Annotated in this window: 52 protein-coding genes and 5 tRNA genes (1 of these 57 cut by a window edge); 40 read left to right on the plus strand and 17 right to left on the minus strand. The window is 71.8% G+C overall.

What is annotated here, in order from left to right; all coding sequences use genetic code 11:
* From IE182_RS13055 to cimA, 4 genes are all read left to right on the plus strand, one after another.
* On the plus strand, positions 1-1,038 hold the 3' portion of the coding sequence (locus tag IE182_RS13055; protein ID WP_190109940.1) for a 3-isopropylmalate dehydrogenase. It extends 42 nt beyond the left edge of the window; the window shows 1,038 of its 1,080 coding nt (coding positions 43-1,080); the start codon falls outside the window, past its left edge; the stop codon is at positions 1,036-1,038.
* Between the two features lie 195 nt (positions 1,039-1,233).
* Positions 1,234-2,322, plus strand: a complete 1,089-nt coding sequence (locus tag IE182_RS13060) for a branched-chain amino acid aminotransferase (protein ID WP_190109941.1) — start codon at positions 1,234-1,236, stop codon at positions 2,320-2,322.
* Between the two features lie 152 nt (positions 2,323-2,474).
* Entirely contained in the window at positions 2,475-3,791 is a 1,317-nt protein-coding gene (locus IE182_RS13065) for an MFS transporter (RefSeq protein WP_190109942.1), read from the plus strand.
* A gap of 280 nt (positions 3,792-4,071) precedes the next feature.
* Complete coding sequence (cimA, locus tag IE182_RS13070) at positions 4,072-5,763, plus strand: citramalate synthase (protein WP_229844769.1); 1,692 nt, start codon at positions 4,072-4,074, stop codon at positions 5,761-5,763.
* A 118-nt stretch (positions 5,764-5,881) separates the two neighbouring features.
* Here cimA and IE182_RS13075 read toward each other — a convergent pair whose 3' ends face one another.
* Positions 5,882-6,520 (minus strand): TetR/AcrR family transcriptional regulator, encoded by a 639-nt coding sequence (locus IE182_RS13075; protein WP_190109943.1) that lies wholly within the window; start codon positions 6,518-6,520, stop codon positions 5,882-5,884.
* Positions 6,521-6,603: 83 nt separating this feature from the next.
* Here IE182_RS13075 and IE182_RS13080 point away from each other — a divergent pair, with 83 nt between their 5' ends.
* The 4 genes from IE182_RS13080 to IE182_RS13095 all read left to right on the plus strand — a co-directional run bounded on the left by IE182_RS13080 (position 6,604) and on the right by IE182_RS13095 (position 12,748).
* Positions 6,604-8,157: an FAD-dependent monooxygenase gene (locus IE182_RS13080; RefSeq protein ID WP_190109944.1), complete on the plus strand. Its 1,554-nt coding sequence runs from the start codon at positions 6,604-6,606 to the stop codon at positions 8,155-8,157.
* 193 nt (positions 8,158-8,350) lie between these two features.
* Positions 8,351-10,714 carry a polysaccharide lyase 8 family protein gene (locus tag IE182_RS13085; RefSeq protein WP_190109945.1) on the plus strand — a complete coding sequence of 788 codons (2,364 nt, stop codon included), beginning with the start codon at positions 8,351-8,353 and terminating at the stop codon, positions 10,712-10,714.
* 216 nt (positions 10,715-10,930) lie between these two features.
* Positions 10,931-12,514 (plus strand): acyl-CoA carboxylase subunit beta, encoded by a 1,584-nt coding sequence (locus IE182_RS13090; RefSeq protein ID WP_190109946.1) that lies wholly within the window; start codon positions 10,931-10,933, stop codon positions 12,512-12,514.
* A gap of 33 nt (positions 12,515-12,547) precedes the next feature.
* Positions 12,548-12,748 (plus strand): acyl-CoA carboxylase subunit epsilon, encoded by a 201-nt coding sequence (locus IE182_RS13095; RefSeq protein ID WP_190109947.1) that lies wholly within the window; start codon positions 12,548-12,550, stop codon positions 12,746-12,748.
* A gap of 143 nt (positions 12,749-12,891) precedes the next feature.
* On the opposite strand, the gene IE182_RS13100 is transcribed toward IE182_RS13095, so the two are convergent.
* The 8 genes from IE182_RS13100 to IE182_RS13135 all read right to left on the minus strand — a co-directional run bounded on the left by IE182_RS13100 (position 12,892) and on the right by IE182_RS13135 (position 22,918).
* On the minus strand, positions 12,892-13,473 hold the full coding sequence (locus IE182_RS13100) for a GTP-binding protein (RefSeq protein ID WP_099201035.1): 582 nt from the start codon (positions 13,471-13,473) through the stop codon (positions 12,892-12,894).
* A complete protein-coding gene (locus tag IE182_RS13105; protein ID WP_190109948.1) occupies positions 13,454-13,981 on the minus strand; it encodes a DUF742 domain-containing protein in 528 nt (175 codons plus the stop codon). Before IE182_RS13105 ends, IE182_RS13100 begins: the two co-directional genes overlap by 20 nt.
* Positions 13,982-14,064: 83 nt before the next feature.
* A complete protein-coding gene (locus tag IE182_RS13110; protein WP_078848005.1) occupies positions 14,065-14,478 on the minus strand; it encodes a roadblock/LC7 domain-containing protein in 414 nt (137 codons plus the stop codon).
* 10 nt (positions 14,479-14,488) lie between these two features.
* Positions 14,489-17,566, minus strand: a complete 3,078-nt coding sequence (locus tag IE182_RS13115; RefSeq protein ID WP_190109949.1) for a sensor histidine kinase — start codon at positions 17,564-17,566, stop codon at positions 14,489-14,491.
* Positions 17,567-17,891: 325 nt separating this feature from the next.
* Positions 17,892-18,482 carry a GTP-binding protein gene (locus IE182_RS13120; RefSeq protein WP_190109950.1) on the minus strand — a complete coding sequence of 197 codons (591 nt, stop codon included), beginning with the start codon at positions 18,480-18,482 and terminating at the stop codon, positions 17,892-17,894.
* Positions 18,463-18,873: a DUF742 domain-containing protein gene (locus IE182_RS13125; RefSeq protein ID WP_190109951.1), complete on the minus strand. Its 411-nt coding sequence runs from the start codon at positions 18,871-18,873 to the stop codon at positions 18,463-18,465. Before IE182_RS13125 ends, IE182_RS13120 begins: the two co-directional genes overlap by 20 nt.
* Positions 18,874-18,979: 106 nt before the next feature.
* Positions 18,980-19,393 (minus strand): roadblock/LC7 domain-containing protein, encoded by a 414-nt coding sequence (locus IE182_RS13130; RefSeq protein ID WP_190110049.1) that lies wholly within the window; start codon positions 19,391-19,393, stop codon positions 18,980-18,982.
* Between the two features lie 9 nt (positions 19,394-19,402).
* Complete coding sequence (locus IE182_RS13135) at positions 19,403-22,918, minus strand: sensor histidine kinase (protein WP_190109952.1); 3,516 nt, start codon at positions 22,916-22,918, stop codon at positions 19,403-19,405.
* 480 nt (positions 22,919-23,398) lie between these two features.
* On the opposite strand from IE182_RS13135, the gene IE182_RS13140 reads away from it, so the two are divergent.
* From IE182_RS13140 to IE182_RS13185, 10 genes are all read left to right on the plus strand, one after another.
* Positions 23,399-23,605: a hypothetical protein gene (locus tag IE182_RS13140; protein WP_190109953.1), complete on the plus strand. Its 207-nt coding sequence runs from the start codon at positions 23,399-23,401 to the stop codon at positions 23,603-23,605.
* An 87-nt stretch (positions 23,606-23,692) separates the two neighbouring features.
* A complete protein-coding gene (locus tag IE182_RS13145; RefSeq protein ID WP_190109954.1) occupies positions 23,693-24,475 on the plus strand; it encodes a fumarylacetoacetate hydrolase family protein in 783 nt (260 codons plus the stop codon).
* On the plus strand, positions 24,468-25,943 hold the full coding sequence (gene gltX / locus IE182_RS13150; RefSeq protein WP_190109955.1) for a glutamate--tRNA ligase: 1,476 nt from the start codon (positions 24,468-24,470) through the stop codon (positions 25,941-25,943). The genes IE182_RS13145 and gltX overlap by 8 nt, the downstream gene beginning before the upstream one ends.
* Before the next feature lie 209 nt (positions 25,944-26,152).
* Positions 26,153-26,227: transfer RNA gene (locus IE182_RS13155), tRNA-Gln, on the plus strand.
* Between the two features lie 78 nt (positions 26,228-26,305).
* Positions 26,306-26,378 (plus strand) — tRNA-Glu (locus IE182_RS13160).
* A 39-nt stretch (positions 26,379-26,417) separates the two neighbouring features.
* Positions 26,418-26,490: transfer RNA gene (locus tag IE182_RS13165), tRNA-Glu, on the plus strand.
* A gap of 16 nt (positions 26,491-26,506) precedes the next feature.
* A tRNA-Gln gene (locus IE182_RS13170) sits at positions 26,507-26,578 on the plus strand.
* 40 nt (positions 26,579-26,618) lie between these two features.
* Positions 26,619-26,691: transfer RNA gene (locus IE182_RS13175), tRNA-Glu, on the plus strand.
* Between the two features lie 86 nt (positions 26,692-26,777).
* Complete coding sequence (locus tag IE182_RS13180) at positions 26,778-27,692, plus strand: MEDS domain-containing protein (RefSeq protein WP_190109956.1); 915 nt, start codon at positions 26,778-26,780, stop codon at positions 27,690-27,692.
* Entirely contained in the window at positions 27,682-28,674 is a 993-nt protein-coding gene (locus IE182_RS13185; protein ID WP_190109957.1) for an anti-sigma factor RsbA family regulatory protein, read from the plus strand. The genes IE182_RS13180 and IE182_RS13185 overlap by 11 nt, the downstream gene beginning before the upstream one ends.
* A gap of 135 nt (positions 28,675-28,809) precedes the next feature.
* Here IE182_RS13185 and ndgR read toward each other — a convergent pair whose 3' ends face one another.
* Positions 28,810-29,538: an IclR family transcriptional regulator NdgR gene (gene ndgR, locus IE182_RS13190; RefSeq protein WP_040889156.1), complete on the minus strand. Its 729-nt coding sequence runs from the start codon at positions 29,536-29,538 to the stop codon at positions 28,810-28,812.
* 100 nt (positions 29,539-29,638) lie between these two features.
* Between ndgR and leuC the strand changes: the two genes are divergently transcribed.
* The 4 genes from leuC to IE182_RS13210 all read left to right on the plus strand — a co-directional run bounded on the left by leuC (position 29,639) and on the right by IE182_RS13210 (position 32,921).
* Complete coding sequence (gene leuC, locus IE182_RS13195; protein WP_190109958.1) at positions 29,639-31,081, plus strand: 3-isopropylmalate dehydratase large subunit; 1,443 nt, start codon at positions 29,639-29,641, stop codon at positions 31,079-31,081.
* A 5-nt stretch (positions 31,082-31,086) separates the two neighbouring features.
* Entirely contained in the window at positions 31,087-31,680 is a 594-nt protein-coding gene (gene leuD / locus IE182_RS13200) for a 3-isopropylmalate dehydratase small subunit (RefSeq protein WP_190109959.1), read from the plus strand.
* A gap of 179 nt (positions 31,681-31,859) precedes the next feature.
* Positions 31,860-32,105 (plus strand): SCO5555 family protein, encoded by a 246-nt coding sequence (locus IE182_RS13205; RefSeq protein ID WP_190109960.1) that lies wholly within the window; start codon positions 31,860-31,862, stop codon positions 32,103-32,105.
* A gap of 123 nt (positions 32,106-32,228) precedes the next feature.
* Entirely contained in the window at positions 32,229-32,921 is a 693-nt protein-coding gene (locus IE182_RS13210) for an HU family DNA-binding protein (RefSeq protein ID WP_190109961.1), read from the plus strand.
* A gap of 102 nt (positions 32,922-33,023) precedes the next feature.
* Here the strand turns inward: IE182_RS13210 and IE182_RS13215 are convergent, their stop codons facing one another.
* Together IE182_RS13215 and cofC are read right to left on the minus strand one after the other, a co-directional pair.
* Entirely contained in the window at positions 33,024-33,239 is a 216-nt protein-coding gene (locus IE182_RS13215) for a hypothetical protein (RefSeq protein WP_190109962.1), read from the minus strand.
* A 10-nt stretch (positions 33,240-33,249) separates the two neighbouring features.
* Positions 33,250-33,897, minus strand: a complete 648-nt coding sequence (cofC, locus tag IE182_RS13220; RefSeq protein ID WP_190109963.1) for a 2-phospho-L-lactate guanylyltransferase — start codon at positions 33,895-33,897, stop codon at positions 33,250-33,252.
* A gap of 173 nt (positions 33,898-34,070) precedes the next feature.
* On the opposite strand from cofC, the gene IE182_RS13225 reads away from it, so the two are divergent.
* The 3 genes from IE182_RS13225 to IE182_RS13235 are packed head-to-tail and all read left to right on the plus strand — an operon-like array spanning position 34,071 to position 37,013.
* Entirely contained in the window at positions 34,071-34,832 is a 762-nt protein-coding gene (locus IE182_RS13225) for a lysophospholipid acyltransferase family protein (protein ID WP_190109964.1), read from the plus strand.
* On the plus strand, positions 34,829-35,830 hold the full coding sequence (locus tag IE182_RS13230) for an NAD(P)H-dependent glycerol-3-phosphate dehydrogenase (protein WP_190109965.1): 1,002 nt from the start codon (positions 34,829-34,831) through the stop codon (positions 35,828-35,830). The genes IE182_RS13225 and IE182_RS13230 overlap by 4 nt, the downstream gene beginning before the upstream one ends.
* A gap of 34 nt (positions 35,831-35,864) precedes the next feature.
* Positions 35,865-37,013: a D-alanine--D-alanine ligase family protein gene (locus IE182_RS13235; RefSeq protein ID WP_190109966.1), complete on the plus strand. Its 1,149-nt coding sequence runs from the start codon at positions 35,865-35,867 to the stop codon at positions 37,011-37,013.
* A 7-nt stretch (positions 37,014-37,020) separates the two neighbouring features.
* On the opposite strand, the gene IE182_RS13240 is transcribed toward IE182_RS13235, so the two are convergent.
* Together IE182_RS13240 and IE182_RS13245 are read right to left on the minus strand one after the other, a co-directional pair.
* Positions 37,021-37,500, minus strand: a complete 480-nt coding sequence (locus IE182_RS13240; RefSeq protein ID WP_190109967.1) for a DUF3515 domain-containing protein — start codon at positions 37,498-37,500, stop codon at positions 37,021-37,023.
* Positions 37,501-37,520: 20 nt separating this feature from the next.
* Positions 37,521-37,754, minus strand: a complete 234-nt coding sequence (locus IE182_RS13245; protein ID WP_190109968.1) for an Lrp/AsnC ligand binding domain-containing protein — start codon at positions 37,752-37,754, stop codon at positions 37,521-37,523.
* 146 nt (positions 37,755-37,900) lie between these two features.
* Here IE182_RS13245 and IE182_RS13250 point away from each other — a divergent pair, with 146 nt between their 5' ends.
* Together IE182_RS13250 and thiD are read left to right on the plus strand one after the other, a co-directional pair.
* Positions 37,901-38,872, plus strand: coding sequence for a thiamine-phosphate kinase (locus tag IE182_RS13250; RefSeq protein WP_190109969.1), 972 nt, complete (start codon positions 37,901-37,903; stop codon positions 38,870-38,872).
* A 23-nt stretch (positions 38,873-38,895) separates the two neighbouring features.
* Complete coding sequence (thiD, locus tag IE182_RS13255; RefSeq protein ID WP_190109970.1) at positions 38,896-39,702, plus strand: bifunctional hydroxymethylpyrimidine kinase/phosphomethylpyrimidine kinase; 807 nt, start codon at positions 38,896-38,898, stop codon at positions 39,700-39,702.
* 114 nt (positions 39,703-39,816) lie between these two features.
* Here the strand turns inward: thiD and rpmB are convergent, their stop codons facing one another.
* Entirely contained in the window at positions 39,817-40,002 is a 186-nt protein-coding gene (gene rpmB / locus IE182_RS13260; protein WP_003957616.1) for a 50S ribosomal protein L28, read from the minus strand.
* A gap of 246 nt (positions 40,003-40,248) precedes the next feature.
* Here rpmB and fakA point away from each other — a divergent pair, with 246 nt between their 5' ends.
* The 9 genes from fakA to mutM all read left to right on the plus strand — a co-directional run bounded on the left by fakA (position 40,249) and on the right by mutM (position 50,526).
* On the plus strand, positions 40,249-41,958 hold the full coding sequence (gene fakA, locus IE182_RS13265; protein WP_229844770.1) for a DAK2 domain-containing protein: 1,710 nt from the start codon (positions 40,249-40,251) through the stop codon (positions 41,956-41,958).
* An 82-nt stretch (positions 41,959-42,040) separates the two neighbouring features.
* A complete protein-coding gene (locus IE182_RS13270) occupies positions 42,041-45,283 on the plus strand; it encodes a helicase-related protein (protein WP_190110050.1) in 3,243 nt (1,080 codons plus the stop codon).
* Between the two features lie 103 nt (positions 45,284-45,386).
* The gene (gene rsmD, locus IE182_RS13275; protein WP_190109972.1) at positions 45,387-45,986 is read left to right on the plus strand and encodes a 16S rRNA (guanine(966)-N(2))-methyltransferase RsmD; all 600 of its coding nucleotides are present in this window, start codon (positions 45,387-45,389) and stop codon (positions 45,984-45,986) included.
* Positions 45,983-46,492, plus strand: coding sequence for a pantetheine-phosphate adenylyltransferase (gene coaD, locus IE182_RS13280; protein WP_190109973.1), 510 nt, complete (start codon positions 45,983-45,985; stop codon positions 46,490-46,492). Before rsmD ends, coaD begins: the two co-directional genes overlap by 4 nt.
* A gap of 114 nt (positions 46,493-46,606) precedes the next feature.
* Complete coding sequence (locus IE182_RS13285; RefSeq protein ID WP_190109974.1) at positions 46,607-47,725, plus strand: F0F1 ATP synthase subunit B; 1,119 nt, start codon at positions 46,607-46,609, stop codon at positions 47,723-47,725.
* Between the two features lie 193 nt (positions 47,726-47,918).
* The gene (locus IE182_RS13290) at positions 47,919-48,515 is read left to right on the plus strand and encodes a YceD family protein (protein ID WP_190109975.1); all 597 of its coding nucleotides are present in this window, start codon (positions 47,919-47,921) and stop codon (positions 48,513-48,515) included.
* A gap of 2 nt (positions 48,516-48,517) precedes the next feature.
* Positions 48,518-48,691, plus strand: coding sequence for a 50S ribosomal protein L32 (gene rpmF, locus IE182_RS13295; RefSeq protein ID WP_086575354.1), 174 nt, complete (start codon positions 48,518-48,520; stop codon positions 48,689-48,691).
* A gap of 19 nt (positions 48,692-48,710) precedes the next feature.
* Positions 48,711-49,508: a ribonuclease III gene (gene rnc, locus IE182_RS13300; protein WP_190109976.1), complete on the plus strand. Its 798-nt coding sequence runs from the start codon at positions 48,711-48,713 to the stop codon at positions 49,506-49,508.
* Between the two features lie 118 nt (positions 49,509-49,626).
* On the plus strand, positions 49,627-50,526 hold the full coding sequence (gene mutM, locus IE182_RS13305; protein ID WP_190109977.1) for a bifunctional DNA-formamidopyrimidine glycosylase/DNA-(apurinic or apyrimidinic site) lyase: 900 nt from the start codon (positions 49,627-49,629) through the stop codon (positions 50,524-50,526).
* Positions 50,527-50,539: 13 nt separating this feature from the next.
* On the opposite strand, the gene IE182_RS13310 is transcribed toward mutM, so the two are convergent.
* A complete protein-coding gene (locus IE182_RS13310) occupies positions 50,540-50,926 on the minus strand; it encodes a winged helix-turn-helix transcriptional regulator (protein ID WP_190109978.1) in 387 nt (128 codons plus the stop codon).
* A gap of 107 nt (positions 50,927-51,033) precedes the next feature.
* Between IE182_RS13310 and IE182_RS13315 the strand changes: the two genes are divergently transcribed.
* Positions 51,034-51,618, plus strand: a complete 585-nt coding sequence (locus IE182_RS13315; RefSeq protein WP_190109979.1) for a flavodoxin family protein — start codon at positions 51,034-51,036, stop codon at positions 51,616-51,618.
* Positions 51,619-51,688: 70 nt separating this feature from the next.
* Here IE182_RS13315 and IE182_RS13320 read toward each other — a convergent pair whose 3' ends face one another.
* Positions 51,689-52,789 carry a CAP domain-containing protein gene (locus IE182_RS13320; RefSeq protein WP_229844773.1) on the minus strand — a complete coding sequence of 367 codons (1,101 nt, stop codon included), beginning with the start codon at positions 52,787-52,789 and terminating at the stop codon, positions 51,689-51,691.
* Positions 52,790-52,996: 207 nt separating this feature from the next.
* Between IE182_RS13320 and IE182_RS13325 the strand changes: the two genes are divergently transcribed.
* From IE182_RS13325 to smc, 3 genes are all read left to right on the plus strand, one after another.
* Positions 52,997-53,278: an acylphosphatase gene (locus tag IE182_RS13325; protein WP_190109980.1), complete on the plus strand. Its 282-nt coding sequence runs from the start codon at positions 52,997-52,999 to the stop codon at positions 53,276-53,278.
* A 405-nt stretch (positions 53,279-53,683) separates the two neighbouring features.
* Positions 53,684-53,890 (plus strand): hypothetical protein, encoded by a 207-nt coding sequence (locus tag IE182_RS13330; protein ID WP_190109981.1) that lies wholly within the window; start codon positions 53,684-53,686, stop codon positions 53,888-53,890.
* Positions 53,891-54,082: 192 nt separating this feature from the next.
* Complete coding sequence (gene smc, locus IE182_RS13335; RefSeq protein ID WP_190109982.1) at positions 54,083-57,649, plus strand: chromosome segregation protein SMC; 3,567 nt, start codon at positions 54,083-54,085, stop codon at positions 57,647-57,649.
* Positions 57,650-57,671: the final 22 nt, after the last annotated feature.

The raw sequence follows: 57,671 nt of genomic DNA on the forward strand, positions 1-57,671 counted from the left end.
ATCGGCCCCGAAGTCGTGGCCCAGGGCCTCAAGGTCCTTGCGGCCGTGCTCCCTTCGGACGTCAAGCTGGAGACCCGGGAGTACGATCTCGGCGCCCGCCGCTGGCACGCCACCGGCGAAACCCTCCCGGACGCCGAGCTGGACTCCCTCAAGCACCACGACGCGATCCTGCTCGGCGCGATCGGCGACCCCTCCGTGCCGTCCGGGGTGCTGGAGCGCGGCCTGCTCCTCAAGCTGCGCTTCGCCTTCGACCACTACGTCAACCTGCGTCCCTCGAAGCTGCTCCCCCATACGGCGACCCCGCTCGCCGGCAGCCCGGACATCGACTTCGTCGTCGTCCGCGAGGGCACCGAGGGCCCCTACGTCGGCAACGGCGGATCGATGCGCACCGGCACCCCCGCCGAGGTCGCCACCGAGGTCAGCGTCAACACCGCCTACGGGGTGGAGCGCGTGGTCCGGGACGCGTACGAGCGCGCCCAGGCCCGTCCGCGCCGCAAGCTCACCCTGGTCCACAAGAACAACGTCCTCGTCCACGCCGGCCACCTGTGGAAGAGCGTCTTCGACCGCGTGGGCCGGGAGTACCCCGAGGTCACCACCGACTACCTGCACGTCGACGCCGCCACGATCTTCTTCGTGACCGACCCGGGCCGCTTCGACGTGATCGTCACCGACAACCTCTTCGGCGACATCCTCACCGACCTCGCCGCCGCCGTCACCGGTGGCATCGGGCTCGCCGCCTCCGGCAACGTCAACCCCAGCGGTGACTTCCCCTCGATGTTCGAGCCGGTCCACGGCTCCGCGCCCGACATCGCGGGCACCGGAAAGGCCGACCCCACGGCCACCGTGCTCTCGGTCGCCCTGCTGCTGCGCCACCTCGGGTACGAGGTGGAGGCGGTACGGGTGGAGACCGCCGTGGCCGAGGACCTGGCCGCCCGGTCGGGGCACCTTCCCGGCCCCGGGGCCGGCTCCCCCCGCACCACGGACGAGGTCGGCGACGCCCTCGTATCCCGGCTGCTCACCGGTTCCGCAACCGGCTGACCCCGGCCGCTGTGCTCAGGCGCGGCCGGATGCCACCATCGATTCCCGGCCGCGCACACGTTTTCCGTCAGCCACCCCACGAGCGATAATCGAACGTGGGGCCGCGAATAGAGGCGAAGAAGCTCGGACGTCCCGGCCCGGCCGGGACGACGGTGAGCGCGGTCCGCCACACACCAAGGTGAAGGACACGCATTCATGACGACGCCCACGATCGAGCTCAAGCCCTCCTCGCACCCGCTGTCCGACGCGGAGCGCGAGCAGATCCTGGCCAGCCCCGGCTTCGGCCGCCACTTCACCGACCACATGGTGACCATCAAGTGGACCGAGGGCCGCGGCTGGCACGACGCCCAGCTCGTTCCGTACGCGCCGCTGTCGATCGACCCGGCGAACATGACCCTGCACTACGCCCAGGAGATCTTCGAGGGGCTCAAGGCGTACCGCCGCCCCGACGGCTCCGTCGCCACGTTCCGGCCCGACGCCAACGCCCGCCGCTTCCAGGCGTCGGCCCGCCGGCTGGCCATGCCGGAGCTGCCGGTCGAGCTGTTCATCGAGGCGTGCGACGTGCTGGTCCGCCAGGACCAGGCGTGGGTGCCGCCGCACGGCGGCGAGGAGTCCCTCTACCTGCGCCCGTTCATGATCGCCACTGAGGTCGGCCTCGGCGTGAAGCCCGCCAACGAGTACCTCTTCATCGTCATCGCCTCCCCGGCGGGCGCGTACTTCCCCGGCGGCGTCAAGCCCGTCTCCGTCTGGCTCTCCGAGAACTACGTCCGCGCCGTCCCCGGCGGCATGGGCTTCGCCAAGACCGGCGGCAACTACGCGGCCTCGCTGCTCGCCCAGGCCGAGGCGGCCGAGAAGGGCTGCGACCAGGTGGTCTGGCTGGACGCGCTGGAGCACAAGTGGGTCGAGGAGATGGGCGGGATGAACCTGTACTTCGTGTACGGCAATAAGATCATCACGCCCGAGCTCACCGGCTCGCTGCTGGCCGGCGTCACCCGCGACTCGCTGCTGAAGGTCGCGGGGGACCTGGGCCTGGAGTCCGAGGAGGGCCGCATCTCCACCGAGCAGTGGCAGCGCGACACCGAGAACGGCACCCTCACCGAGGTCTTCGCCTGCGGCACCGCCGCCGTGATCACCCCGGTCGGCCACGTGAAGTCCCTGGGCGGCGAGTGGACCCACTCCGACGGGCAGCCCGGTGAGGTGACCCTGAAGCTCCGCAAGGCGCTGCTGGAGATCCAGACCGGCGCCGCCGAGGACGTCCACGGCTGGATGCACCCCCTCGGCTGAGGCCCCCGGCCCACCGGCGAGGCCGCCCGCGACCCCGGTCGCCGGGCGGCCTCCGCCGTTCCCGCGCCGTGTACGCAACGCACGCAAGTACGCGGGATCGTTGCAGGCCAAGCCCTTGTCGCGCCCCTGTCGTTCCGCCACCGTGAGCGTCCATGGGACAGCACTGGAAGAAGATCTGGGTCGGCTCGGCCGGCAACATGGTGGAGTGGTTCGACTGGTTCGTCTACGCCAGCTTCGCCACCTACTTCGCGGGCGCCTTCTTCCCCGCGGGCAACGACACCGCGAAGCTCATGAACACCGCGGGCATCTTCGCCGTCGGCTTCTTCATGCGGCCCGTCGGCGGCTGGCTGCTCGGCCGCGTCGGTGACCGGCGAGGCCGCAAGGCGGCGCTCACCCTGACCGTCACCCTGATGTCCGCCTCCGCGGTCCTCATAGCCGCCGCCCCCACCTACGCGGTCGCGGGCTACGGCGGCGCCGCCGTCCTGCTCGTCGCCCGGCTGCTGCAGGGCCTGTCGGTGGGCGGCGAGTACGCGGCCAGCGCCACGTACCTCACCGAGGCGTCCGCCCCCGGCCGCCGCGGCTTCGCCTCCAGCTTCCAGTACGTGTCGATGACCGCGGGCCAGCTCCTCGGCCTCGGCCTGCTGATCCTGCTCCAGCACACCCTGACCGGTGCGGAACTGCACAGCTGGGGCTGGCGCATCCCGTTCGCCGTCGGCGCGCTCGGCGCGGCCGTCATCTTCTACCTGCGGCGCAACATGCTGGAGACGGACACCTACGAGGAGAGCGGCACCGCGCACGAGGACCGGGGCACGATCAGGGCCCTGCTGCGGCACAAGCGCGAGGCGCTGCTGGTGATCGCGCTGACCATGGGCGGCACCGTCGCCTACTACACGTACACCACCTACCTGACGAAGTACCTCTCCAACAGCGCGGGGCTGCCCAAGCAGACCGCGACCCTCGTCAGCTTCTGCGCCCTGCTGGTCTTCGCCTGTCTGCAGCCCCTGGCCGGCGCGCTCTCGGACCGCATCGGCCGCCGCCCGTTGCTGATCACCTTCGCGGTCGGCTCGACCCTGCTCACCGTGCCGATCATGACGCTGCTCAAGCACGCGGGGTCGTTCTGGCCGGCCCTGGGCCTGTCCCTGCTGGCGCTGGTGGTGATCACCGGCTACACGTCGATCAACGCCTGCGTGAAGGCGGAGCTGTTCCCCACGGGCGTGCGGTCCCTGGGGGTGGCCCTGCCGTACGCGATCGCCAACGCCCTCTTCGGGGGGACGGCGGAGTACGTCGCCCTGTGGTTCAAGAAGGGCGGCATCGAATCCGGCTTCGCCTGGTACGTGGCGGGCTGCGCGGCGGTCTCGCTCGTCGTCTACCTCACCATGCGCGAGACGCGGGACACCGACCTGAAGCGGGTGGGCGGCACGCCCGGGCCCCGCACGGAGACGGAGACGGACACGGTGCCCGCATCCTGAGACTCCGCCGCACCACGGGCCGGACCTGTGCCAGCATGTCCCCATGCTCCCGTTCGCCATGATTATTGGCAGCAGGCGCGCCGGTCCGCAGTGACCGCTCGTACCACCCCGTGCGAAGCGGACACCGTCGTCCCAGACCCGCGCGCAGACCTCTCGCACCCGCGAGAGGTTTTTGCGTTTTCCGGCCCACCCCGCCGGGGACGCAGGGCGAGGGATCATAGGGGGACGGTGGAACCGGTCATTCCGGTAGACCGACATCCTCACAGGAGTCAGAGCAGCAATGACGGACGCAACCGACGGCCCCGACGCCGGCCTCGACGGCCATGATGACGGCCCCGGCGGTCTCGATGACGGCCCCGGCAGTTTCGATGACGGCCCCGGCGGTCTCGACGACGGCTTCCACGTCTTCGACACGACCCTGCGCGACGGTGCCCAGCGCGAGGGCATCAATCTGACCGTCGCCGACAAGCTGACCATCGCCCGGCACCTGGACGACTTCGGCGTCGGCTTCATCGAGGGCGGCTGGCCCGGCGCCAACCCCCGGGACACCGAGTTCTTCCAGCGCGCCCGCGAGGAGATCGACTTCAAGCACGCCCGGCTCGTCGCCTTCGGCGCCACCCGCAAGGCGGGCGTCCGGGCCGAGGACGACCCGCAGGTCGCCGCGCTGCTCGACTCCAAGGCCCCCGTCGTCACGCTCGTGGCCAAGTCCCACGACCGGCACGTCGAGCTCGCCCTGCGCACCACGCTGGACGAGAACCTCGCCATGATCCGGGACACCGTCGCCCACCTGCGTGCACACGGCCGCCGCGTCTTCGTCGACTGCGAGCACTTCTTCGACGGCTACCGCGCCAACGCCCGCTACGCCACCGAGGTCGTGCGCACGGCCCACGAGGCCGGCGCCGACGTCGTCGTCCTGTGCGACACCAACGGCGGCATGCTGCCCGCCCAGGTCGAGGCCGTCGTGCGCACCGTGCTCGCCGACACCGGGGCCCGCCTGGGCATCCACGCCCAGGACGACACCGGCTGCGCCGTCGCCAACACCCTCGCCGCGGTCGACGCGGGCGCCACGCACGTGCAGTGCACCGCCAACGGCTACGGCGAGCGGGTCGGCAATTCCAACCTCTTCCCGGTCGTGGCGGCGCTGGAGATCAAGTACGACCGCCGGGTGCTGCCGCCCGGCAAGCTGGCCGAGATGACCCGCATCTCGCACGCCATCGCCGAGGTCGTCAACCTCACGCCCGCCACCCATCAGCCGTACGTGGGGGTGTCGGCCTTCGCCCACAAGGCCGGCCTGCACGCCTCCGCCATCAAGGTCGACCCGGACCTCTACCAGCACATCGACCCCGAGCGGGTCGGCAACACCATGCGGATGCTCGTCTCCGACATGGCCGGCCGCGCCTCCGTCGAGCTCAAGGGCAAGGAACTCGGCATCGACCTCGGCGGCGACCGCGCGCTCATCGGCCGCGTCGTCGAGCGCGTCAAGGAGCGTGAGCTGGCGGGCTACACGTACGAGGCCGCCGACGCCTCCTTCGAGCTGTTGCTCCGCGAGGAGGTCGAGGGCCGGGCCCGCCGCTACTACCGCATCGAGTCCTGGCGCGCCATCGTCGAGGACCGTCCCGACGGCACGCACGCCAACGAGGCGACGGTCAAGCTGTGGGCCAAGGGCGAGCGCATCGTCTCCACGGCGGAGGGCAACGGTCCGGTCAACGCGCTCGACCGCGCGCTGCGCGTGGCGCTGGAGCGCATCTATCCGCAGCTGGCCGCGCTGAAGCTGACGGACTACAAGGTCCGCATCCTGGAGGGGAGCCTGGGCACGGGCTCGATCACCCGCGTCCTGGTCTCCACCAGCGACGAGCGCGGCGAGTGGTCCACCGTCGGCGTCGCGGAGAACGTGATCGCGGCGTCGTGGCAGGCCCTGGACGACGCCTATGCGTACGGCCTGCGACGAGCGGGGGTGGAACCGCAGGAGTAGCGGCACGGCTGGTTCGCGGGCAGTCGTCCGTCCGCCGGGCTGGGGGCACCTCCCGGCGGTAGCCGGGGGAGGGTGGGCACGAGCGGGGCGGGGGAAGAACCACCCCGCCCGGAACCACCTACCGGTCGTACTCCGCCCCCAGCCCGGCCCCCAGCAGGTCGTACGCCCGATCCGCATCCGCATGCGCCTCCGGCAGCGCATCGGCGATCGCCCGCCCTTCGGCCAGCTTCCGCCAGTTCTCCTCGGCGAGGCGGCGGTGGACCGTGATGATCTGCGCGGCCGCCAGTCTCGCCGTCAGCCCGTCGCCGTCGCCGGCCTCCACCAGGGCGCCGGCGAGCAGCTCCTCGTCCCGGTCGGAATAGCGGACCAGGCGGGCCAGCAGGCTGGGCGTCGTGTAGAGCATGTCGTTGAACGCCCGCACCCTGGCGTCGTCGTTGAGACCGGTGATCGGGTCGTGGGCGTCGAGGCGCGCGTGGAAGTGCGCGCGCAGGGCGGCCAGGGGCGCCTGGCCGGACACCCGGTCGCTCACGACGCGCGCCGCCTCGCCCTGGTGGTCGGCGATGCGGTGCAGGGCCAGGTCCTCCTTGGCCGGGAAGTAGCGGAAGAGCGTCGGCTTGGACACCTCCACCGCGGCCGCCACGTCGGCCACCGACACCTTCTCGAAGCCGCGCCGGAGGAACAGCTCGATGGCGGTGTCGGACAGTGCCTGGCGCGTGCGCTGCTTCTTGCGTTCCCGCAGTCCTTGCTCGTCGGTCACGGGGTCACTCTAGCAGGTGAGGTTTACCGGGAATCTTTTGTTACTCGGTTGCATTTTCCGGCGGGCGGGTCTTTCATGGGGGCATGACTTCCACCGGGGTAACGACCGACGCACAGACCGACATGCAGGCCGACGCGCAGGCCGAGGTGCAGACCGACGTTCTCGTCGTGGGTGCGGGGCCCACCGGCCTCACCCTCGCCTGCACGCTCGCCCGGGCCGGGGTGGCCGTGCGGATCATCGACAAGTCCCGCGAGTTCCACCGCACTTCCCGCGGCAAGGGGCTCAACCAGCGCAGCCGCGAGCTCTTCGACGACCTCGGGGTGGGGGAGCAGGCCGCGGCCTCCGGCATCGAGCACATCACCCTGCGCAAGTACCGCAACGGAGTCGCGGTCGCCGACACCGTCTCCTTCGGCGACCGCACGCCCACCCCCGACGCCCCCTACGCCAGCGGCCTGATCATCCCGCAGTGGCGCACGGAGGAGATCCTGCGCGGCCGCCTCGCCGAGCTCGGAGTGCAGGTCGAACTCGGCTGTGAACTCACGGGGTTCACTCAGGACGAGGACGGCGTCACGGGCGTGCTCGGCGACGGGCGGCGCGTGCGGGCCGGGTATCTCGCCGGCTGCGACGGCGGCCGCGGCGGCATCCGCAAGATGCTCGGCGTGGGCTTCGAGGGCAAGACCGACGCCGAGGAGTGCATGGTGCTCGGGGACGTCCGCGTCGACGGGCTCGACCCCGCCTACTGGCACCAGTGGTTCGACGAGGACGCCGCGCTGCTGCTCTGCCCGTTCCGCGGCAGTGCGCACTGGCAGCTGCAGGGCGTGCCCGAGCGGGACGCCGAAGGGCGGCTGGCCCCGCCCTCGTTGGAGAGCTTCCAGCGGCTCTTCGACCGGTGCGCGCGGATACCGGGGGTGCAGCTGTCCGACCCCACCTGGTTCTCCACCTACCGCATCAACGTCCGCATGGCCGACCGCTTCCGCGTCGGCCGGATCTTCCTCGCCGGGGACGCGGCGCACGTCCACTCGATCGCCGGCGGCCTGGGCATGAACACCGGCATCCAGGACGCCTTCAACCTGGGCTGGAAGCTGGCGTACGTGGTGCGCGGCCTCGCCGGGCCCGCCCTGCTGGACACCTACGAGGAGGAGCGGCTGCCGGTCGCGGCCTGGACGCTCGACCTGACGAACGAACGGCTGCGCGCGGTGTTCGAGGGCGTCCGGGAGGCGGGCGTCGGCACCGAGGCGGCGATCACCGACGACATCACCACGCTGGGCGTCGGCTATCCCTGGAGCCGGCTGGCGGCGGGCGGGGTGAACGCGGGCCACAGGGCGCCCGACGCCCCCTGCCGGTTGGCCGCCACCGGGGAGGACGTCCGGCTCTTCGAGCTCTTCGCCGGAGCGCACTTCACCCTGCTGGGCTTCGGGCCGGACAGTGCACCGGCACTGGCGGAGGCGGCTGCCGCCGGCGGGGAGCGCCTACGCACCTTCACCATCGACGACCACGAGGGGCACGCCCGGCGAGCGTACGGCATCGAAGGCGACGCACTGGTGCTGGTGCGGCCCGACAACCACGTGGCGCTGAGCACGGGGGCGGACGCGGCCGGAGCCGGTGAGGTGACGGACTACCTGAAGCGCCTGGGCTGACACCCGGACGCCCGGCAACGGCGGACCGTAACCCGAAAGGGGCCGGGGCCGAAGCCCCGGTCCCTGAGGGGTGGCGGGTCCCTGGCGGCGGGTCCCTGGCGGCGGACCCCTGGGGGTGGCCGGGGGGCCGAGGGGCCGGGGCGGGGGCTTCTGCTCGGTTTCGGGGTGGGGTGGGGCGGGGGAGAACACGGCCGTGGCCGTGACCAGTTGGACCCGCCGCACGTTCCTCACCGTCGCCGGGACCCTCGGCACCCTGGGCCTGGGGGCCGGACCCGGGGACGACGCCTTCGCCGCCCTGCGAAGACGCTGGCGCGACCTCACCCTCGGCACCGGCTTCGACCCCGCTGCCGAGCCCTACGCCGGCGTCCTGCGCCGCACCGGCGAGCTCGCCGGTGCGTACCGCGCGAGCATGCGCCCCGGCTCCGGGTCCCTGTGGCCCGACGCGCCCTTCGATCCGCCCGCCGGCATCACCGCGAGCTACGCCCGCCTGTTCACCATGGCCCAGGCCCACGCCCAGCCGGGTACCGGCCTCACCGGCGACGCCGCCCTCGCGGCCGACGTCCTCGCCGGGCTCGACCACCTCCACGACCGCATCTACCACCCCGGCACCACCCGGTACGGCAACTGGTGGGAGTGGCAGATCGGCAGCCCCCGGCTGCTCCTGGACGCCCTCACCCTCCTTTACGACGAGGCGGGCGCGGCGCGGCGCGCCCGCCTCCTCGACGCCGTCGGCCACTTCGTCCCCGACTCCGTGCTCGACGCCTACACCGGCACCAGCACCGGCGCCAACCGCGTCGACCTGTGCCGCGTCGTCGCCCTGCGCGGCCTCCTGGGAGCCGAGCCCGCCCGCCTCGCCCTGGCCCGCGACGCCCTCTCGCCCGTCTTCCCCCACGTCACGGCGGGCGACGGGCTCTACGCCGACGGCTCCTTCGTCCAGCACACCTGGGTCGCCTACACCGGCACGTACGGACAGGTGCTGCTCGACGGCCTCGGGCGGCTCTTCGCGCTGCTGCGCGGTTCGCCCTGGGAGGTCACCGACCCCCGGCGGCAGATCATCCACGACAGCGTCGAGCGGGCCTTCGCCCCACTGATCCACAACGGTCTCGTCATGGACTGCGTCTCCGGCCGCGCCATCAGCCGGGGACGGGCGAGCGCCGATCCCCGCGGACTGCTCCAGAGCGACCACCAGCGCGGCCACGCCGTCATCGCCGCCCTCGCCCTCCTCGCCGCGGGCGCGAGCACGGCCGAGCGCGACCGCTGGCACTCAATGATCAAAGGCTGGATCGCCCGGGACACCACCAGCCCCCTCCGCGCCGACCCCCAGTTCGGCGTCGCCGACCTCGCCCGTCTCGCCGCCGTCGACGCCGGGCCCGCCCCCGCCGCGCCCGAGCCCGTCGGCCACCGGCTCTTCGCCGCCATGGACCGCGCCGTGCACCGCCGCCCCGGCTGGGCCGCCGCCATCGCCATGGCCTCCGACCGCATCAGCCACTACGAGAACGGCAACGGCGAGAACCCGCGCGGCTGGCACACCGGCGCCGGCATGCTCTCCTGGTGGGGCGCCACCCACGGTGGCGACCAGTACAGCGACGGCTTCTGGCCCACCGTCGACCCCTACCGCCTGCCCGGCACCACCGTCTCCCGCCGTCCGCTGGCCGACAACGAAGGCGGCGGCTGGGGCGCCCCCAAGCCCGCCGCCCGCTGGGTCGGCGGCGTCACCGACGGCGAGTACGCCGTCGTCGGACAGCACCTCAAGGGGCTCGGCTCCACCCTGGAGGCCCGCAAGTCCTGGTTCTGCGCGGCGGACGCGATCGTCTGCCTCGGCGCCGGCATCAGCGCCGAGGACAACGCCGACGTGGAGACCGTGCTCGACAACCGCAACCTCGGCGCCACGGGGACCGCACGGCTCACCGTCGACGGCGAGCCCCAGCCGGCCGAGGACGGCTGGACCCGGTCGTGGGAGTGCGCCCACTGGGCCCACCTCGCCGGGCACGGCGGCTACGTCCTCCTTGGCGGCGCCCCGCTCACGGCCCTGCGCACCGCCCGCGCCGGATCATGGCGCGACATCAACGCCGGCGGCTCGCCCGCCCTCCTCACCCGCCGCTACCTCACCCTGTGGCACCCTCACGGCACCGACCCCGACGACGACGGCTACGCCTACCTCCTGATGCCCGGCGCCGCACCCGACGCCGTCGCCGACCGCGCCGCCGACACCGGATGGCTCACCGTCCTCGCCAACACCCGCGACCGGCAGGCCGTCGCCGTCCCCTTGCTGGGCCTGACCGCCGCCGCCTTCTGGGAGGCGGGCACCGCCGGCCCCCTGACCGTCAGCACCCCCGCCGCCGTGCTGCTGCGCCGCCGCGGGCGCACGGCCGCCCTCCACCTCGCCGCCCCCCTGCGCACCGGGGAGACCACCGAGCTGACCTGGGCCCACCCGGTGCGCCGGGTCACCGCACACGACGCGTCGGTGCAGGTCCTGGCCACCACGCCCGCCCTGCGGCTGCGCATCGCCCCGGGCACGGCCTGCGCCCCGCACGCCTGCCGGGTGGACCTCGCATGACCGCGTTCACCCGGACGGCGGTACCTGGTCAATCCATATATATGACGGCTGGGGCGGTCCATATTTGTGGGGTACCCACAGCGTGGGACGGCCGCTCGAACGCAGACAACTGATAAGGGCGCTGTGCAGTTCTGTTCCGCCTGCCCACGAAATCGCGCACGACGTTGTGTGGAACCGACATGATGTTCAGACCCTCCCGCCGCGTACCGTCTATCCATGAGCAATCTCGAAGGTGCGCCCGTAGAGGCGAATGACGTCCGTGGGCGCGTCGCCGAGCTGCACGCCATCCGCGAGCAGGTTCGGCTCGGCCCCAGCGAGCGGGCTACCCAGGCACAGAAGGCCAAGGGGAAGCTGACCGCTCGCGAGCGCATTGATCTCCTGCTGGACGAGGGCTCTTTTACCGAGGTGGAGCCGTTGCGGCGGCACCGCGCCAGCGGTTTCGGGCTGGAGGCCAAGCGCCCGTACACCGACGGTGTGATCACCGGGTGGGGGACCGTGCACGGGCGGACCGTGTTCGTCTACGCACACGACTTCCGGATCTTCGGCGGTGCGCTGGGCGAGGCCCACGCCACGAAGATCCACAAGATCATGGACAAGGCCATCGCGGCCGGGGCGCCGCTGGTGTCCCTCAACGACGGTGCCGGTGCCCGCATCCAGGAGGGCGTCTCCGCGCTCGCCGGCTACGGCGGCATCTTCCAGCGCAACACCAAGGCGTCCGGCGTCATCCCGCAGATAAGCGTCATGCTCGGCCCCTGCGCCGGCGGCGCCGCCTACTCGCCGGCCCTCACGGACTTCGTCTTCATGGTCCGTGAGACCTCCCAGATGTTCATCACCGGCCCCGACGTGGTGCGCGCGGTGACGGGCGAGGAGATCACCCAGAACGGCCTCGGCGGCGCGGACGTGCACGCCGAGACCTCCGGTGTGGCCCACTTCGCCTACGACGACGAGGAGACCTGCCTGGAGGAGGTGCGCTACCTCCTGTCGCTGCTGCCGCAGAACAACCGGGAGAACCCGCCCCGCGTCCAGGCCGAGGACCCCGCCGACCGCACGGGCGAGGCCCTGCTGGACCTGGTGCCCGCCGACGGCAACCGCCCGTACGACATGCGCAAGGTCATCGAGGAGATCGTCGACGACGGCGAGTACCTCGAAGTCCACGAGCGCTGGGCGACCAACATCATCTGCGCCCTGTCCCGCCTGGACGGCCAGGTCGTCGGCATCGTGGCCAACCAGCCCCAGTCCCTCGCCGGCGTTCTCGACATCGAGGCGTCCGAGAAGGCCGCGCGCTTCATCCAGATGTGCGACGCCTTCAACATCCCGATCATCACTCTTCTGGACGTACCCGGGTTCCTCCCCGGCGTCGATCAGGAGCACGGTGGAATCATCCGGCACGGCGCGAAGCTGCTCTACGCCTACTGCAACGCCACCGTGCCCAGGATCTCGGTGATCCTGCGCAAGGCATATGGCGGCGCGTACATCGTCATGGACTCGCAGTCGATCGGTGCGGACCTCACGTTCGCCTGGCCGACCAACGAGATCGCCGTCATGGGCGCGGAGGGCGCGGCCAACGTGATCTTCCGCAAGCAGATCGCCGAGGCGGACGACCCGGAGGCCATGCGGGCCCGCATGGTCAAGGAGTACAAGGCCGAGCTGATGCACCCGTACTACGCAGCCGAGCGCGGACTGGTCGACGACGTGATCGACCCCGTGGAGACCCGGTCGGTGCTGATCCGGTCGCTGGCGATGCTCGCGACCAAGCACGCGGACCTCCCGTCCCGCAAGCACGGCAACCCGCCCCAGTAAACGCAACGCCCGTACAGCCATCGGAGACCTCGCATGAACGACACGCTCGTACGCGTCGAGAAGGGCACCGCGGACGCCGAGGAACTGGCCGCCGTCACCGCCGTCCTCCTCGCCCGCGCCGCCGCCGGCACCGACCGCACCGCCCAGGACGCCCGCCCGCGCCGCACCACGGCCGTCTGGCGCCGCCTGGAGCGCAGCTCCGGCTTCAGAGCCCCGCACAGCTGGCAGGGCTGACCACGACGAAGAGGCCCTTCACCCCCGGCCGGGGGTGAAGGGCCTCTTCGCGTGTGCCGGGCCGGAGGATGCGGAAAGGTCCCCGCACTCCCGAGGAGTGCGGGGACCTTTCCGCATCCGAGCCGCGTACGGGCCGGCCCGTCCTAGCGCAGTCGCGCCATGAGGGCGTGCTCGACGAGCGTGATGAGGGCGCTCTTCGCTTCGTTGCGGTGCCGCGCGTCCGTGGTGATGATGGGCGCGTCCGGGCCGATCTGCAGGGCCTCGCGGACCTCTTCGGGGGTGTAGGGCTGGTGCCCGTCGAAGCCGTTGAGGGCGATGACGAAGGGCAGGCCGCTGTTCTCGAAGTAGTCGACGGCGGGGAAGCAGTCGGCGAGGCGGCGGGTGTCGACGAGGACCACGGCGCCGATCGCGCCGCGCACCAGGTCGTCCCACATGAACCAGAAGCGGTCCTGTCCGGGCGTGCCGAACAGGTAGAGGATCAGGTCCTGGTCCAGGGTGATGCGGCCGAAGTCCATGGCCACGGTCGTCGTGGTCTTGTCCGGCGCGTGGGTGAGGTCGTCGATGCCCGCCGAGGCGGAGGTCATGACGGCTTCGGTGCGCAGCGGGTTGATCTCCGAGACCGCGCCGACGAACGTGGTCTTGCCCACGCCGAAGCCACCCGCCACCACGATTTTTGCGGAGGTGGTGGAGCGGGCTGCCTCGCCGCTAGAGGTTCCGAAGTCCACTGAGCACCCTTTCGAGCAGTGTCACGTCAGGCTGGCCGCCGGCGGACGCGTCGCCGCCGGGCTGATGAATGGCGACGAGTCCGGCCTCCGCCAGGTCGGCGACGAGGATTCGGGCGACGCCGAGGGGAATGGACAGAAGGGCCGAGATCTCGGCGACCGACTTGATCTCCTGGCACAGATGGCAGATGCGCTGGTGTTCCGGCAACTGCCCGTGGAGCTGGGACGGCTGGGCCGTGGTGTGCACCAGTGCCTCGATGGCGAGCTGGTAACGCGGCCGCGTCCGACCGCCGGTCATCGCATAAGGACGGACCAGCGGGTTGTTCTTGGCGCCGCCGCCCGCGGGCGGCGACGGTGCGCGCCGGTGCTGCTGAGGCTGGGCCGACATATGCGGAGGGCGCTGCTCCGGCATGGCCTGGTGACTGGGCGCAGAGGGGAAGTTGTAGCGGTTCAGCGGGGGTTGTCCCTGCTGCTCTTGTCCATACGGGTAACCGCCTGGGGGCGTTGCCACGTCTCCTCCTCGACTTGCCTGTCTGCTGCTGGTCGCGCCACCGCACCCTATGGCGCGGTGGCGCGAAACGCACTGCCTCTTTGTTAGTTGAGAAGGCTCCCCTGCAGTTCGGACCGGAGCTCGGGCGTCAGCACATTGCCCGCCCGGTCCACCAGGAGGGCCATCTCGTAGCCCACGAGGCCGATGTCGCACTCGGGGTGCGCCAGAACGGCCAGCGAGGATCCGTCGGAGACGGACATGATGAAGAGGAAGCCACGCTCCATCTCCACGACGGTCTGGTTGACCGCGCCGCCCTCGAAGATGCGCGACGCACCCGCGGTCAGCGAGGTCAGGCCGGAGGCTACTGCCGCCAGCTGGTCGGCGCGGTCCCGCGGAAACCCTTCGGACATCGCCAGAAGGAGTCCGTCGGCGGAGACCACGACGGTGTGGGACACCCCTGGGGTGTTGTCCACGAAACTGGTGATCAACCAGTTCAGGTTCTGCGCCGCCTGGCTCATCGGGCTCACACTAACGCTCCTGATCGTAGGTGCCGCCGGGGCCGAAGCCCTGGTCGTGTTGCTCATGCTGCTGGTGCGCGGGGTACTCACCGGAGTCCGTTCCCGCGTTGCGCCCCTGCTGGATGCCGCGGCGCAGGTTTGCCAACCTGCCGCGTACGTCCTCCGGAGCGCGGGAGACCTGGGGGCCGTCCTGTGCGGCCTCGGCCGCCTTGCCCTCGACCAGATTGGCCTTGGGGACCCGGCGGGGCAGACCGGAGGGGGTCACTCCGCCGGCCTTCGGCTCACGGAGCTTGCCGGCTCGCTGCCAGAGCTCGTCGTTCGCCGACCGCCATTCGGAGCTTTCGCCCTCCTGAGGCTGCCGTGGGGCCTCCCGTCGGCCCTGCTCCGGTTCCGCGCCGTCCCTCGTGGCCTCCTCGCCCGCATCGGCTTGCTGCCACCGCGTGTCGCGGCGCGGCAGACCGGACCCGGTCAGCGAGGGGGAGCCGCTCGGAGCGGGGCCCGGACGGTCGAACTCTACGCGCTCCGGCTGGGCCGTGTCAGCGGACGGCTGGGATTCCGGTTCCGCTCCGTAACCCTGCCCGTACTCATGCTGGTACGTACCTGGCTCGGCCCACTCCCCTTGGTGGCCGGGGGTGTTGAAGTCGCCGTAGACCTCGTGGGCGCCGGTGCCCTGGTCGCTGTAGGAGGGTTCCGCGTAACCGGTCTCCGCATACGGTCCACCGGGCTGCTGCTGCGCGGGTATGTGCTCCTGCGGCAGGCCGTGCGGCTGCTCGAACTGCTGCTGCTGCGGGGCCTCGTCGTGGTACAGCGGGCGCTGGTCGGAACCCTGGTCGCCCATCGCCGCACGACGTTCCTCGCGCATCAGCGAACGGCCGACCGGGTCCAGCGCCGTGCCGGAGCCCGCGGCGTCCGGCCGCCCCTCGTAGCGGGAGTCGTCGAAGCCCAGCTCCGCGGCGGTCCGGGCACCGTTGCCCCTGCCGACGACGGGCTGCTGCTGCTGACCGGGGACCATGCGGGAGACCGTGAAGTCGTCCTCGGTGAGGTCGTCGGCGCCACCACCGTGGGTGATGGCGTCCGGCAGCATCACCAGCGAGGTGGTGCCCGCCTGTTCGCCCGAGGGGCGCAGCTGCACGCGGATGCCGTGGCGGGTCGCCAGGCGGCCGACCACGAACAGGCCCATGCGCTGGGAGATCGCGGCGTCCACCGTCGGCGGGTTGGCCAGCTTGTGGTTGATGTCCGCGAAGTCCTCGGCGGTCAGGCCGATGCCCTTGTCGTGGATCTCGACCATGACGCGGCCGTCGGGCAGCCGGGTCGCGGTGACGCGGACCTTGGTGTGCGGGGAGGAGAACGTGGTGGCGTTCTCCAGCAGCTCGGCGAGCAGGTGCACGAGGTCGGTCACGGCCAGGCCGTGGATCTCGGCCTCCGGAACGCCGCTCAGCTCGATGCGCTCGTACGCCTCCACCTCGGAGGTGGCCGCACGCAACACGTCCACCAGCGGGATCGGCTGGTCCCAGCGGCGGCCGGGCTCCTCGCCCGCGAGGATGAGGAGGTTCTCGCCGTTGCGGCGCATACGGGTGGCCAGGTGGTCCAGGCGGAAGAGGTTCTCCAGCTGGTCCGGGTCCGCCTCGTTGTTCTCCAGGTCGGTGATGAGGTTCAGCTGGCCCTCGATCAGTGCCTGGTTGCGACGCGAGAGGTTGGTGAAGATCGCGTTGACGTTGCCCCGGAGCAGTGCCTGCTCGGCGGCGAGTCCCACGGCCACCCGGTGCACCTGGTCGAAGGCGCGGGCGACCTCGCCGATCTCGTCCTTGGTGGTGATCGGGATCGGCTGGACCTGGGTGTTCACCCGGCCCGGATCGGTGCGCGAGAGCTGCTCGACCAGCGCCGGCAGGCGCTGCTCGGCCACCTCGAAGGCGGCCGAGCGCAGCCGGCGCATGCTGGTGCTCATCGAGCGGGCCATCCGGCCCGCCACGAGGAAGGCGATCAGCAGCGCGAGGATCATGATCGAGGAGTTGACGATCGCCTCTTGCTGCGCCTCGGAGGCGACGGTCTCGGCCTCGTCCACGGCGTGCTCGGCCAGGTGCGCCTCGACGGTGCGGTAGGCGTTGAACTTGCCGGTGGACGTCTGCAGCCAGGACTCGGCCGTGATGCCCTTGGCCTTGAGCTGCGCCGGGGTGGCGCCGGACATGATGGCGGCAGCCATCTTGTCCTGGTCCTCGACCTGGGCCTCGGTGGCCAGCGCCGTCTTCAGGCGCTTGATGTCCTCGTCCGTACCGCCGGACTCGAACTCACCGCGGGCGATGTACTCCAGGAAGTTGTAGGAGGAGAACGACGTCAGCAGGATCTGCCGGTCCGCGGCGCTGAGCGGCTTGTTCACCAGCAGGTGGACGCCGATCGAGCGCTGCAGCGACTCGGCCGCCTTCGCGAGGGAGACCGCGTAGACGGCACGGCCGTAGGAGGTGACGTTGCCGGTGCCCAGGCCCAGCTCGTTGGTGAAGGCCATGAGCGGGCGCTGGAGGGCGCCGTAGCCGTCCTCGGTCTTCGCACCCTCCAGGGCGGAGGTGTAGGCGGCCTTGCGCAGCCCCGGCAGCGTCGGCTCGACGTCGCGCACCGCCTTCAGGCGGCGCTTGAGGGACGGGGTGTCCGGCATGCTCTTGACGCGCTTGTCGAACTCCGCGCGGGCGGCGTCCGTCGCGGCCCGGGTCTTCTTGATGACCGGGTCGTCGGCGTTGCCTTCGAGCAGCGGCTTGGCGATCAGGTCGCGCTCTTCGATCACGGCGTGCGCGTAGGTGGCCGCGGCCTCCACGACGCGAGCGGCGTCCGTGGCGTCCTGCGCCTCCAGCCAGACGTCGACGGAGTCCTTGACCTTCAGACCACCGAAGACCAGCGCGATGATGACCGGGATCAGCAGAATCGCGTTCAGCCGGACCCGCACGCGCCAGTTGCGGGGCGAGAATCTGCCGCCACGGGCCTCGGGGGCGGCGGGGTGTTCGGGCATATCGGAAGGCGGCACCGCTGTGCGCGACGGCGGGGTGAAGTTCCCCCGCTCGTCCCGCGCCTGCTGCGCGGCGCCCGTCTTTCTTCGCCTCACTCGACCAACAACCTCTCGGCGTCGGCACCTGTGCTGTGCCGTTTATCTGCTGAGCCGTGACTGCTCAGTCCGGGAATTCCAGCACGTTCGCCAGGCGCATTCCAAACAACGGACAGAGCCCCTGAAGGCCGCGATTTGCCCGACATAAAACGGGCATTAAGGCCGAGCTGCGGCAAAAGGCGGGGTGGTTGATTGCAGAACGAAGTCGGCCGGACGCGCCCAGTGGTCACGTCCGGCCAATTCTCTGTCGAAACGTTATGAACTTCGAAGTGCGCCGTGGTCAATGCCACAACTTACACATCGTCACCCGTTTCGTCGAACAACCCTATTTCAGCCGCGCCATCAGGGCATGCTCGACAAGGGTGATCAAAGCGCTCTTCGCCTCGTTGCGGTGGCGCGCGTCGGTCGTGATGATCGGCGCGTCCGGGCCGATCTGCAGGGCCTCGCGCACCTCTTCCGGCGAGTAGGGCTGGTGCCCGTCGAAGCCGTTGAGGGCGATGACGAAGGGCAGACCGCTGTTCTCGAAGTAGTCCACCGCCGGGAAGCAGTCGGCCAGCCGGCGGGTGTCGACGAGCACCACGGCGCCGATCGCGCCGCGCACCAGGTCGTCCCACATGAACCAGAAGCGGTCCTGTCCGGGCGTGCCGAACAGGTAGAGGATCAGGTCGTCATCGAGCGTGATGCGGCCGAAATCCATCGCCACGGTCGTCGTGGTCTTGTCCTGAACGTGGCTCAGGTCGTCGATGCCCGCCGAGGCGGAGGTCATGACGGCTTCGGTGCGCAGCGGACTGATCTCCGAGACCGCGCCGACGAACGTCGTCTTGCCGACACCGAAGCCGCCCGCCACCACGATCTTCGCGGAGGTGGTCGAACGGCCGGCGCCGACCGTGCTCCCGCTAGAGCTTCCGAAGTCCACTGAGCACCCTTTCGAGCAGTGTCACATCCGGCGTTCCGCCGGCCTCGCCGCTGCCGCCCGGCTGGTGGATCGCCACCATGCCGGCCTCCGCCAGGTCCGCCACCAGGATCCGGGCCACGCCCAGCGGCATGTTCAGCAGCGCGGAGACCTCCGCGACCGACTTGACCTCCTGGCACAGGTGGCAGATCCGCTGGTGCTCGGGAAGCAGCCCACCGAGGTGGGCCGGGTCGGCGGTGGAGCTCACCAGCGCCTCGATGGCGAGCTGGTAGCGCGGCCGGGTGCGGCCTCCCGTCATGGCGTAGGGGCGGACCAGCGGCTGGTCGCCTTCATCTTCCCCGTACGACGCATGGTGAGCGGCGCCGTACGGGCCGGGCGAGACGGGCGGGGTCATGAATCCTCCGGACGGGACAGCAGGAAGGCAATGATGCCGTCGAGCGGGGGGCCGGTGGGGGGTTTTCGGCCGCGTGGTCGGACGGGCTGTGCAAGGTGGGAACGGGTCAGTTCAGCAGGCTGCCCTGGAGTTCGGCGCGCAGGTCGGGCGTGAGCACGTTGCCCGCGCGGTCGACCAGCAGGGCCATCTCGTAGCCGACGAGGCCGATGTCGCACTCCGGGTGCGCCAGCACCGCGAGCGACGAGCCGTCGGAGACGGACATGATGAAGAGGAACCCCCGCTCCATCTCCACCACGGTCTGGGTGACCGAGCCGCCCTCGAAGATCCGGGACGCGCCCGCCGTGAGGGAGGTCAGCCCGGAGGCCACCGCCGCCAGCTGGTCGGCACGGTCCCGGGGGAACCCTTCGGACATCGCCAGAAGGAGTCCGTCGGCGGAGACCACCACCGTGTGGGACACCCCCGGGGTGTTGCCCACGAAGTTGGTGATCAACCAGTTCAGATTCTGCGCCGCCTGGCTCATCGGACTCAACTAACGCTCCTGCTGATAAGTGGGGCCAACATGGTGACTGCCGGTGGTCGAGCCGTTGCCGGCCTGACGTCCCTGCTGGATGCCCCGTCGGAGATTGGTCAGCCGGCCGCGTACGTCGTCGGGCGCACGCGAGACCTGCGGACCGGTCGGAAGGGACTGCGTCTCGGCGGTTCCCTCGACGAGGTTGGCGCGCGGCACCCGCCGCGGCAGCCCCGAGGAGGTCTTGCCGCCCGCCGCCGGCTCCCGGACCTGCTCGGCCCGGCGCCAGCGCTCGTCGTTGGGGGAGTCGCGCCAGGGGTCCTGGGCGCCTCCCTGCGGTGCACCCGAGCCCTGCGGCGCACCTGCGGCCTGCGGCGCGGACGTCGCGCCCGGGCCGCCGCGGCGCGGCGCGGGACGGGCGGAGTCGGCCGGCTGCTCCGGCACCCCCGGCTGTCCCTCGCCCGCGGCACCGCGGAACCAGTGCGACTCCAGCTCCTCGAACAGCGGCGTGCCGCCCTCGCCCTGCGCGGGCGCGGCGAACTGGCCGGTGCTGCTCGGGTCGCCGGCGGCCGGCTGGGCGAACTGGCCGGTCGTGTCCGACTGCCCGCCACCGGGCAGGGCGAACTGGCCGGTGCCGTTCGCGTCGCCGGCGGTGGGCCGGGCGAACTGGCCGGTGCTGCCGCCCAGGGCGTCACCGGTCACCGGGCGGTCGTACTCGCCGCTGGTGCTGTTCGGCGCGTCGGTGCTGCCGAGGGCGCGGAACTGGCCGGTGCTGCTGCCCGGTGCCTCGTTCGTGCCCGGCACTGGCGGGAACTGGGCGGTGTCGCCCGGTCCGGCGGCCGGCGCGGGCTTGGCGAAGCGGCCCGTCGTGCTGTTCGGCGGCTCGGTCGCGTCCGTCACCGGCGGGAACTGGGCGGTGTCGCCCGGCCCCGCGGCCGGCGCCGGCATCGCGAAGCGGCCGGTGTTCTCCACGCCCTCGTCGTGACCGCGCGGGGCGTCCTGCCCGCCGCGCGACGAACCGTCGGAGGACAGCGGCCAGTCGTCGACCCGGGCCTTGGGGCCCTTGGGACCCTTGCGGCCCGGACCACCGGCCGGCGGCGTCGCGTTGCCCCAGCTCGGAGCGGCGGGCGCGGAGCCCGCGCCACCGCGGGCGGGAAGCTGCGGACGGCCGTTGCCACCGGCGGCGGGCGCCGCGGCGGGACCGCCGTTGCCACGGGCCGGCAGGCCCGGGCGGCCGTCGCCGGCGGGCGGCGTGGTGTCGAAGAGGCTGCCCGCGGCCGCGCCACCGGACGGGCCGGGGCCCTGGCCGGCCGGACCGCCGGAGCGCGGTGCCAGCGCCGGGCGCGGCCCGTTGCCCTGCACCTGACGGCGCTGCTGCTGGCCGCCGCCCGCGGCGGGAGCACCGCCGGGGCCGCCGGCACCACCGGGGGCGCCCTGACCGGGAGCCGGCTTCTTGTGGCCCTGGGCCACGTCGACCGGCAGCATGACGAGCGCGGTGGTGCCGCCCGAGTCGGACGGGCGCAGCTGGATGCGGATGCCGTGTCGCAGGGACAGGCGGCCGACCACGAACAGACCCATGCGTCGCGAGACGGAGACGTCCACGGTCGGCGGGGAGGCGAGCCGCTCGTTGATCGCCGCGAGGTCGTCGGGCGAGAGGCCGATGCCGGTGTCGTGGATCTCCACGAGCACCCGGCCGTCGGGCAGCGCGTGACCGGTGACCTTGACCTTGGTCTGCGGGGAGGAGAACGAGGTCGCGTTCTCCAGCAGCTCGGCGAGGAGGTGCACGAGGTCGTTGACGACGCGGCCGGCGACCTCGGTCGGCGGCACGCCGCTCAGCTCGATGCGCTCGTACTGCTCCACCTCGGACGCGGCGGCACGGAGCACGTCGACGAGCGGGACCGGGCGGGTCCACCGTCGGCCGGGCTCCTCACCCGCGAGGACGAGGAGGTTTTCGCCGTTACGGCGCATGCGGGTCGCGAGGTGGTCCAGGCGGAACAGCGAGGACAGCTGGTCCGGGTCGGCCTCGCGGCTCTCCAGCTCGGAGATGAGCGAGAGCTGACGCTGGATGAGGCCCTGGCTTCGGCGCGAGAGGTTGGTGAACATCGCGTTGACGTTGCCTCGCAGAAGGGCCTGCTCGGCGGCGAGACGGACCGCTTCCTGGTGCACCTCGTCGAAGGCCGCGGCCACCTTTCCGATCTCGTCCCGGCTGTGCACACCGACGGACTCCACGGACGTGTCGACGTCCTGCGGGTCGGTCTCGGACAGCTGCTTGACGAGCTCGGGCAGACGTTCCTTGGCGACCTTCTGGGCGGTGTCCTGCAGTCGCCGCAGCGACCGCACCATGGACCGGGCGACGACGAAGGCGCCGACGAGCGAGATGCCGAGAACGAGGAGGATGAGGACACCGTTGAGGTACGCCTCGTTCTGCGCGTCCTCACGCAGCTCCTGAGCCTTCTGCTCCATCTGTGAGAGGAGCGTCAGCTCGATCTTGGCCATCTCCTCGATCTTGACGCTGTCCATGTCGTACCAGTCGCGGTACGTGGTCTTGTCGCCCTTGAACGCGTCGGTGTTGTTGCCGAAGGCCCGCTCGGCGAAGGTGTTCGCCGAGGTGACGTTGGTGTCGCCACCGTTGAGGGCCTTCAGCAGATCGGCGGAGTCGCCGGCCCGGATGGCGGTGAAGCGGCGCAGGGCCTCTTCCTCGTTGTCCAGGGCGGACTTGCCGTACTGGTGGTCGTTGGGCGAGATGTTCGCGCCCTTGGAGTTGGCGAGCGCGGCACTGATCATCGCGCGCTGGATGGAGGCGTACTCCTTGGCGGAGGAGAACGTCGCCAGCGCACGGGTCGCGGTGATCATCTCGCTGTTGCTGGTGGCCTGGGCCATGTCCTGGGACAGGGACAGCAGCGAGGTGATGAGGGCGTTGTAGTTGCTGACCGTCTGCGCGATGTACTCGCGGTCGCTGACGTACGCCTTCTCCCGGATCGCCTTGATCTTGTCGAGCTGCTTGGTGATGTCGACAAGGGTGGTCTGGACGCCGACCAGCGTGGGGTCGTCGGCCTTGGCCTTCTTGGTGGCGTCCCGGAACTGCTGGATCCGCTGGTCGGTCTTGATCCGCGGAGCGATGACCTGGCCGTCGTCCTTGGGGTTGTTCGCGACGATCGGCCCCGCCGACTTGTCGCGCTCCTCCTGAAGGGCGTCGGCGAGCTGGGTCGCCTTGGTCGTCATCTCCACCAGCAGCTTCATGTGGTCGAGCTGGTCGACGTTCTGAAGCGAGGTCTGGATACGCAGGCCACCCAGGGTCGTCGCGGCGACGACGGGGAGGGCGAGCAGGGAGACCAGACGGGTACTGATGCGCCAGTTGCGCAGGGCTATTCGTGAGCCCGGCCCGCTGGGTTCCTTCGCCTTCGGCTTCGGCTGTCCGGCGGGCTCGCTGCCGTTCGCTGCCTCGGCGGGCATGCCGACGGTCGTGCCGCGGTCGGTCGCACCGCGCGGCTCCGGCTCCGCCGCAGCGCTGCCATCCCTCTTGAAACGTCCCTGCACTAGCGTCGCAACCTCTGGACCAGGCGTCCCGCCGGGTGAGCGGAGGGACGGTGTCGAGTCGTGGGGGGACCGCGGTGCCCCCCTGGCGGTCCCCGGAATTCCAGCACAGTGCCGGATCCCCCAACAAGGCCGGTGGGTGCCGCCCCGTGCGCCGTGACGCTGGGTGAGGAGCGCGGTGACACAGGGTAGAAGATTGGGCACCCTATGTCGGACTTATCCCCATGAGTCATGGGGTCCTGCTCCACGGTCACCCCCTGTCCCAGTCGCCATGATCAGGAGCGGAACGTCTGGTTCAGCCCTGCAATGTCCGTTTCGCGGGGGCGGAATGGCCGCCCGTTATGCCGCTTTTTTCGGTTGCGTCGTGAGCAAACTCACAGTAAAGCCGGGACTTGTCCCGCGTGCGAGGGGGGAAAGGCGCGCCTAGCCTGGTTCTTTACACAGCCGCCGAAACGCCAAGAACGACAACGCGAGGCACCCCCAGTGAAGACCGAGAACCCGGCGAAGCCGTCCCGCAAGACCGCCAACCCGCGCCGCACCACGCTCGCGCACCTCCAGGCCGCCGAGACGACGGGCCTCTTCGCCGTCGCCGAGCGCCCGGAGCACGCCCTGGAGCTCCCGCAGGCCACCGCCAACCCGCGCCGCACCGTCCTCATGACGGCCCCCGTGGTGCAGCTGCCCCAGGACTGAGCCCGGCGGCGCACGGGTCGCGCACGCCCCCCGCGATAGCCTGAGGCGTCCGACTCCGGCCAATCAGACAAGGGGTACGAGCTTCCCGTGCGCATCGCCAGGTTCTCCATCGACGGAAACGTCGCGTTCGGCGTCGTAGAGGGGGACGCCTCCACCGAAGGCGGTCCGGTCCTCGACATCATCAAGGGGCACCCCTTCGCGGAATTCGAGCGCTCGGGGCAGAAGGTCCCGCTGAGCAAGGTGCGGCTGCTGCCGCCCGTGCTGCCCAACAAGGTCGTCGCCATCGGCCGCAACTACGCCGAGCACGCCGCGGAGCTGGGCAACGAGGTGCCCGAGGTGCCCGTCACCTTCTTCAAGCCCTCCACGGCCGTCACCGGCCCCGGCGACCCGATCGCCTACCCCTCCTTCTCCAGCGAGCTCCACCACGAGGCCGAGCTCGCCGTCGTCATCGGCCGCATGTGCCGCGAGGTCCCGCGCGAGCGCGTCAAGGACGTCATCCTCGGCTACACCTGCGCCAACGACGTCACCGCGCGTGACGTCCAGCAGCGCGAGAAGCAGTGGGCCCGGGCCAAGGGCTTCGACACCTCCTGCCCGCTCGGCCCCTGGATCGAGACCGAGCTCGACCCGAGCGACCTCGGGATCATGTGCACCGTGAACGGTGAACAGCGCCAGCTGGGCCGCACGAGCGACATGGTGCGCTCCATCGAGGACCTGATCGTCCACATCACCGAGGCGATGACGCTGCTCCCCGGCGACGTCGTCCTCACCGGCACCCCGGCCGGCGTCGGACCCCTCAACGTCGGCGACGAGGTCGCCGTCACCATCGAAGGCATCGGCACTCTCACCAACAAGGTGATCAAGCGTGGCTAACGCGAACGTCCGCGTACGTTTCTGTCCCTCGCCGACCGGCAACCCCCACGTGGGCCTGGTCCGCACCGCCCTCTTCAACTGGGCGTTCGCCCGCCACCACGGCGGCACCCTCGTCTTCCGCATCGAGGACACCGACGCGGCGCGCGACTCCGAGGAGTCCTACGAGCAGCTGCTCGACGCCATGCGCTGGCTGGGCCTCGACTGGGACGAGGGCCCCGAGGTGGGCGGCCCCCACGCGCCGTACCGCCAGTCGCAGCGCATGGACCTCTACAAGGACGTCGCCGCCAAGCTGCTGGAGGCCGGCCACGCCTACTACTGCTACTGCACCACCGAGGAGCTCGACGAGCGCCGCGAGGCCGCCCGTGCCGCCGGCAAGCCGTCCGGCTACGACGGCAAGTGCCGCGAGGTCGGCGCCGAGCTGAAGGCGCAGTACGAGCGCGAGGACCGCAAGCCGATCGTCCGCTTCCGGATGCCCGACGAGGCGATCACCTTCACCGACCTGGTCCGCGGCGAGCTGACCTTCACCCCGGAGAACGTGCCCGACTTCGGCATCGTCCGGGCCAACGGCGCCCCGCTCTACACGCTCGTCAACCCCGTCGACGACGCGCTGATGGAGATCACCCACGTCCTGCGCGGCGAGGACCTGCTCTCCTCCACCCCCCGCCAGGTCGCCCTCTACCGGGCGCTCGCGCAGATCGGCGTCGGCAACGGCAGCACGCCGTCCTTCGGCCACCTGCCGTACGTGATGGGCGAGGGCAACAAGAAGCTCTCCAAGCGCGACCCGCAGTCCTCCCTGAACCTCTACCGGGAGCGCGGCTTCCTCCGCGAGGGCCTGCTCAACTATCTCTCGCTGCTCGGCTGGTCCCTCTCCGCCGACCAGGACATCTTCACGATGGACGAGATGGTCGCGGCGTTCGACGTCAAGGACGTCAACGCCAACCCGGCCCGCTTCGACCTCAAGAAGTGCGAAGCGATCAACGCCGACCACATCCGCCGGATGGACCCGAAGGCGTTCGCCGACGCCTGCACCCCCTGGCTGCGGGCCCCGCACGCCAACTGGGCGCCGGAGAAGTTCGACCAGGCGGCCTGGGACGCCATCGCACCGCACGCCCAGACCCGCGTGACCGTCCTCTCCGACATCACCGCCAACGTCGACTTCCTCTTCCTGGACGAGCCGGCCCGGGACGAGGCGTCCTGGACCAAGGCCATGAAGGAGGGCTCGGACGCCCTGCTGCGCACGGCCCGCGCCAAGCTGGCCGAGGCCGAGTGGAACGCGGACGCCATCAAGGCCGCCGTCGTCGCCGCGGGCGAGGAGCACGGCCTCAAGCTCGGCAAGGCCCAGGCGCCGGTCCGGGTGGCCGTCACGGGCCGCACCGTCGGCCTCCCGCTCTTCGAGTCCCTCGAAGTGCTCGGCCGTGAGCGCACCCTGACGCGCATCGACGCCGCCCTGGCGAAGCTCGCGGGCTGACGTCCCGCACGTCCCGCAGTACGGGGCCCGGCAGCCTGCACAGGCCGCCGGGCCCCGTGCGTACGGCCGCCCGGGCACCAGGCGGGTTATCGATTTTGGACCCCCGTCCACCTTCGGGTAATGTTCTTCCTGCGCCGCCCGGGAGGGCCGAGAGGCCGGAGCGGAGGGCGCAAGCCGGACAAGACCCCTTACGGGGGGTGGAGTTACGGTGGGGTATGGTGTAATTGGCAGCACGAGGGTTTCTGGTTCCCTTAGTCTAGGTTCGAGTCCTGGTACCCCAGCCAGAGAAAATCCACTGGAAATTCTCTGGCAAAACTACTGATAAAGTAGTCACCGCGCGAAAGCGCAAAAGCGAAGTGCAAGCCCCCGTTGTGTAGCGGCCTAGCACGCCGCCCTCTCAAGGCGGTAGCGCCGGTTCGAATCCGGTCGGGGGTACTGATTCCTGAGAGGGTGACCTCAAAGGGAATCGCTAGGGCCCCCGTTGTGTAGCGGCCTAGCACGCCGCCCTCTCAAGGCGGTAGCGCCGGTTCGAATCCGGTCGGGGGTACTGGGTAAAACCACCATGGGGTATGGTGTAATTGGCAGCACGAGGGTTTCTGGTTCCCTTAGTCTAGGTTCGAGTCCTGGTACCCCAGCGCAGATTGCTTTCCGAGTCTGCAAGGAAAACAAAAGCAAGCCCCCGTTGTGTAGCGGCCTAGCACGCCGCCCTCTCAAGGCGGTAGCGCCGGTTCGAATCCGGTCGGGGGTACGTGAAGAGAAATGCCCCTCGCTTCGGCGGGGGGCATTTTTTCATGCGTCCTTCCCCCGCCCCGGAGGCGGCGGGATAATCCCCGCATGGTCCATCCGCACGGCGTGCGCCGCCGGGTCCACGTCGGTGATCTCCAACCCGGCGACCACGCGTGCCTGCTGTTCGAGTCGGACGAGGAGCGGGCGTCGATCCTGCGGGACTTCGTCCTCGGGGGACTGGACGCCGAGGACAAGATCCTCTACCTGAGCGGTGCGGAGAGCCCGGACGGCCCCGGCGTCCTGTGGGACGAATGCCGGATCACCACCGTGCCCGGTGGGCTGGCCGACCGCGTGGAGATCGTACGGCTGGCCGAATTCCTCTCCGTCACGGGCCAGTTGGAGCCCGCCGCGCTCATGCGGCGGCTGCGGACCGCCGCCGCGCGCTCCCGCGAGGAGGGTTACCGGGCCCTACGGGTCGCCGGCGACCCGTGCGCCGCCCTGTGCGACGACGAGCACAGCGCCATCGGCGGCCCCGGCGTCGCCCGGCTGCTGCGGTACGAGGCGTTACTCGCGAAGGAGTTCAGCTCCGGCGGCGCGCTGGCCGTCTGCCAGTACGACATCCGCCGCTGCGAACCGGCCGCGCTGGACGCCTTCGCGTCCGCACACGCCCGGAGCGTCGAAGCGGATCCCCTCGTCCGGACGGCCGAACTCGTCGTCGTGCGCACCTACCGCCCCCAGGGGCTGCGCATAGAGGGCGTCGTCGACGCCGGCTCCCACCGGCGGCTGCGCGACGCCCTGCGGTCGGTGGCCGGCGTCCGCGGCGATGTCCGCCTGGAGATGTCCGGGGTGGAATTCCTGGACCTCGGGGGCCTGCGGCTGCTGATGACCTTCGCCCGGGCCCGCGCCGCCCGGCACGCCACCGTCGAGCTGAGCGGGCTGCCGCCGCACCTGTTGCACGTCATCACCCTCGTCGGCTGGGACCGCACCCCGGGCCTCCGGCTGGGGGCCGTGCATGCCTGCTGAGGGGTCCGGCTTCGTCCATCACGCCTGCCTGTACGGGAGTGACGCGGAGTTCCTGGCGATGGCCGTGCCGTTCGTGACCGCCGGCCTCGCGGCGGGGGAGCCCGTCCTGGCCGCGACGACGCCCGCCAACATCGAGCTGCTCCGCCAGGCCCTGGGGGAGCGGGCGCACGCCCTGGACACGGCCGAGACGGCCTACTTCGGCCGCCGGCCCGTGGAGCGGGTCACGGCCTTCCTGCGTTACCACGACCACCGCACCCGGCCCGGACGCCGGACCCGGATGATCGCCGAGCCGGTGTGGGGCGGGAAGTCCGCCCGTCAGGTCGCCGAGTGGAAGCGGATGGAATCCGGGCTCAACGTGCTGCTGGCGGGCCTGCCGGTGTGGATGATCTGCCCGTGCGACACCCGGAGCGTGCCGCGGGACGTGGCCCAGGCCGCCTGCGCCACCCACCCGGCTCGGATGGACGGCGAGCGGCTGATCCCCTGCGGGACCTACGCCGACCCGGGCGACTACGCGGCCGGCGTCCAGCTGCCGCGCATCGCGGTCCCCGCCGGGGCGGCCCGTACGGGCCCCACGGAGCTGCTGGCCGACGTGCGGCTCTTCGCCCGCGCCCGGGCCGTCGCGGGCGGCCTGACCGGCGAGCGGCTGTCCCTGGCCGTCCTGGCCGTCTGCGAGGCAGCCGGCTACCTGCTGGGCCCGCGGGGCGCGCGGGTGGCACTGCGGGGCTGGGAGGAGCCGGGAGCGCTGGCGTACGAGCTGCTGCGCACGCACGAGGGGACCGGCGGCGCCGCGGAGCCCGTGCCGGTCTTCGCCGGCTTCCGGCCGCCCGGGGATGCGGCGGGGCCGGAGGACGGGCTCTGGCTGGCCCGGTCGCTGAGCGAGTCCCTGGACGTCCAGGCCCGGGGGGCGCTGACCCGTCTGACGCTGCGCGTGGCAGGCCCCGGGAACGCGGAGAGACTTCCCCCGCCCCGCCCCTTCCCGTAACCGGGGGCCCCGCCCCCGGACCCCCGGTCCTCACACGCCGGACGGGCTGAATCGTTGCCCGGAACCGGGCGGATTCGTGCCCGGAACCGGCGGAAAATCCAGCGGGCCCGGGGCAAGGTCCCGCCCGGCAAGACCTCAGCCGTTGCGGCGCAGGGCTTCCGTCAGGCGGACCGCCGCGTCCAGGACCGCCTGGGCGTGCATGCGGCCCGGGTGCCGGGTCAGGCGCTCGATCGGTCCGGAGACCGAGACGGCGGCCACGACGCGGTTGGAGGGCCCGCGGACCGGAGCCGAGACGGACGCCACACCCGGCTCCCGCTCGCCGATCGACTGGGCCCAGCCCCGCCGCCGCACGCCCGAGAGCGCGGTCGCGGTGAAACGGGCCCCCTGCAGGCCGCGGTGCAGCCGCTCGGGCTCCTCCCAGGCCATGAGGACCTGGGCGGCGGAGCCGGCCTTCATCGGCAGCGTCGAACCCACCGGCACGGTGTCCCGCAGTCCGGACAGCCGCTCGGCCGCCGCCACACAGATGCGCATGTCGCCCTGGCGCCGGTAGAGCTGGGCGCTCTCGCCGGTGACGTCGCGCAGGTGCGTGAGGACCGGGCCGGCCGTGGCCAGGAGCCGGTCCTCGCCCGCCGCGGCCGCCAGCTCGCTCAGCCGGGGGCCGAGGATGAAACGGCCCTGCATGTCACGCGCCACCATCCGGTGGTGCTCCAGGGCCACGGCCAGCCGGTGCGCCGTCGGACGCGCCAGCCCCGTGGCCGTGACCAGCCCGGCGAGGGTCGCCGGACCGGACTCCAGAGCGCTCAGTACCAGAGCCGCCTTGTCGAGTACGCCCACTCCGCTAGAGGCGCCGCCTGAGTTGTCCATGCAACGATACTTGCGTCTCACACTGTGAAACGCAAGTTCAATATTTCCCGAGAGGCGCCAATCTGGAACAGACAGCCCCCAGCTCACAGGAGAGACAGCGATGGGACGGACACTCGCGGAGAAGGTCTGGGACGACCACGTCGTCACGCGCGCCGAAGGCGAGCCCGACCTCCTCTACATCGACCTGCACCTGCTCCACGAGGTCACCAGCCCGCAGGCTTTCGACGGCCTGCGAAAAGCGGGCCGTCCGGTCCGCAGGCTGGACCTGACCATCGCCACCGAGGACCACAACACCCCCACCCTCGACATCGACAAGCCCATCGCGGACCCCGTCTCCCGCACCCAGCTGGAGACGCTGCGCCGCAATTGCGCCGAGTTCGGCGTGCGGCTGCACCCGCTGGGCGACGTCGAGCAGGGCGTCGTGCACGTGGTGGGACCGCAGCTCGGCCTCACCCAGCCCGGCACCACCGTGGTCTGCGGCGACAGCCACACCTCCACGCACGGTGCCTTCGGCGCGCTGGCCTTCGGCATCGGCACGAGCCAGGTCGAGCACGTCCTGGCCACCCAGACCCTGCCGCTCTCGCCGTTCAGGACGATGGCGATCACCGTCGAGGGCGAGCTGCCCGAGGGTGTCACGGCCAAGGACCTGATCCTGGCGATCATCGCCCGGATCGGCACCGGCGGCGGTCAGGGCTACGTCATCGAGTACCGCGGCTCCGCCATCGAGAAGCTCTCGATGGAGGCCCGGATGACCGTGTGCAACATGTCCATCGAAGCGGGCGCCCGGGCCGGCATGATCGCCCCCGACGACACCACCTTCGCCTATCTCCAGGACCGCCCCCACGCCCCCCGAGGCGAGGACTGGGACGCCGCCGTCGCCTACTGGCGCACCCTGCGCACCGACGACGACGCCGTCTTCGACCACGAGGTCGTCATCGACGCCTCCGAGCTCTCCCCCTTCGTCACCTGGGGCACCAACCCCGGCCAGGGCGCACCCCTGTCGTCGGCGGTCCCCGACCCCGCCTCGTACACCGACGCCTCGGAGCGCCTCGCCGCCGAAAAGGCCCTGGAATACATGGGGTTGACGGCGGGTCAGCCGCTGCGCGACATCGCCGTGGACACCGTCTTCGTCGGCTCGTGCACCAACGGCCGGATCGAGGACCTGCGCGCCGCGGCCTCGGTCATCGAGGGTCGCGCGGTCGCCGGCGGCGTACGGATGCTCGTCGTCCCCGGCTCCGTCCGGGTGGCGCTGCAGGCCGTCGAGGAGGGGCTGGACAAGGTGTTCACCGCGGCCGGCGCCGAATGGCGGCACGCGGGCTGCTCGATGTGCCTGGGCATGAACCCCGACCAACTCGCTCCCGGGGAGCGGTCCGCGTCCACCTCCAACCGCAACTTCGAGGGCAGGCAGGGCAAGGGCGGCCGCACCCACCTGGTCTCCCCCCAGGTCGCGGCGGCCACCGCCGTCCTGGGCCACCTGGCCTCCCCGGCCGACCTGCCCGGCCTCGCCGGCGCCACCGACGTACGCACCACCGTGGAGGTCTGAGACCGATGGAAGCATTCACCACGCACACCGGCCGGGCCGTCCCGCTGCGCCGCAGCAACGTCGACACCGACCAGATCATCCCCGCGCACTGGCTGAAGAAGGTCACCCGCGACGGCTTCGAGGACGGGCTCTTCGAGGCGTGGCGCAAGGACCCGGAGTTCGTCCTCAACCGGCCCGAGCGCGCGGGCGCGACCGTGCTGGTCGCGGGCCCCGACTTCGGCACCGGATCCTCCCGCGAGCACGCGGTGTGGGCGCTGCAGAACTACGGCTTCAAAACCGTCGTGTCGTCCCGCTTCGCCGACATCTTCCGCGGCAACTCGCTCAAGAACGGATTGCTGACGGTGGTCCTGCCGCAGGAGACCGTCGACGCCCTCTGGCAGCTGACCGAGAACGACCCCACCGCCGAGGTGACGGTCGATCTCGTGGCGCGCCAGGTGCGGGCCGAGGGCATCACGGCCGATTTTGAGCTTGACGAGAACGCCCGGTGGCGGCTGCTGGAGGGTCTGGACGACATCGGTCTGACCCTCCGGCACGAAGCCGACATCGCCGCCTTCGAGGCCGGAAGGCCCTCGTACAAGCCGTCCACGGCCCGGATCTGAGCCCGATTACGGCTCGTTTGGCCCAGTGTCGGGCGGCTTCGGAAGGCTTCCCAAGGCCCCGGATTTTCGCTGCTCACCCAGGGTTTGGCATGATGCGCCCCCTGTCTTCGGACAGGGGGCGCGTTGCTTTGTTGAGGGCCCGTGAAGCGACAACTCGCCTCAGATGGCACAATCGGTGCATGGAACGCGACAGCCAACTCGAGCTTTACCGGCTCGTCGCCGACCAACTGAAGGAAGCGCACACAAGAGTGCGCGCACTGCAAGTCCCGGAGGGCGTACGGATGGCGCTGTCCCGGCAGCTGCTGGCCATCACGGCCTCGGCGAAGCACGATCTCTCAGGCGCGGCAAGGCGCCTGGACCGGCTGATGAACGACCTCGACGAGGGCCGTTTCCCCCAAGAGCCCGACACCGACGGAACTCCGTGATGGGTCGAGTTCGTTGCGGCACAAGGGTGATTAGACCGTTTCGTGTTTGATTTGCGGTATATATCTGCCTAACGTGCGAAAAAGCTGGAGCACATTCCAGCCAATGTCTCCGAAGGGGAAGACGTGAACAAGGCGCAGCTCGTTGAAGCGATTGCCGACAAGCTCGGTGGCCGCCAGCAGGCCGCAGACGCGGTCGACGCGGTACTCGACGCGATCGTCCGCGCGGTCGTCGCCGGTGACCGGGTCTCGGTCACCGGCTTCGGCTCGTTCGAGAAGGTCGACCGCCCCGCCCGCTACGCCCGCAACCCGCAGACGGGTGAGCGTGTGCGGGTCAAGAAGACCTCGGTGCCGCGCTTCCGCGCGGGCCAGGGCTTCAAGGACCTGGTGGCCGGTACGAAGAAGCTGCCCAAGGGCGGCGAGGTCTCCGTCAAGAAGGCGCCCAAGGGCAGCCTTTCGGGCGGCAAGGCCACCACCAAGGCCGCGGCCAAGAAGGCCACCGCCAAGAAGACCGCCGTGAAGAAGACGACGGCCGCCAAGAAGACGGCCGCGGTGAAGACCACGGCCGCCAAGAAGACCACGGCCGCGAAGAAGGCGACCACGGCGAAGAAGGCGGCGCCCGCGAAGAAGGCGGCCACCACCACGAAGGCCGCCGCCGCGAAGAAGGCGACGCCCGCGAAGAAGGCCGCCGCCGTGAAGAAGACGGCCGCCGCGAAGAAGACCGCGCCCGCGAAGAAGGCCGCCGCCGTCAAGGCCCCGGCCCGCAAGACCACCGCGCGCAAGACCACCGCCAAGAAGACCGCGGCCAAGAAGAAGTAAGGCCACGAAGGTACGGCGTAACGCGCCGGGCCGGGCTCCCTCCGGGGAGCCCGGCCCGCGGTGCGTGAGGGGGGACGCCGTCCGGGGCGTCCGACCCGTCCGTCAGAAGGTCTGCAGCGTCACCAGCGCCACCCGGCGCTCTTGCACCGGGCCCGTCGCCCCCTCGGCGAACTCGATGCGCACCCGCTGGCCGGGCCGCAGCAGCCGCAGCCCCCCGGCGTCGAACGCCGCCCCGTCGAAGGGCACGGGCGTGCCGTCGTCCAGGAGCACGCTCCCGGAGCGGGTCTGAGGGTCGAAGGTGTACGCGGTGGCCTGCATGTCCAGCAGCCTAGTGCGCCGGTGGCCCGGGCATGAGCACGCCGGCCGCCACGGCCGCCGTGCGCGGGCCCACGCCCAGCGCCAGGGCCGCCCGCAAATCCAGCTCGGTGTCCACGTCCTGCCGCACGGAATCCACGCCCTCCAGGGCGATCTCCCATGCTCCCGAGGCGCGGTGCCGGGCGCGCGAACGCCCCTCGAACGCCGGAGCCAATTCCTTTCCGGGGGCGGCGGCCAGCATCGTCGTACCGATTCCGGCGGCATCCGGAAGAAATGCGCGCGGGAATTCGGCGGCGAAATCGAGCACCCGCCCGAGTTCCGCCGGGCGCAGCGCCGGCAGATCCGCATTGAGGGTCGCCACTGCCGCGTGCGGCCGGCCGGCCCGTACGCTGTGCGCACCGTGCGCCAGGGCCGCGTTCAGCCCGCCGCCCGGTGGCTCGGCCAGCACCCGGGCCCCCAGTGCGGCCAGCTCCGCCCCCGCCCGCCCGTCCCGGGTGACGACCGCCACATCCCGCACGGAGCCGCAGGCCAGCGCCGCGCCCACGGTGTCCAGGGCGAAGGCCAGCGCCAGCGCGGGCCCCGGCAGCCGCCCGGCTCCCGCCGCGAGGCGGCTCTTGGCCGCGGCCAGCGGCTTCAGCGGCACCACCAGCGTCCAGCGCACACGCGCCCCCTCCCACTCGTACCCGGCCCATTGTCCCCCGCTGCCGCGGTCGCATGCGGAGCGCGGGGTTACGGTGTTCTCGACAGACCGGGTACCTGGGGCGACACTTGTCCGGCCCCCGGGTGAGCAGCAGGCCCGACGCAGCTTCCAGGTCCCAACAGAAGGGTGTCCGAGTGTCCCGCCACAGAATCGGCTTCTGGTACCGCTTTGCGGCGGTGTTGGCGAAACCGCCGCTCGTGGTTCTGTTCAAGCGGGACTGGCGGGGAATGGAGCACATTCCGGCCGACGGCGGATTCATCACCGCGGTCAACCACAACTCCTACCTCGACCCCCTGTCGTACGCCCACTTCCAGTACAACACCGGGCGCGTCCCGCGCTTCCTCGCCAAGGCCGGCCTCTTCAAGGGCAGCTTCGTCGGCGCGGTGCTGCGCGGCACCGGGCAGATCCCCGTCTACCGCGAGAGCACCGACGCCGCCAATGCCTTCCGGGCCGCCGTGGACGCCATCAACAAGGGCGAGTGCGTGGCCTTCTACCCCGAGGGCACCCTCACCCGGGACCCCGACATGTGGCCCATGGAGGGCAAGACGGGCGCTGCCCGCGTCGCCCTGCTCACCAAGGCCCCCGTCATCCCCGTCGCCCAGTGGGGCGCCAACGAGGCCATGCCGCCCTACGCCAAGGAGAAGAAGCTCCGGCTCTTCCCCCGCAAGACCCTCAAGGTCCTGGCCGGCCCGCCCGTCGACCTCTCCGCCTACTACGACCGGGAACCCACCGGCGAGGTGCTGCGCGAGGCCACCGACACCATCATGAAGGCCATCACCGCGCTCCTGGCGGAACTGCGAGACGAGCCGGCCCCGGCCGAGCCCTACAACCTCAAGAAGGCCCGCGCCGCGGCCCGCGCGGAAGCCCACCACCGGCCGCAGGAGGACAGCAAGTGACGCGTTGCGCCGTATACGGCACCGGATCCTGGGGCACCGCCTTCGCGATGATCCTCGCCGACGCGGGCTGCGAGGTCACCATGTGGGGCCGCCGGGCCTCCCTCGTGGACGCCATCAACACCGGCCGGACCAACCCCGACTACCTCCCCGGCGTCGAGCTCCCCGCCGCCGTCCGGGCCACCACCGATCCCGCCGAGGCGGCGCGCGACGCGGCGTTCACCGTCCTGGCCGTCCCCTCCCAGACGTTGCGCGGCAACCTCACCGAGTGGGCGCCGCTGCTGGCCGACGGCACCGTCCTCGTCTCCCTGATGAAGGGCGTCGAACTGGGCACCGCCAAGCGGATGAGCGAGGTCATCGAGGAGGTCGCCAAGGTCTCCCCGGACCGGGTCGCCGTCCTCACCGGACCCAACCTCGCCAAGGAGATCGCCGCCCGGCAGCCCGCCGCCGCCGTCGTCGCCTGCCACGACGAGTCCGTCGCCAAGCGGCTGCAGGCCGCCTGCCACACCGCCTACTTCCGCCCCTACACCAACACCGACGTGGTCGGCTGCGAACTGGGCGGCGCCGTCAAGAACGTCATCGCCCTGGCCGTGGGCATCGCCGACGGCATGGGCCTGGGCGACAACGCCAAGGCGTCCCTCATCACCCGCGGCCTCGCCGAGACGACCCGCCTGGGCCTGGCCATGGGCGCCGACGCGCACACCTTCGCCGGTCTCGCGGGCATGGGCGACCTCGTCGCCACCTGCTCCTCCCCGCTCTCGCGCAACCACACCTTCGGCACCAACCTCGGCCGCGGCATGACCCTCGCCGAGACCATCGCCGTCACCAAGCAGACGGCCGAGGGCGTCAAGTCCTGCGAGAGCGTGCTCGATCTGGCCGTCCGTCACCATGTCGACATGCCGATCACCGAGACCGTCGTCGGCATCGTGCACGAGGGCAAGCCCCCCATGGTGGCGCTCAAGGAGCTGATGTCCCGCAGCGCCAAGCCCGAGCGCCACTGACCCACCCACTCCCACCAGGTACTCTCAACCCGATATGAGCAGCGAGACCTCCCCCCAGAGCCCTGCCCGGAAGCCGCGTGTCGCGGTCGTCTTCGGCGGCCGCAGTTCCGAGCACGCCATCTCCGTGGTCACGGCAGGCGCCGTCCTGCGCGCCATCGACCGCACCAAGTACGACGTGCTGCCGATCGGCATTACGTCCGACGGCCGTTGGGCGCTCACCGCCGACGACCCCGAGCGGATGGCCATCACCGACCGCGCGCTGCCCAGCGTCGAGCAGCTCACCGACTCGCCCGAGGGCGGCGTCCTGCTCCCGGTCACGCCCGCCAGCCGCGAGGTCGTCTACACCGAGCCCGGCGCCATGCCCAAGGCCCTGGGCGAGGTCGACGTCGTCTTCCCCGTGCTGCACGGCCCCTTCGGCGAGGACGGCACCCTGCAGGGCATGCTGGAACTGGCCGGCATCCCCTACGTCGGCGCGGGTGTCCTCTCGTCCGCCGTCGGCCAGGACAAGGAGTACATGAAGCTCGTCTTCACCTCCTTCGGCCTGCCCGTCGGCCCGTACGTCGTGATCCGCCCCCGTGAGTGGGAGACCGACCCGGCCGCCGCCCGCAAGAAGATCGTCGACCTGGCCGGCGAGCACGGCTGGCCGCTCTTCGTGAAGCCCGCCCGCGCCGGCTCCTCCGTCGGCATCACCAAGGTCGACGACCTCTCCGGCCTGGACGAGGCCATCGCCGAGGCGCAGCGCCACGACCCGAAGATCCTGGTCGAATCGTTGCTGCGCGGCCGCGAGATCGAGTGCGGCGTGCTGGAGTTCGAGGACGGCCCGCGCGCCAGCGTGCCCGCCGAGATCCCCCCGGTCTCCGCCCACGACTTCTACGACTTCGAGGCCAAGTACATCGACTCCGCCTCCGGCATCGTCCCCGCCCCGCTGAGCGAGGAGGAGACCCGCCGGGTCCAGGAGCTGGCCGTCCTCGCCTTCGACGCCGCCTCCTGCGAGGGACTGGTCCGCGCGGACTTCTTCCTCACCGAGGACGGCGAGTTCGTGATCAACGAGATCAACACCATGCCGGGCTTCACGCCCATCTCCATGTACCCGCTCATGTGGCAGAAGACCGGCGTCGCCTACCCCGAGCTGGTCGACCGGCTCATCCAGGCCGCCCTGCGGCGGCCGACCGGCCTGCGCTAGGGGACGGCTACTCGGCGATCCCCTCGGGGATCGTCTTCCGGATGGCTTCGGCGAGGTCCGAGAGAGCGCCGAAGCCACCGGACGTCTTCTTCGGGAGCGTGACCTCCACCGTCGCCTCGCGCAGCACCGTGGTGCAGCGCACGGAGCCGTCCTTCAGCTCCTCGGGCACCCAGCCGACCCCGTCGATCTCCACCGAACCCGTGGCCCGCGCGACCGACGCGGGCTTCGGCACCCCGCAGCGCAACGTGACCGACGGGCCGCCTCCCCAGGCGGCGGTGAAGTCCGAGACGGGATCGGTGGCACGCTTCTTGAGACCGTCCACGTCGGCGGGCAGCTCCCCGTGCAGCGCCCGGCAGAGCACCGCCTGCCGCGCCGACGGCGTGGGCACCGCCGGGCCCGCCGGTCCGTCCGTGGCAGAGCAGGCGGCACAGGCGGACAGCAGGGCGACGGCGGGCAGGCCGAAGGGCCGGCGGAGCGAGAACTTCACCGGCCGAGCATACGGGGGACCTAGATATGGACGACCGGACAGGTGAGGGTGCGGGTGATGCCCTCCACCTTCTGGACTTGCGCGACCACCATCCGGCCGAGCTCGTCCACCGTGTCCGCCTGGGCGCGCACGATGACGTCGTACGGCCCGGTGACGTCCTCGGCCTGGATCACTCCGTCGATCCTTCCGATGACTTCGGCCACGGTCGACGCCTTGCCGACCTCGGTCTGGATCAGGATGTACGCCTGTACCACGGAACCTCCAGGGCGGCTTCGAGGATCATGGGGGGAGAAGAGACGCCACGGTACCGCGTCGCCGCACGGTGCGGGGAGACCCGCGCGGCCTGCGCGGCGCGGAACACGTCACGAACAGGGCAACCGACACTCCGAGGAGGAGCTCAGTGAAAGGCACCGTGGGCGAGTTGGGGGAGTTCGGGCTCATCAGAGAGCTGACCTCCCGGCTCACCACCACCCCGGCGGTCCGGCTCGGGCCGGGTGACGACGCCGCGGTGGTCGCGGCGCCCGACCGCCGGGTCGTGGCCAGTACGGACGTCCTCCTCGAAGGACGGCACTTCCGCCGCGACTGGTCCACCGCCTACGACGTCGGCCGCAAGGCCACGGCGCAGAACCTCGCCGACATCGCCGCCATGGGCGCGGTGCCCACCGCCGTCCTGCTGGGCCTCGTCGTGCCCGCCGAGCTCCCCGCCACCTGGCCGACCGAGCTCATGGACGGCATCCGCGACGAATGCCAGGTCGCGGGCGCGGCCGTGGTCGGCGGGGACGTCGTGCGCGGCGACACCATCACCGTGGCCATCACGGCGCTGGGCGACCTGCGCAACGCCGAACCGGTCACCCGGGCCGGCGCCCGGGCCGGCGACGTCGTCGCCGTCACCGGCTGGCTGGGCTGGTCCGCGGCCGGCCTCGCCGTGCTCTCCCGCGGCTTCCGCTCGCCGCGCGCCTTCGTCGAGGCCCACCGGCGCCCCGAACCCCCGTACCACGCGGGCCCCGCGGCCGCCGCGCTCGGCGCCACCGCCATGACGGACGTCAGCGACGGCCTCATCGCCGACCTCGGCCACATCGCCGAGGCCAGCAAGGTCCGCATCGACCTGCGCACGGCCGCCATCGACGTCCCCACCCAGATGTCCGACATCGGACAGGCCGTCGGCGTCGACCCGCTGCAGTGGGTGCTGACTGGGGGAGAGGACCACGCCATCGTGGCCACCTTCCCGCCGGACGTGAAGCTGCCGGCCCGCTGGAAGGTCATCGGCGAGGTCGTCAACCCCTCCGCCCTGCCCCAGGTCACCGTCGACGGCGCCCCCTGGGACAAGGCCGGCGGCTGGGACCACTTCGGGGACCTCGAACCCGGCGAATGACGGACGGCGAGTAGATTCGGCGCATGCGCATACCCCCGAGGGTGCTCACCGTCGCCGGATCCGACTCCGGGGGCGGCGCGGGCATCCAGGCCGACCTGAAGACGATGCTCGCCCTCGGGGTGCACGGCATGAGCGCGGTCACCGCGGTGACCGCGCAGAACTCCCTGGGCGTCCAGGGCGCCTGGCCCCTGCCGGCCGAGGCCGTACGGGCCCAGGTCCGCAGCGTCGTCGACGACATCGGCGTCCAGGCCGTCAAGACCGGCATGCTCGCCTCGGCAGAGCTGGTGGAGACGGTGGCGGAGCTGCTGGCCGACGTGCCCGCGCCCGTGGTCGTCGACCCGGTGGGCATCTCCAAGCACGGCGACGCCCTGCTGGCGGCCTCCGCGCTCGACGCGGTCCGCACGAAGCTGCTGCCGCGGGCCACGGTCGCCACGCCCAACCTGGACGAGGTGGCGTGGCTGACGGGCGTCCGGGTGACCTCCGAGGCCGACCTGCGCCGGGCGGCGGACGCGGTGCTGTCGTACGGGCCGCGCTGGGCCCTGATCAAGGGCGGCCACCTGGCGGGCGAAGCCGTCGACCTCCTGACGGACGGCACGGAGGAACACCGGCTCCGGGCGCCGCGCCACGACAACCGGCACACGCACGGGACGGGCTGCACGCTGGCGAGTGCGATCGCCGCCGGGCTCGCGAAGGGGCTGCCGGTGCCGGAGGCGGTGGAGCAGGCCAAGGTCTATGTGACGGGCGCGATCGCGGCGGGCTTCGCGCTGGGCCGGGGCATAGGCCCGGTGGACCACGGGTGGACGTTTCCCCGGTCCCGCCCCTTCCCGTAACCGGGGCTCCGCCCCGGACCCCCCGTCCTCACACGAGGGGGGACAGCAAAAAGCCGGCCGCCCCGAAGGGAGACCGGCTTTCAAGGGCGGCGAGGCTGCCGCGCTACTAGCTAGTTAGCGCGAGACCTTGCCGGCCTTGATGCACGAGGTGCAGACATTGAGGCGCTTCGGCGTCCGACCGACCACGGCACGCACACGCTGGATGTTCGGGTTCCAGCGACGGGACGTACGGCGGTGCGAGTGCGAAATGTTGTTGCCGAAGCCCGGCCCCTTGCCGCAGACGTCGCAGTTGGCAGCCACGGGTCACTCCAAAGACTTCAGATGCACTTACGGGAAATCCCGGCGTGCCGGGTCGTAAGGTGACTGGCTTGCCAGGGGATGGCCTGATTTTCATCAGGCAACCGGAGCAGCATACAACGACCGCTCCTGGACAACGAAACTACCATGACCGCCCCGGACCCCGCCCGGTCCGCCCCCGGGGCGCGGCACCGGGACTACTCTGCTCCAGCACTGCCCCCCAGCCCCGAGAGTCCGAGGAGGACACAGGTGCCGCTCCCGCTGGACGCCGACGCGGTACGCGCCTGGTGCGCCCTGGCCCTCGACGCACTGGGCCGCAGCCGCGAGGAGATCGACGCGATCAACGTCTACCCCGTCGCGGACGGCGACACCGGCACCAACCTCTACCTGACCGTCGAGTCCGCCGCCCGCGCCGTCGAGGCCGTCTTCGAGGGCCACGCCACCACCGGCCCCGCCTCCCGTCCGGGCCTGGCCGAGGCCGTGCGGGCCATGGCCCACGGCGCGCTCATAGGGGCCCGCGGGAACTCCGGCACGATCCTGGCCCAGCTGCTGCGCGGCATGGCGGAAATCCTGGCCCCGGCCCGTGACGCGAGTCACCGAACCGCCGGCCCCGACGACGCGACCCCGGCCCCGGCTCCCGGCTCCGACGACGCCGCCCTGCTGCGCCGCGCCCTGCGCCGCGCGGTCGAGTCCGCCTACGAGGGCGTGGCCCGGCCCGTCGAGGGCACCGTGCTCACCGTCGCCGCGGCCGCCGCCGAGGCCGCCGCCACGACCGGCGGCGACGGGGCGGCCGTCGCCCGGGCCGCCCACGACGGCGCCGCGGCCGCCCTGGAGGCCACGCCCGGCCAGCTGGAGGTGCTCGGCCGGGCCGGTGTGGTCGATGCGGGCGGCAAGGGCCTGGTCGAGGTCCTGGGCGCCCTCGCCGCCGCGCTGGCCGGCGGGACGCCCGCCCCGCGCCCGCCGGCCGCTGCGGTCCCTCGCGGCACGCGCGCGTGGCAGACGGAAGGCTGCCCGGCCGACCTCGGCGGTGACACGTTCCCGGGAGCCGGCCCCGCCTTCGAGGTGATCTACCTGCTGGAGGCCGACGACGCCGCCGTGGCGCGCCTGCGGGCGCGGCTGGACGCACTGGGCGAGTCCCTCGTGGTCGTCGGCGGCGACGGGCTGTGGAACGTCCACGTGCACGTCGACGACGCCGGTGCCGCCGTCGAGGCGGGCGTCGACGCCGGCCGCCCGTACCGCATCCGCATCACCCACTTCGGCGGCGCCGCCGAGGAGCGCACCCGGGTCGCCGAGCCCGCCCAGCGGGCCGTCGTCGCCGTCGTGCCCGGCGCGGGCCTCGCGGCGCTGTGCGGCGAGGCCGGGGCCACCGTCGTGGCCGTCCGGCCGGGCGAGCCGCCCGCCGCCGGCGAACTGCTGCAGGCGATCCGGCGCGCCCACGCGCGCGAGGTCGTGCTGCTGCCCAACGACGCCGACCTGCGGCACACCGCCGCCGCGGCCGCCGAGCAGGCGCGCACCGAGGGCGTACGCGTCGCCCTCATCCCCACCCGCTCCCCGGTCCAGGGCATCGCCGCGCTCGCCGTCCACGAATCCGGCCGGCGCTTCGACGAGGACGTCGTCGCCATGACCGCCGCCGCCGGCGCCACCCGCTACGCGGAGCTCGTCGTCGCCGAGCGCCAGTCCTGGACGATGGCCGGCGTCTGCCAGGCCGGGGACGTGCTCGGCCTCATCGACGGCGACGTCGCCGTCATCGGCGCGGAGCTGGCAGGAACCGCCGAGACCGTCCTGGACCGCATGCTCGCGGCGGGCGGCGAAATGGTCACCCTCGTGCTGGGCGACGGCGTCCCCGACGGCGTCGCCGACCGCCTGCGCCGCCACGTGCGCCGCGGCCACCTCGCCGTGGACACCGTGGTCTACCGGGGCGGCCAGCAGGCCGCGCCCCTGCTCATCGGCATCGAGTAAGTCGCATAAGGGCCCCCCGGAGGGCATCGCACAGGGCCGCCCCAGGGCCGCCTGGGGCCCGTTGTCAGCGGCGTGGTGTGCAATAGGTTGCGTGCCCGCGCTCGACGAACCACTCAAGAAGACGCTCGGCGGCAACACCGCGAAGGTGCTGGCCGAGCACCTCGACCTGCACACGGTCGGCGACCTGCTGCACCACTACCCGCGCCGCTACGCCGAGCGCGGCGAGCTGACCCGGCTAGCCGACCTGCCGCTCGACGAGCACGTCACCGTCGTCGCGCAGGTCTCCGACGCCCGCGTGCACAAGTTCAACAACGGCCGGGGCCAGCGTCTGGAGGTCACGCTCACCGACGGCAGCGGCCGGCTGCAGCTGGTCTTCTTCGGCAGGTCGATCTACCACCACCAGAAGGAGCTGGTCCCCGGGCGCCGCGGCATGTTCGCGGGCAAGGTCGGCACCTTCCGCAACATCCGCCAGCTCTCGCACCCCGCCTACGAGATGCTCGGCAAGGACAGCGGCGCGGACGCCGTCGAGGCGTGGGCCAACCAGCTGATCCCGCTCTACCCGGCCTGCTCCCAGATGGAGTCCTGGAAGATCTCCAACGCCCTCGACGTGCTGCTCGCCTCGATGGAGGCGACCGGCTGGGAGAGCGTCGTCGACCCCCTGCCGGACGCGCTGCGCACGGGCCGCGGCCTGCTCCCGCTGCCCGAGGCGTTCCGCAAGGTGCACCGCCCCCGCTCCAAGGCCGAGATCGAGGACGCCCGGGACCGGCTCAAGTGGGACGAGGCGTTCGTCCTGCAGGTCGCCCTCGCCCGCCGCCGGCACGCCGACTCCCAGCTGCCGGCCGTGCCCCGCAAGCCGCTCGCCGACGGCCTGCTCGCCGCCTTCGACGCCAGGCTGCCCTTCACCCTCACCGACGGGCAGCGCAAGGTCTCCGCCGAGATCTTCGACGACCTCGCCACCGAGCACCCCATGCACCGCCTGCTGCAGGGAGAGGTCGGCTCCGGGAAGGCGCAGCCGCTCGACTCCCAGGTGTTGACACCCACCGGCTTTCGTCTGATGGGCGACCTCCAGGCTGGTGACCAGGTCGTCACCCCCTCAGGCGAGATCGCGTCGATCAGTGGTGTCTTCCCGCAGGGCGAGCGGGAAGTGTGGCGCCTCGTGCTCTCCGACGACACCGTCGTCGAGTGCGACGACGAGCATCTGTGGATCGTCGCGACGAGCTGCTCCTGGCACAGGGGAGACGAGCCGCAGATCCTCACGACTCGGCAGATGCGTGAAGATCTTCACAAGCCCAATGGCTCGTCCAAGTGGTACCTGCCCGCGGCGACACCAGTGGATCTTGAGCGGGTGGGAGAGGCGCCGCTCGATCCCTACGTCATGGGTGTGCTGCTGGGGGACGGCACCTTCCGACACAATCTCGCCTTCTCGACCATGGACGAGCAGATCGTCGAGGCTGTTCGTGCCGCACTGCCCGAGCCGTGCGTGGTCGTGCCCAAGCAGGACTCCCGGTGCGACTACCTCGTCCGGCTGCCCGGGCCGACCGGAGGCGTCCGGCGAAACCCCGTGATCCAGGCGCTGCGTGACCTGGAGCTGTGGGGAGCGACCTCGCACACCAAATTCGTCCCCGATGCCTACAGGACAGCACCGGTCAAGGACAGGCTCGCTGTCTTGCAGGGGCTGATGGACACGGACGGCACCGTCGACAAGAACGGGTACAGCGTTTCCTTCTGCTCGGTGTCCCGGGCATTGGCCGAGGACGTGGCCTGGCTGGTGCGATCCCTGGGAGGGCGGGCCCGGGTCCTGCCGAAGAAGCAAGCATTCAACGTGTCTGTGGCCATGCCCACGGAGTTCACGCCGTTCCGGCTCGAACGCAAGGCAGCGCGCCTTGTGGAACGGCGCAAGTACAACACCTTCCGTAGGGGAGTCCGGTCTATCGAGCACGTCGGCAGAAAGCCGGTCCAGTGCATCAGTGTGGATCATCCGGATCGTGCCTATGTGACGGACAATTTCACCGTCACCCACAACACCATGGTCGCCCTGCGCGCCATGCTCGGCGTCGTCGACACGGGCGGCCAGGCCGCGATGCTCGCCCCCACCGAGGTCCTCGCCCAGCAGCACCACCGGTCCATCACGGAGATGATGGGCGACCTCGCCGAGGGCGGCATGCTCGGCGGCGCCGAGCACGGCACGAAGGTGGCCCTGCTCACCGGCTCGATGGGCACCGCCGCCCGCCGCCAGGCGCTGCTCGACCTCGTCACGGGCGACGCCGGCATCGTCATCGGCACGCACGCCCTCATCGAGGACACCGTGCAGTTCCACGACCTGGGCCTGGTCGTCGTCGACGAGCAGCACCGCTTCGGCGTCGAGCAGCGCGACGCGCTGCGGGCCAAGGGGCACTCCCGGGGGGAGCGGCGGACGCCGCACCTGCTGGTGATGACGGCGACGCCGATCCCGCGCACGGTCGCCATGACCGTCTTCGGCGACCTGGAGACGTCCGTCCTCGACCAGCTCCCGGCCGGCCGCTCGCCCATCGCCACCCACGTGGTCCCCGCCAGGGACAAGCCGCACTTCCTGGCCCGCACCTGGGAGCGGGTGCGCGAGGAGGTGGAGGGCGGCCACCAGGCGTACGTCGTCTGCCCGCGCATCGGCGACGCCGAGGACGAGAAGCCGGCCGCGAAGGCCGCGGCCAAGGGCGAGGCGGAGGGCGAGCGGCGGCCGCCGCTCGCCGTGCTGGACGTCGCCGCGCAGCTCGCCGCCGGGCCGCTGGCCGGCTTGCGCGTGGAGGTGCTCCACGGGCGGATGCAGCCGGAGGCGAAGGACGACGTCATGCGCCGCTTCGCGGCCGGCGAGGTCGACGTCCTGGTCGCCACGACCGTCATCGAGGTCGGCGTGAACGTGCCCAACTCCACCGTGATGGTGATCATGGATGCGGACCGCTTCGGCGTCTCCCAGCTCCACCAGCTGCGCGGCCGGGTGGGCCGCGGCTCGGCCCCCGGGCTGTGCCTGCTGGTCAGCGAGGCGTTCGAGGCGAGCCCGGCGCGGACCCGGCTGGACGCGGTCGCACGCACGCTGGACGGCTTCGAGCTCTCCCGCATCGACCTCGAACAGCGCAGGGAGGGCGACGTGCTCGGCCAGGCCCAGTCCGGCGTCCGCTCCAGCCTGCGGATGCTCACCGTCATCGACGACGAGGACGTCATCGCGGCCGCCCGCGAGGAGGCCGGCGCGATCGTCGCCGCCGACCCCGAGCTGGCCGCCCTGCCCGCCCTGCGCACCGCACTGGACGCCCTGCTGGACCGGGAGCGGGAGGAGTTCCTCGACAAGGGATGAGCCCCGGCGGCACCCGCAGCGCCCGCGCACGGCCGACGCCATACGCTGAAGGGTGCGGCGGCCCCCGCCGCACCGTCACCCCACCGCGAAGGACTCGACACCCATGACCCGCGTGATCGCCGGCACCGCCGGCGGACGCCGCCTGGCCGTGCCACCCGGCACCGGCACCCGACCGACCTCCGACCGGGCGCGCGAGGGCCTGTTCTCCACCTGGGTCTCCCTGCTCGGCACCCTGGACGGCGCCCGGGTCCTGGACCTGTACGGCGGCTCGGGCGCGGTCGGACTGGAGGCGCTCTCGCGCGGCGCCGCGCACGTCCTGCTGGTCGAGGCCGACGCCCGCGCGGTGAAGGTCATCCGCGACAACGTCCGCGCCATCGGCATGCCGGGCGCCGAGGTGCGCAGCGGCAAGGCCGAGCAGGTCGTCGCCGGCGCGCCGCCGGCGGCCCCGTACGACGTGGTCTTCCTCGACCCGCCCTACGTCGTCGGCGACGACGACCTCCGCGAGATCCTGCTCACACTCCGCACCCGGGGCTGGCTCGCCGACGATGCATTGGTCACCGTGGAGCGGAGCACCAGGGGCGGGGAATTCCGCTGGCCGGACGGCTTCGACGCACTGAGGGCCCGTCGCTACGGCGAGGGGACGCTTTGGTACGGTCGCGCCGCCTCGGCGTGCACTGCCGACACCGAGTCAGGCACGTCATGAATGGACCGGAGAGCGAGGAACCACCGTTGCGCCGCGCCGTCTGTCCGGGGTCGTTCGACCCCGTCACCAATGGACACCTCGACATCATCGCCCGCGCTTCCAAGCTGTACGACGTGGTGCACGTCGCCGTGATGATCAACAAGTCGAAGCAGGGCATGTTCACCGTCGACGAGCGGATAGAGCTGCTGCGGCAGGTCACCGCCGAGTACGGCAACGTGCGGGTGGAGTCCTTCCACGGCCTGCTCGTCGACTTCTGCAAGCAGCGCGACATCCCCGCCATCGTCAAGGGCCTGCGAGCCGTCAGCGACTTCGACTACGAGCTGCAGATGGCCCAGATGAACAACGGCCTCTCGGGCGTCGAGACCCTGTTCGTGCCGACCAACCCGACCTACAGCTTCCTCTCCTCCAGCCTGGTCAAGGAGGTCGCGGCCTGGGGCGGCGACGTGTCCCACCTGGTGCCGCCGCTGGTGCTGGAGGCGCTCGACGAGCGGCTCGCCCGGCCCTGACGATCTGACGATTCATCAGTAGCTGTGGCGCCGGGGTCCCCGGCCGTACAGTCGTCCCGTTCGGTAGCGGCGGCCGCGAGGCCCCCCGGGAGCAAGAAGGCGGCGAGCGCCCACGTGGACGTCCAGAAGAAGCTCGACGAGATCGTCACGACCGTCGCCGGAGCCCGTGCCCTGCCGATGTCGGCGTCGTGCGTGGTGAACCGGGCCGAGCTGCTGGCCCTGCTGGAGGAGGTCCGGGCCGCCCTGCCCGGCTCGCTGGCCCAGGCGCGGGAGGTCATCGGCGGCCGTGAGCAGCTCGTCGCCGACGCCCGCGAGGAGGCCGAGCGCATCCTGGAGTCCGCCCGCGCCCAGCGCGGCAGCCTGATCTCCGACACCGAGGTCGCCCGCCACTCCCAGGAGGAGGCCGACCGCATCCTCGCCGAGGCCCGCCGGGAGGCCGAGGAGATCCGTGCCGGCGCCGACGACTACGTCGACGGCAAGCTCGCCAACTTCGAGGTCGTCCTCACCAAGACCATCGGTTCCGTCGACCGGGGCCGGGAGAAGCTCCTGGGCCTGCCCGGCGACGCGGCCGGGGACTTCGACGCCGACGCACCCGAGCGCAGCGGCGACCCCGCCACCCAGCGCCGCAGCGCCGACGCCTACGTCGACGCCAAGCTGGGTGCGGTCTCCGCCGTGCTGGCCAAGACCCTGGAGGCCGTCGGCCGGGGCCGCGAGAAGCTCCTCGGGGCCCGCCCCGCCGACGAGCTGGGTGCCCACATGGCCGCCCAGGACGGCCTGCGCGCGCCGGGCCGCCCCACCAGCGACGCCGACTTCCTCGCCGAGCTGGCCGCGCCCCAGGAGGCGCCGCACCGGCCCTATGCCCCGCCCCAGGAGGCCCCGCAGCCCCAGGAGCCCGTGTGGGCCGACTACGCCACCCCCGCGGTGGTCCACCCCGCCCAGCAGGACCCCTACGGCTATCCCCAGCAGCAACAGCACTACGTGCCCCACACCGACCCGTACGCGGTCCAGGGCGGCTACCAGCAGCCCGATCCGTACGCCTGGCACACCCAGGACGGCGGGCAGGCGTACGGGGCCGCCGAGGGCTACGCGGAGCCGCTGCAGCAGCCCCACCAGGTGCACCAGCCCCAGCACCCCCAGGGGCAGCAGCAGGGCGCGGCGCTCGACGAGACCAGCCTCTTCGACACCTCGATGATCGACCTCGACCAGCTCAGGCGGTACGAGCAGGGGCGCTGACGGCCCGCCGTCCGGCGCCGCCCGGGTGCGGATTGGGCCCACGGCGGCCCGTCCAGTATCCTGGCTCTTCGGTCGCGTGTACGTCCGCGATCCGGGCTGCCCTTTATGTGCTCCGTGCACCCAGGGGGCCGCCTCACCGCAGCGTAGAAAGCAGGAAGCCCTGAACGCCCGCCTCGACCCCCGTAACCCTCTCGTGTTCGATACGCGCGAGCTGGGCCGGCGTCCCGGTGCGCTGAAGAGGGTCTCCCGCTCCGTCCCCGCCCCGCAGGACCTCGGCATCGAGGTCATCGGCGTGCCCGAGGGCGCGGCGCTGGAGCTCGACCTCCGGCTGGAGTCGGTCATGGAAGGGGTGCTCGTCACAGGCACCGCCCGTGCACCGCTCACCGGGGAGTGCGTAAGGTGTCTGGAGCCGCTGGAGCGAGAGCTCGAAGCGGACTTCCAGGAGATGTTCTCCTACCCCGACGCCGACGACCGGAGCCGCCCCGCGGACACCGGCGACGACGCCGAGGACGATGAGGAGGACATGCTCTTCCTTGAGGCCGACTTGTTCGACCTCGAACCCGTGCTGCGGGACGCGGTGGTGCTCTCACTGCCGCTGCAGCCGGTGTGCCAGGAAGACTGCCCTGGCCTGTGCTCCGAGTGCGGGGCACGGCTGGCGGACGACCCGGACCACCACCACGATGCCGTCGACATCCGTTGGGCGGCACTGCAGGAGCTCGCTGGTTCCGACCAGGACGGCGAGAAGGACAACGCACCCCGTGCCAACGGGGATGACTCACAGGAGAAGTAGCCGTGGCTGTTCCGAAGCGGAAGATGTCGCGCAGCAACACGCGCCACCGCCGGTCGCAGTGGAAGGCTGCGGTCACCCCCCTGGTGGCGTGCGAGCGCTGCCACGAGCCGAAGCAGCAGCACATCGCGTGCCCCAGCTGCGGCACCTACAACAAGCGCCAGGTCCTCGCGGTCTGATCGGCGGGTGACAGGCTTCATGTCAGACGCCACTACGCCGAAGAAGGCGTCGGCGGACACGGCCTCGTCTCACACGCTTCTGGAAGGGCGGCTCGGGTACAACCTTGAGTCCGCCCTTCTGGTGCGTGCGCTGACGCATCGTTCCTACGCGTACGAGAACGGCGGCCTGCCCACCAACGAGCGACTGGAGTTCCTCGGGGACTCGGTGCTCGGCCTGGTGGTCACGGACACGCTGTACCGCATCCACCCCGACCTGCCCGAAGGCCAGCTGGCCAAGCTGCGGGCCGCGGTGGTCAACTCGCGCGCACTGGCGGAGGTCGGCCGCGGCCTCGACCTCGGCTCCTTCATCCGGCTCGGCCGGGGCGAAGAGGGCACGGGCGGACGGGACAAGGCGTCGATCCTCGCGGACACGCTGGAAGCGGTCATCGGTGCGGTCTATCTCGACCAGGGGCTCGAAGCCGCTGCCGAGCTGGTGCACCGGCTCTTCGATCCGCTGATCGAGAAGTCCTCGAACCTCGGCGCCGGCCTGGACTGGAAGACCAGCCTCCAGGAGCTGACCGCAACCGAGGGCCTCGGTGTGCCGGAGTACCTGGTCTCCGAGACCGGTCCCGACCACGAGAAGACCTTCACGGCTGCTGCCCGCGTCGGTGGTGTCGCGTACGGCACCGGCACCGGCCGCAGCAAGAAGGAAGCGGAGCAGCAGGCGGCCGAGTCCGCCTGGCGCGCCATCAACAGTGCCGCGGAGGCACGCCTGGCGGCCGACAAGGCCGCCGCCGAGGAGGCCGCCGCAGCGGGGGGCACCGAGCCCACCGCCTGATGGCGCCGCTGCGCCGTCCACACGATCCCGGAACGCCGGGCGGGTCCCACGGGCCCGCCCGGCGTTGCCGGAATCGGACGCACCCCCTGTACGGATCCCAGCCTGCGGAGGAACACCGGTGCCCGAGCTGCCCGAGGTCGAGGTCGTCCGCACCGGCCTGGAGCGCTGGGTGTGCGGGCGCACGGTCGCCGCGGTGGAGGTCCTGCACCCCCGGGCCGTCCGGCGCCACCTCGCCGGGCCCGACGACTTCGCCGCCCAGCTGACCGGACACCGCCTGGGCACGGCACACCGCCGCGGCAAGTACCTCTGGCTGCCGGTCGAGCCCCCCGTGCACAGCCCTGACAGCGCGGCCGCCCCCGGCCGGGCCGTCCTCGCCCACCTGGGCATGAGCGGGCAGCTGCTGGTGCAGCCCCAGGGTTCGCCCGACGAGAAGCACCTGCGCATCCGCTTCCGCTTCGCCGACGCCGAGGCCACCGAGCTCCGCTTCGTCGACCAGCGCACGTTCGGCGGCCTCTCGCTGCACGACACGGTGCCCGGCGACCCCGACGGCCTGCCGGACGTCATCGCCCACATCGCGCGCGACCCTCTGGACCCGGCCTTCGACGACGACGCCTTCCACGCCGCCCTGCGCCGGCGCCGTACCACCGTCAAGCGCGCCCTGCTCGACCAGTCGCTGATCAGCGGCGTCGGCAACATCTACGCGGACGAGGCGCTGTGGCGCACCCGCCTGCACTACGACCGGCCGACGGCCGGCCTCACCCGGCCGCGCACGGCCGAGCTGCTGCTGCACATCCGTGAAGTCATGAACGAGGCGCTCGCGGCCGGCGGCACCAGCTTCGACAGCCTCTACGTCAACGTCAACGGCGAGTCCGGCTACTTCGACCGCTCGCTGGACGCCTACGGGCGGGAGGACGAGCCCTGCCGTCGCTGCGGCACGCCCATGCGCCGCCGCCCCTGGATGAACCGCTCCAGCTACTTCTGCCCGCGCTGCCAGCCCGCGCCGCGCCCCGCGCGCTAGCGACCGACGGGCGCTAGCGCCCCGCGTCGTAGCGCTCCCGGGCCGCCATGACCTCCGGCATCCGCTCCTCCAGCAGCTCGATCAGGCCCAGGAGCCGGTCGGCGGTCTCCCGCCCCAGCGGCGTCAGCCGGTAGTCCACCCGCGGAGGGTTGGTCTGCTGTGCCTCGCGGTGCACCAGCCCGTCACGCTCCAGCGCCTGGAGCGTCTGCGCCAGCATCTTCTCGCTGACGCCCTCCACCCGCCGGCGCAGCTCGTTGAAGCGCAGCGTGTCCTCGCGGAGCGCGCCGAGCGTGAGGCTGCCCCAGCGACCCGTGACGTGCCCCAGGGTCTCGCGCGACGGGCAGTTGCGCGCGAAGACGTCGAAGGGCAGCTGCTCGTCCAGGCCGTCGTGCGTCGTCATGAGAACACCATACTGCGACGCAGCGCTAACCAGTGGGTTGCGCTATCAAAAAGTTAGTGCTTTCCTGTGGTCACCCATTCAGCGCAACCGCCTCCTGGAGTCCTCCCGTGACCACCCCTGTCGTCTCCATCGCCTACCACTCCGGCTTCGGCCACACCGCCGTGCTCGCCGAGGCCGTCCGGACCGGTGCCACCGAGGCCGGCGCGACCGTCAACCTGATCAACGTCGCCGAGATCACCGAGGCCCAGTGGGAGCAGCTCGACGCCTCCGACGCGATCGTCTTCGGCTCGCCCACCTACATGGGCACCGCCTCCGGCGCCTTCCACGTCTTCGCCGAGGCCACCTCCAAGCGCTGGTTCACCCGCGCCTGGCAGGACAAGATCGCGGCCGGCTTCACCAACTCCGCCTCCAAGAGTGGCGACAAGCTGCACACCCTGCAGTTCTTCACCGTCCTCGCGGCCCAGCACGGCATGCACTGGGTGGGCCTCGGTGCCATGCCCGGCTGGAACAGCTCCACGGCCTCCGAGAACGACCTCAACCGCCTCGGCTTCTTCCTGGGTGCCGGCGCCCAGACCAACAACGACCAGGGCCCCGAGGGCGTGCACAAGGCCGACATAGCCACCGCCGAGCTCCTCGGTCGCCGCGTCGCCGAGCAGACCCGCGTCTACGTCGCGGGCCGCGCCGCCCTCTGACGCGCACCCCGCTGCCCCGGCCGGACGACACGGCGGTCGTCCGGCCGGGGCAGCGGTGCGGGAGCGGTGGTCAGTAGCCGAAGTCCTGCGTCCAGTAGGGGCCGTTGCCGCCGTGGTGGACGCCCACGCCGATGCTCTTGTAGTCGCAGTTGAGGATGTTCGCGCGGTGTCCGCTGCTGCGCATCCACGCGTCCATCACCGTGCGGGCGTCCGGGTGGCCGCGCGCGATGTTCTCCCCGCCGAGGTTCTTGATGCCGCGCTTGCCGGCCCGGTCCCAGGGGGTCCTGCCGTCGGGGTCGGTGTGGTCGAAGAAGCCCCGCCGGGCCATGTCGTCGCTGAACGACTGGGCGAGACGGGTGAGCGTGCCGCTGGCCCGCAGCGGGCGGCATCCCGCCTTCGCCCGCTCGGCGTTGACCAGGGCGAGCACCAGGTGGGCGGCGGAGGAGCGGGGATCGGCGAGCGTGCCGTGCACGCGCGTCTCCGTGCCGTCGTCGCCGGCTGCCGCACCGGATGCCGCGGCGTGCGGTCGCGGTGTCGTACGGGCCGGACGCGGGGCGGGGGAGTCCTGCCGCGGTGCGGCGTCGGTGTGCTCGTCGGCCGGTGCCGCGGAGGGCGGTGCGGACAGGGCGTCGGCGGGCGGGCGCTCGGCGCCGCGGCTGGCGGGGACGTCCTGCCGGAGGCTCGCCCGTGCCATCCGCCGGGCCTCGGCCCCGGCCTCCTGCCCCGGCTGGTCGCGCTGGTCCGCCCGGTCCGCCGGGGCGGCGGCGGGCCGGGAACGCTGGTCCGCTCCCGGGGGCGGGCTGTCGGGGCGCACCTGACCCGTGGCGCCCACGCCGGGGGAGGTGCCGGCCTCGCCGCCGGGGGAGAGGGCGCCGGTGGGCAGCAGGCCGGAGACCATGGCGACCGCTCCCATGGCCACGGCGGCGGAGGCGCCCAGGAAGCCGGTCCGCCGGGCGGGTGGTGCAGCCTTGGCGGGCCGGGCGGCCTTCGGGGGCTTCACGGTCTTGGCGGCCCGGCCGGCGGCCGCTCCGGTCGCACCGGCCTTGGACCGCTTGGGGCGGTGCGGGCTCCGGTGGCGCCCCGCGCCGGAGGGGTGGATCACGGGAAGGGGCTGGGTGACGGCTTCGGCCGGGTCCTCGGCCTCGAACGCCGGTGCCGACTCGCCGGCCACGGGTGCCCGGGCTTTCCGGGCATTCGCTGCCGCCTCTTCGGCGGTCGCGCGGGCAGAGCGTCGATGGCGACCCATCCGCTGCCTTCCTCACGTGTTCGGCGTCAAAGTGCGTCACTCGTCCGGGGGAGCCTTATGTCGCCGCGACTGTACGGCACGGGTTGCCGGGCCGAAGTGCTGCTTATGTAATTGGCCGGTTAACGTGCAGACATGAACGAGAATGTCCGCCTCACTGCCTGGGTCCGTGGCCATGTGCAGGGCGTTGGTTTCCGTTGGTTCACTCGGGCCAACGCATTGCGCATCGGTGAACTCATCGGCTTCGCCTCGAACCTCTCGGACGGCCGGGTCCAGGTCGTCGCCGAGGGCCCCCGCCAGGGATGCGAACAACTGCTCGACTGGCTGCGGCAGGGCGACACGCCCGGCCGCGTGGACGGCGTCACCGAGATCTGGGACACACCCAAGGGCGGCTACGACGGCTTCGAGATCCGCTGACCGTACGACCCTGAAATCGCATTCCGGCTCGATTTCCGCGAGGGGCCGGTGACGCCCGGCATCGGGCGCATATGTTCCTGGCATATGCGCCCGATGGAAATTGCCTGATGGTTGCCAACTCGGCCGCATCGTGCAAGGCTGCCTCTCAACGGATGATCTCTACGCCCCCTCGGGCCCCGGGTGCGGAATGCGGCGCGGATTACCTCGCGCGCACCCCCGGGACGCCTGCGGATACGGGGTGTGATCGTGTTGACCGTCAAACCATTTGGTGAGACTCTGGAAGCCCCGCGCACCTTAGCTGTTTGGCATTGAAACACCGCAGTAGTGATGGCAGACACCGCGGGTGCGAATCCCTCACGACCCACACCGCTTCGGTCGGTCACTCAGTGTGGAGGACCATCCATCATGGCAAAGGCGCTTCTCGGTTACGTCGGCGGCTCCGACCCCCGAGTCCTCTCCGAGATGCGACGGCTCCAGCAGCGTGTCCAGGACCTCGAATCCGAGCTCATCCGGATGCAGGCCGAGAACGACGCGCTGACTGCCGCCGCTCACCACGGTGACTCGCTGCTCGACAGCATCGACGTAACCAAGGCGGAGCCTGCGCTCGCCTGATCGTGCCTGCCCCCGGGGGGTCACGGTCGGGCTGCCCTGTCAGCCGCTAGAGAGTTGCAGTTGCAAGGGACGCTTCGGCGTCCCTTCGTCGTATCCCGGCGAATCCGCCAGAATTCCCCCGTCGCCTCCTCACGGATGTAGTGCCCGGCACCTCCCAGGGTGAAACCGAGATGAACGGTAGAGTCCTCCCGCGTGCACCTCAAGAGCCTGACCCTGCGCGGGTTCAAATCCTTCGCCTCCGCCACGACCCTGCGCTTCGAACCCGGCATCACCTGTGTCGTGGGCCCCAACGGTTCCGGGAAGTCCAACGTCGTCGACGCCCTTTCCTGGGTGATGGGCGAGCAGGGCGCCAAGTCGCTGCGCGGCGGCAAGATGGAGGACGTCATCTTCGCCGGGACGACCGGCCGGGCCCCGCTCGGCCGCGCCGAGGTCTCCCTGACGATCGACAACTCCGACGGTGCCCTCCCCATCGACTACGCCGAGGTCACCATCACGCGGATCATGTTCCGCAACGGCGGCAGCGAGTACCAGCTCAACGGTGACACCTGCCGGCTCCTCGACATCCAGGAACTGCTCTCCGACTCCGGCATCGGCCGCGAGATGCACGTCATCGTCGGCCAGGGACAGCTCGACTCCGTCCTGCACGCCGACCCCACGGGCCGCCGCGCGTTCATCGAGGAGGCCGCCGGCGTCCTCAAGCACCGCAAGCGCAAGGAGAAGGCGCTGCGGAAGCTCGACGCGATGAAGGCCAACCTCGCCAGGGTCCAGGACCTCACCGACGAGCTCCGCCGCCAGCTCAAGCCGCTCGGCCGGCAGGCCGCCGTGGCCCGCCGCGCCGCCGTCATCCAGGCGGACCTGCGCGACGCCCGGCTCCGGCTGCTCGCCGACGACCTCGTCGCCCTCCGCGAGGCCCTGCGCTCCGAGATCGCCGACGAGGCCGCCCTCAAGGCCCGCAAGGAGGCCGCCGAGGCCGAGCTGCGCGCCGCGGCCCAGCGCGAGGCGGCACTGGAGGAACAGGTCCGCGAGCTCACCCCGCGCCTCGCCGCGGCCCAGCAGACCTGGTACGAACTCTCGCGCCTGGCCGAGCGCGTGCGCGGCACCATCAGCCTGGCCGACGCCCGCGTCACCAGCGCCACCACCGCCCCGGCCGAGGAGCGGCGCGGCCGCGACCCCGAGGACCTCGAACGCGAGGCCGCCCGCATCCGCGAACAGGAAGCGGAGCTCGAAGCCGCCCTGGAGGCCGCCGGCCGCGCCCTGGAGGACACCGCCGAGCACCGCGCCGACCTCGAACGCCGCCTCGCCGAGGAGGAGCGCCGCCTCCGCGACGCCGCCCGCGCCGTCGCCGACCGCCGCGAACACCTCGCCCGCCTGCACGGCCAGGTCACCGCCGCCCGCGGCCGGGCCGCCTCCGCCGAGGCGGAGATCGGCCGTCTCGCGGCCGCCCGCGACGAGGCGGCCGAGCGCGCGGCCGCCGCCCAGGAGGAGTACGAGCACCTGCAGGCCGAGGCCGACGGCGCCGACGCGGGCGACGCCGAGCTGACCGCCCGTCACGACCGGGCCAAGGCGTCCCTCGCCGCCGCCGAGGCCGCCCGCGACGCCGCCCGCGAGGAGGCGGCCGACGCCGAGCGCCACCGCGCGGCGATCACCGCCCGTCACGACGCCCTCGCCCTCGGCCTGCGCCGCAAGGACGGCACGGGCGCCCTGCTGTCGGCGAAGGAACGATTGGGCGGACTCCTCGGCCCCGCCGCGGAACTCCTCTCCGTCACCCCCGGTTACGAACTTCCCGTCGCCGCCGCCCTGGGCGCCGCCGCCGACGCGCTCGCCGTGACCGGCCCCGCGGCCGCCGCCGAGGCACTGCGCCTGCTGAAGAAGGAGGACGCCGGCCGCGCCGTCCTCCTGCTGACCGGCGCCCCGGACGACGGCGCCGACGAGACGGCCCCGCCCGGCCCCTTCCCGGCCGCCGCCGCACTCGTCCGCGCCCCGCTGGACCTGCAGGGGGCCGTCCACAGGCTGCTGCGCGGCATCGTCGTCGTCGACACCCTCGAAGACGCCGAACACCTCGTCACCGCGCATCCCGCGCTGACCGCCGTCACCGCCGAGGGCGACCTCCTCGGCGCGCACCACGCCCAGGGCGGCTCCGCCGGAGCCCCCAGCCTCATCGAGACGCAGGCGGCGGTCGACGAGGCGGCAGCCGAACTCACCCGCCTCGCCGCCCACTGCGCCGAACGGGCCGCGGCCCGGCACGAGGCCGAGGAGCACCGCGCCCGCTGCGCCGCGCTCGTCGAGGAGCTGTCGGCCGGCCGCAGCGCCGCCGACCGCGAGAAGTCCCGGGCCGCCCAGGCGCTCGGCCGGCTCGCCGGACAGGCCCGCGCCGCCGCGGGCGAGGCCGAGCGAACGGCCGCCGCCGCCGAACGAGCCCGGGAAGCCCTGGTCCGTGCCACCGAGGAGGCCGAAGAACTCGCCGAACGGCTGGCCGCCGCCACCGAACGCGCCCTCGACGAGGGCGCCGACGAGCCCGACACCTCCGTGCGCGACCGCCTCGCCGCCGACGGGGCCAACGCCCGCCAGACCGAGATGGAGGCGCGGCTGCAGGTCCGTACGCACGAGGAGCGCGTGAAGGCACTCGCGGGCCGCGCCGACGCCCTCGACCGGGCGGCGCAGACCGAGCGCGAGGCTCGCCGGCGCGCCGAGCAGCGCCGCACCCGGCTGCGCCACGAGGCCCAGGTGGCGACGGCCGTCGCCGCCGGGGCCCGCCAGCTGCTGGCCCACGTCGAGGTGTCGCTGGTGCGCGCCGACGAGGAGCGGACGGCCGCCGAGGCCGCCAAGGCCGGGCGCGAACGCGAGCTGACCGAGGGCCGCAACCGGGCCCGCGACCTCAAGGCGGAGCTGGACAAGCTCACGGACTCCGTCCACCGCGGCGAAGTGCTGGGCGCGGAGAAGCGGCTGCGCATCGAACAGCTGGAGGCGAAGGCCCTCGAAGAACTGGGCGTCGAACCCACCGCCCTGATCGCCGAGTACGGCCCCGACCAGCCCGTACCCCCCTCGCCCCCCGCCGAGGGCGAGGAGCTGCCCGACGACCCGGACCACCCCCGCAACCGCCCGGTGCCCTACGAGCGGGCCGCCCAGGAGAAGCGCCTGAAGGCTGCCGAACGGGCCTACCAGCAGCTCGGCAAGGTCAACCCCCTCGCCCTGGAGGAGTTCGCGGCGCTGGAGGAGCGCCACCAGTTCCTCTCCGAGCAGCTCGAAGACCTCAAGAAGACCCGTGCGGACCTCCTGCAGGTGGTCAAGGACGTCGACAAGCGGGTGGAGGAGGTCTTCACCGCGGCGTACCACGACACGGCCCGCGAGTTCGAGGGCGTCTTCTCCCGCCTCTTCCCCGGCGGCGAGGGCCGCCTGGTCCTCACCGACCCCGAGGACATGCTGGCCACCGGCGTGGACGTCGAGGCCCGCCCGCCGGGCAAGAAGGTCAAGCGCCTCTCGCTCCTGTCCGGCGGCGAACGCTCGCTGACGGCGGTTGCCCTGCTCGTCGCGATCTTCAAGGCCCGTCCGAGCCCGTTCTACGTCATGGACGAGGTCGAGGCGGCTCTGGACGACACCAACCTCCAGCGCCTGATCGGGATCATGAAGGAGCTCCAGGAGAGCTCCCAGCTCATCGTGATCACGCACCAGAAGCGCACGATGGAGGTGGCCGACGCGCTCTACGGAGTGTCGATGCAGGGCGACGGAGTGTCGAAGGTGATCAGTCAGCGCCTCAACTGACCAAGATCACTTCAAGTATTGA

The sequence above is a fragment of the Streptomyces cinnamoneus genome (genome assembly GCF_014650495.1).
GTDB classification, from domain to species: Bacteria; Actinomycetota; Actinomycetes; order Streptomycetales; family Streptomycetaceae; genus Streptomyces; species Streptomyces cinnamoneus.

What these genes read in the sequence shown, in the direction of transcription:
- IE182_RS13330 (WP_190109981.1), top strand. Translation starts at nt 53,684, where the DNA reads ATGGCAAAGGCGCTTCTCGGTTACGTCGGCGGCTCCGACCCCCGAGTC.
- IE182_RS13215 (WP_190109962.1), bottom strand. Translation starts at nt 33,239, where the DNA reads ATGCAGGCCACCGCGTACACCTTCGACCCTCAGACCCGCTCCGGGAGC.
- IE182_RS13095 (WP_190109947.1), top strand. Translation starts at nt 12,548, where the DNA reads ATGAACGACACGCTCGTACGCGTCGAGAAGGGCACCGCGGACGCCGAG.
- IE182_RS13110 (WP_078848005.1), bottom strand. Translation starts at nt 14,478, where the DNA reads ATGAGCCAGGCGGCGCAGAACCTGAACTGGTTGATCACCAGTTTCGTG.
- IE182_RS13310 (WP_190109978.1), bottom strand. Translation starts at nt 50,926, where the DNA reads ATGACGACGCACGACGGCCTGGACGAGCAGCTGCCCTTCGACGTCTTC.
- leuD (WP_190109959.1), top strand. Translation starts at nt 31,087, where the DNA reads ATGGAAGCATTCACCACGCACACCGGCCGGGCCGTCCCGCTGCGCCGC.
- IE182_RS13205 (WP_190109960.1), top strand. Translation starts at nt 31,860, where the DNA reads ATGGAACGCGACAGCCAACTCGAGCTTTACCGGCTCGTCGCCGACCAA.
- IE182_RS13080 (WP_190109944.1), top strand. Translation starts at nt 6,604, where the DNA reads ATGACTTCCACCGGGGTAACGACCGACGCACAGACCGACATGCAGGCC.
- rnc (WP_190109976.1), top strand. Translation starts at nt 48,711, where the DNA reads ATGTCAGACGCCACTACGCCGAAGAAGGCGTCGGCGGACACGGCCTCG.
- IE182_RS13130 (WP_190110049.1), bottom strand. Translation starts at nt 19,393, where the DNA reads ATGAGCCAGGCGGCGCAGAATCTGAACTGGTTGATCACCAACTTCGTG.
- IE182_RS13125 (WP_190109951.1), bottom strand. Translation starts at nt 18,873, where the DNA reads ATGACCCCGCCCGTCTCGCCCGGCCCGTACGGCGCCGCTCACCATGCG.
- ndgR (WP_040889156.1), bottom strand. Translation starts at nt 29,538, where the DNA reads ATGGACAACTCAGGCGGCGCCTCTAGCGGAGTGGGCGTACTCGACAAG.
- thiD (WP_190109970.1), top strand. Translation starts at nt 38,896, where the DNA reads ATGCGCATACCCCCGAGGGTGCTCACCGTCGCCGGATCCGACTCCGGG.
- coaD (WP_190109973.1), top strand. Translation starts at nt 45,983, where the DNA reads ATGAATGGACCGGAGAGCGAGGAACCACCGTTGCGCCGCGCCGTCTGT.
- IE182_RS13065 (WP_190109942.1), top strand. Translation starts at nt 2,475, where the DNA reads ATGGGACAGCACTGGAAGAAGATCTGGGTCGGCTCGGCCGGCAACATG.
- IE182_RS13090 (WP_190109946.1), top strand. Translation starts at nt 10,931, where the DNA reads ATGAGCAATCTCGAAGGTGCGCCCGTAGAGGCGAATGACGTCCGTGGG.
- leuC (WP_190109958.1), top strand. Translation starts at nt 29,639, where the DNA reads ATGGGACGGACACTCGCGGAGAAGGTCTGGGACGACCACGTCGTCACG.
- IE182_RS13060 (WP_190109941.1), top strand. Translation starts at nt 1,234, where the DNA reads ATGACGACGCCCACGATCGAGCTCAAGCCCTCCTCGCACCCGCTGTCC.
- IE182_RS13185 (WP_190109957.1), top strand. Translation starts at nt 27,682, where the DNA reads ATGCCTGCTGAGGGGTCCGGCTTCGTCCATCACGCCTGCCTGTACGGG.
- IE182_RS13235 (WP_190109966.1), top strand. Translation starts at nt 35,865, where the DNA reads ATGAGCAGCGAGACCTCCCCCCAGAGCCCTGCCCGGAAGCCGCGTGTC.
- IE182_RS13180 (WP_190109956.1), top strand. Translation starts at nt 26,778, where the DNA reads ATGGTCCATCCGCACGGCGTGCGCCGCCGGGTCCACGTCGGTGATCTC.
- cimA (WP_229844769.1), top strand. Translation starts at nt 4,072, where the DNA reads ATGACGGACGCAACCGACGGCCCCGACGCCGGCCTCGACGGCCATGAT.
- rsmD (WP_190109972.1), top strand. Translation starts at nt 45,387, where the DNA reads ATGACCCGCGTGATCGCCGGCACCGCCGGCGGACGCCGCCTGGCCGTG.
- IE182_RS13325 (WP_190109980.1), top strand. Translation starts at nt 52,997, where the DNA reads ATGAACGAGAATGTCCGCCTCACTGCCTGGGTCCGTGGCCATGTGCAG.